The following is a 57,193-nucleotide window of genomic DNA, read 5'->3' on the forward strand; positions in this document are numbered from 1 at the left end:
AGAAGGGAGGGAAGAGGCGGAACGTGGGATCGACCGGCCGACCGAACAGCCGGCCCATCCACTCGCGCAGCTCCTCCTGCGTGTGGTAGGCACCATTGATCGCACAGGTGATGCGGCGCGCACGGTCGTTCATCTCGTTCATCAAGGCCGCGATCTCGGGCGTATCGAGCGACCGGCGTGCGGCCACATGTGCAAGAAAGGCTTCGAGTGTCATTGTTATCGGAGATTATCGCGGAAGAAACGCTCGATGCGGTCAAAGGGAATAATGTCCATCCGGTCGTAGAGATCGACGTGGCTGGCGCCGGGGATGATCACCAACTGCTTGTTGTCGCCCTTGAGGCGTTTGAAGGCATCCTCGCTGAAGTAACGCGAGTGGGCCTTTTCGCCGTGGATCATCAGCACCGCCGAGCGGATCTCGTCGCTGTAGGAGAGCAGCTTCGTATTGAGAAACGAGAGGGCCGACGTACGGGCCCAGCCGCCGTTGGAGTTCAACGAGCGGGAATGGTATCCGCGCGGCGTCTTGTAGTAGTCGTAGTAGTCCCGGACGAACTGCGGGGCATCGGCAGGCAGCGGATCAACCACCCCGCCGGCCAGGGCATGAGTGCCCGTGCGGGCATCTTCGGTCCGCTGGGCATTGAGCTGACGGCGGAGTTCGTAGCGGCCGTCGGCATCCATTGAATCGAAGTAGCCGTTGGCCGTCACGCGGCTCATGTCGTACATCGTCGAGCTGACCGTGGCCTTGATGCGGGTGTCGATGGCGGCGGCATTGAGGGCCAGACCGCCCCAGCCGCAGATGCCGATGATGCCGATGCGCTCGGGATCGACGTCGTCGCGCAGCACAAGGAAGTCAACGGCCGCCGAGAAATCCTCGGTATTGATATCGGGCGAGGCCATGTAGCGGGGTTCGCCCGTACTTTCACCGGTAAACGAGGGGTCGAAGGCCACTGCTGCGAAGCCGCGTTCGGCCATCGTCTGGGCATAGAGCCCCGAGGCCTGCTCCTTGACGGCGCCGAAGGGGCCGCAGACAGCCAGGGCAGGCAGTTTGCCCACGGCATTTTTCGGTTTGTAGAGATCGCCGGCCAAGGTCGTGCCGAAACGGGTCCGAAAATGGACACGCTCGACGGTGACCCGATCGCTCGGCGCAAAGGTCCGGTCATTCTTCCGGGCTTGCACGCTGTTCATGGTTACCAGTATTAAAAATAAGACAAAGACAAATATCCGTTTCATGGTCGCCGTTTTTACGGGTTATCGTTCAGCCGTCGGACAGATCCGAAGACCGGCCCGATTTACCGATACAAAGATCGGAAGAAGATTCGGGAAAAGCTGTAGATGAATTACCGATTTTACAACCTCAATTACGGATTGGCCGACGCCCTTGAAGATGTTTTTTTTCCGTTCAGAGACGTCGGAACCGATTTTTTCGCTATATTTGTCCGACACAAGAGGGGTGCCTTCGGGAAAAACGGACGCCGCACGGGATTCACACCGCCGGCGGGCAGGTTCCACGCAAAGGCTGAGATCACACCCTATGAACTTGATGCGGGCAACACCGACGAAAGGACTTGTTCATAGACCGTAATTTCTCACGGGCACGTCTTCTGCAAATTACGGGATCCATCATGGAAGTAACCATCAATCACAAGCCGGTCGGAGTCGAGACTCCGATGAGTCTGGCCGAACTGCTCGCGCACGAGGGAATCCCCGCCGAAGGGGTTGCCGTTGCGGTGAACAACCGCGTGGTGCCGCGCAGCGAATGGGCCTCGAAACCCCTCGAGGAGGGGATGAAGATCACCATCATCCGAGCCGTCTGCGGAGGATGATGCGGATCGTCGTCATCACGGCGCCCGACTTCGTCCGGGGCGAGGCGGAGACGATCGGCCGCCTGCTCGACGCAGGGATCGACCGCCTCCACCTGCGCAAACCCGCGTCGGAGGAGGGCGCCATGCGGCGGCTCATCGAGTCGCTGCCCGCGGAGTTGTACCCGCGTCTGAGTCTGCACGACCACCTGCCGCTGGCCGCCGAATACGGGCTGGGAGGCGTCCACCTCAACGGCCGCAATCCGGAGGCGCCGAAGGGTTTCGCGGGATTGCGGAGCCGTTCGTGCCACACGCTCGGGGAGCTCACGGCCTGCGCCGCAACGACCGACTACCGCTTCCTGAGCCCGATTTTCGACAGCATCTCCAAGAGCGGCTACCGGTCGGCCTTCGACGAAGAGGTGCTGCGCCGGGCCTCGCGGCAGGGGGTGATCGATGCGCGGACGCTGGCACTGGGCGGCGTCGAACCCGAACGGCTGCCGCTGCTGCACGACGTGGGATTCGGAGGTGCGGCGCTGCTGGGGTGCATCTGGCGCGACACCTCCCGCGAGGGGTTGCGGCAGACGCTCCGACGGATCGAACAGTACAGAAACGCATAGAAAAACCATGTTGCAATTCATCACACATCGGAACGACCGATACGACGAAATCTCGGGCACACGGGCCGTCCTCGAGGGGGGCTGCCGCTGGGTGCAGCTCCGCATGAAGGATGCCCCGGACGAGGAGTTCCTGCGCGTGGGACGCGAGGTGGGACGCCTGTGCCGCCAGTACGGCGCGACGTTCCTCCTGGACGACCGCGTGCACCTGGTCACGGAACTCGGTGCCGACGGCGTCCATCTGGGCAAGAGCGACATGCCGCCGCGCGAGGCCCGCACGCTGCTCGCCGCCGGAACGATCATCGGCGCGACGGCCAATACGTTCGAGGATATCGAACGGGCCGCAGCGGCCGGTGCCGACTACATCGGGCTGGGGCCGTTCCGCTTCACCCAAACCAAACGCAATCTGAGCCCCATCCTCGGGCTGGAGGGTTACCGGGAGATCTTCACACGCTGCCGCGCGGCGGGCATCACGCTGCCGGTGGTGGCCATCGGCGGCATCACGGCCGCCGACATTGCGCAGATCCTCGCCACGGGAGCCACGGGCATCGCCCTTTCGGGAGCGCTGCTCGGCGCCGCCGACCCCACGGAGGAGACTCGCAAAATCGTCGATATTCTAAAACAACACAAATCATGAACGAATTGGTAATCGGCGGACGGACGTTCCGTTCGCGTCTGTTCGTCGGCACGGGCAAGTTCAGCTCCAACGAGTTGATGTCGCGTGCCATCACCGCCTCGGAGACCGAGATGGTCACCGTGGCCATGAAACGGGTCGACATGTCCAATCCGCAGGACGACCTGCTGGCCCATATCCGCCGTCCGGGCGTGCAGCTGCTCCCGAACACCTCGGGCGTGCGCAACGCCGAGGAGGCCGTTCTGGCGGCCCAACTGGCCCGCGAGGCCTTCGGGACGAACTTCATCAAGCTGGAGATCCACCCCGATCCGAAATACCTGCTGCCCGACCCGATCGAAACGCTCCGCGCCACGGAGGAGCTGGCCAAGATGGGCTTCGTCGTGCTGCCCTACATCCAGGCCGACCCCGTGCTGTGCAAGCGCCTCGAGGAGGCCGGTGCCGCCACCGTCATGCCGCTTGCGGCGCCGATCGGCACGAACAAGGGTCTCGTGACGCGCGAACTGCTCGAGATCATCATCGAACAGAGCAACGTCCCCGTGGTGGTCGATGCCGGCCTGGGCGCGCCGTCGCACGCCGCCGCAGCCATGGAGCTGGGGGCCGACGCCGTGCTGGTCAACACGGCCATCGCCGTAGCGGGCGATCCCGAACGGATGGCCCGGGCCTTCGCACGCGCCGTCGAGGCGGGCCGCGAAGCCTATGAATCGGGACTGGGCGCCCAGTCGCGCCATGCCGAAGCAAGCAGTCCGCTGACCTCGTTCCTCGACTAAAACCGTGCGTACGATGTTTTCCGAGGAATTAGCCAAATACGACTGGGAGGAGACCACGGCACGGATCCTCTCGAAGACGGCCGCCGATGTCGAGCGGGCCCTTGCGAAGGAGTACCCGACGCTCGACGACTTCATGGCGATGGTCTCGCCGGCTGCCGAGGCCTATCTGGAGCCGATGGCCCGACTGAGCCGCCGCTATACGCAGGAGCGTTTCGGCAAGACGATCTCGATGTACGTTCCGATGTACATCACCAACTCGTGCACCAACTCGTGCATCTACTGCGGATTCAACCGCCACAACGCCATTCCGCGCGTGATCCTCACGCCGGAGCAGATCGAGGAGGAGTGCCGGGCGATCCGCGAACTGGGTCCGTTCGAGAACCTGCTCATCGTCACGGGTGAGAATCCGCGGGCGGCAGGCGTCGACTACATCGAGCAGGCGCTGCACATTTGCCGCCCGTACTTTAACAACCTGACGATCGAGGTGATGCCGCTTTCAGCCGAGAATTACGAGCGGCTGACCCATTCGGGTCTGAACGGCGTGGTCTGCTTCCAGGAGACCTACAACCGCAGGAACTACAACATCTACCACCCGGCGGGCATGAAGTCGAAATTCGAGTGGCGTGTCAACGGCTTCGACCGCATGGGTCAGGCCGGGGTCCACAAGATCGGCATGGGCGTGCTGATCGGACTCGAGGAGTGGCGCACCGACGTGACGATGATGGCGCTGCACCTGCAGTACCTGCGCCGTCACTACTGGAAGACGCGTTACAGCGTCAACTTCCCGCGCATGCGGCCGTCCGAGGGGCACTTCCAGCCCAACGTCGTGATGAGCGACCGCGAACTGGCCCAGGTGACCTTCGCCTTCCGGATCTTCGACCACGACGTCGACATCTCCTACTCGACGCGCGAACGCGCCGAGTTCCGCAACCATATGGCCACGCTGGGCGTCACGTCGATGAGCGCCGGCTCGAAGACCGATCCGGGAGGCTACCGCGTCTACCCGACGTCGCTCGAGCAGTTCACCGTCAGCGACGAGCGCACGCCGTCGCAGGTCGAGGCCGACATCCGGCGCGAAGGCTACGAGGTGGTCTGGAAGGACTGGGACAAGGTCTTCGACTGACGATGGACTCGACGGAACGATACGCCCGGCAGACGATGCTCCGGGAGATCGGCCCCGAGGGTCAGCGGCGTCTTGCCGAGGCGTCGGTGCTCGTGGTCGGGGTCGGCGGACTGGGCTCGCCGGCGGCGCTCTACCTCACCGGTGCCGGAGTGGGCCGCCTCGGGCTGGCCGACCCGGACCGCGTCTCGGAGAGCAACCTCCAGCGGCAGACGCTCTACACCGAGTCGCAGATCGGACGCCCGAAGACGGAGGCGGCCCGCGAACGGCTGTCGGCCCTCTGCTCGCAGACGCGCTTCACGTGTTACGACGAGGGGCTCACGGCCGAAAATGCCCGGGAGGTGATCGAGGGCTACGACCTGGTCGTGGACTGCTGCGACAACTTTCCGACGCGCTACCTGATCGACGATGCGTGTGCGGCCTGCGGCAAGCCGTGGGTCCACGGCTCGATCGGCGAGTTCCAAGGGCAGGTGGCCCTTTTCAACGGACGCTCGGGGCGCCGCTATGCGGAGCTCTACCCCGACCGCGAGGCGCTGTGCGCCCGGCCGCGGACCACAAGCGGCGTGCTGGGCACCGTCCCGGGAGTCATCGGTACGCTCGAAGCGTCGGAGGCCATCAAGTGGATCGTCGGCTTCGGCGAACCGCTCGACGGACGTCTCTTCACCCTTGATTTGAAAACCCTGCAAACCGAAATCATAACCTTTTAAGCAAAAGACAACAGAAATGGGAAAAGGATTCGACCAGTACGCATCGGCCTATGATGCCTGGTTTCTCGACAACCGCAACGTACTCTATTCCGAGGTCAATCTGGTAGCCTCGACACTCAAGGATGCCGGGCGGGTGCTCTCGGTGGGCTGCGGCAGCGGTCTGTTCGAGAAGATTCTCCGCGAGGAGTACGGCATCACCGTCACCGACGGCATCGAACCCTCGAAGGGGATGGCCGAAATCGCCCGCAAGCGGGGCATGCACGTGGTGGAGGCGACGGCCGAGGAGGCCGACTTCGGCCACGGAACCTACGACACGCTGCTCTTCAACGGCACGCCGAGCTACATCGGCGACCTGCGAAGCGTGGTGCGCAAGGCCTACGAGGCGCTGCCCGCCGGGGGCCGGATCATTCTGATCGACGTGCCGAAGGAGAGTTCCTACGGCCTGCTCTACAACCTGGCCAAGGCCGTCGGGAGGTGGGATCATCCGCTGCTTGCGGGGTGCTACCCGCCCAACCCCTACCCGATCGAGTTCGTCGACGTGGCAGCCTGGCGCACGACGGCCGAGAAGGTGGAGCTGCTGCGCGAGGCGGGCTTCACCGATCTGGAGTTCTCGCAGACGCTGACCTCGCACCCCGTCTGCTCGAACGACGAGGAGGAGCAGCCCACGCCGGGATACGGCAAGGGGGATTACGTGGCCGTTGTGGCCCGCAAACGCTGACCGGCCATGAGACGCTGGAGCGATGAGGCGTGGGAGGCGGCCCTTCCCGTCTACGAAAAGATTCTCACGCACCCGTTCGTCGGGGCGCTGGCCGACGGAAGCCTTCCGGAGGAGCGTTTCCGCTTCTACATCCGGCAGGACGCCCTCTATCTGGACGGTTATGCAAGGCGGCTGGCCCACGTGGCCGCGCGTCTGCCCCGCAAGGAGCAGGCCGAACGCTTCCTGCACTTCGCGCTCGACGGTATCGAGGTCGAACGGGCCCTCCACGCGCAGTTCCTCGCGGGGAGCCACCCGGCCCCCGAAGAGATCAGCCCGACGTGCCTGCTCTACACCTCGGTGCTCGACGCCCAGGCGCTGGCTCCGGTGGAGGTCGAGGCGGCGGCCGTGCTGCCCTGCTTTGTGGTCTACCAGCGGGTCGGCGAGTGGATCCATGCCCGGGCGGAGGGCAACGGCCGACGGGCTGCCGACGGGCAGGCCGCAGGTTCCGCGACGCACGCCGACACCCCGACCGGGCCGAAAGCGCACAGGCCTCTTGCAGAAAATCCCTACCGGGCGTGGATCGAGACCTATGCCGATCCGGCCTTTGCCGCCTCGGCGGAGCAGGCCACGGCGATCTGCAACGAACTGGCCGCCGCGGCAGGCGAAGAGACCCGCCGGCGGATGAGCGAACTCTTCGTGCGCTGTACGCGCATGGAGTGGCTGTTCTGGGAGAGCGCCTGGAATCTTGAAACGTGGAAAATATGAACAACGAAACCCCAAAACACTACAAACGCGCGCTGACCATTGCGGGGAGCGACCCCAGCGGCGGCGCCGGCATCCAGGCCGACCTGAAGACCTTCTCGGCGTGCGGATGCTTCGGAACGTCGGCCATCGTGGCCGTTGTCGACGAGAATACGGTGGGCGTCACGGGCGTCCATCCCATCCCGGTGGAGTTCGTCACGGGACAGATCCGCTCGGTGCTGGACGATATCGGCACCGACGCCGTGAAGATCGGCATGCTGCACTCCTCGGAGCTGATCCGCGCCGTGCGCGACACGCTCCGCCCCTACGGGCTGCGCAACGTGGTGCTCGACCCGGTGATGGTGGCCACGTCGGGCGATCCGCTGCTGCAGCAGGAGGCCGTCTCGACGCTGCGCGACGAGCTGATCCCCACCGTACGGATCATCACGCCGAACATCCCCGAGGCCGAACTGCTGCTCGGACGGAAGATCGACCGACAGGAGTCGCTGCCCGAAGCGGCACGCGAACTCTCGCGCAACGCGGGCGGTGTCTCGGTCTTTCTGAAGGCGGGCCACCTGCACGACGAGGAGCTCGTCGACATCTTCTACAACGCCGAAGAGGAGCGCATCCTGCCGCTGCGCTCGCGCCGTCTGGCGACGCGCAACACCCACGGCACGGGCTGCACCCTCTCGTCGGCACTGGCGGCCTTCCTGGCCCGGGGCTGCTCGCTCGACGAGGCGGCCACGCGCGCCAAGGAGTACATCGCCGGGGCCATCGAAGCCGGGGCAGCCTACGAGATCGGCCACGGACACGGCCCGGTCCACCACTTCTTCCGCTTCTGGGAGTAGCTCCCGGCAAGGGACTGAACAAAAGGGGTGCGGCATGCAATTGCCGCACCCCTTTTTTCGAAGCAGAGACTCTTCCGGGAGAGCTTCCGAGTAACAAAATAGTAACAAAATAGAAACAAAATCGACCTGAGAACGACCGGGAAAAGCGGATCAGCCAGCCGTCCCGAGGTGTAGAAAAAAATACGGCAACCGTTGCAACCGACTGCATTCCATCACATTACAAATCAGACTGCCGGAGTTTTTCCCGATCCTTCCTGTATATCTGATAACTGTTCACGAAATTCTGCCAGACGATATAGGCCGTCGGGGCAATCGACGAGATGGGATTCAGGAAGGCCTGCGCCATCCACACGGCCAACACCGTATTTTTCTGCCCGAGCGACTGACCGCCGGCCGGCGGATCGCCATACCGACGACCGAGCATGCGCCCCACCTTGAACTGCACCAGACAGATCACCAGAGCGGCAAAGGCCAGCCACAACTCCGTCGACATCGAGGCATCGTGGAGGTCGATGATGAAACAGGTCGTACGGCCGATAATCACCAGCAGCGACAACAGCCACATGTAGAACGAGATCAGACTGTGATCGCCGATCCATCGGGCCGCCTTCGGGAAGACAAAACGGAAGAACTGCGCCGCGGCAAACGGACCGATCAACAGCGGAGCGATGCGGGCCAGAATCTGCGAGAAGGTGCAGACGCCGTTGCCCGTGAAGGTGAGGATCACGGGGGCCACCAACGCAATGGCCATGTTGCAGATCAGGCTGTAGGTGGCCATCGTAGCGACGTTGGCACCGAGCATGCCGGCGATGACCACGGCGGCCATCGCCACGGGAGCCAGTACACAGACCATGGCACCCTGAGCCACCACCTCGTTCAACGGGCGCAGCACCAGATAGACCGCCACACACATGACCACCTGGAAGAGCAGCAGCCAGAGGTGCAGCATCGAAGGTTTCATCTGTTTGGGGCTGACGCGGCAGAAGGTGACGAAGAGCATCAGGAAGATCAGCGTCGGGGTGATCATCTGATGACTTGCGGCCTCAAGTCCGGCGAGCGGCCGGCACAGCAACGCCCCCACCACCATGGCCGAAGGCATGGCAATGGTCTTCAGGTTGCGGTGCAACGATTCGGAAACGTGCATTACCTAAGCGAGTAACTCCTTGACCCGGGCCGAAATCACCTTGCCGTCGGCGCGTCCGGCCAGACGCTTCGAGGCGACGCCCATCACCTTACCCATCTCCTTCATCGACGTGGCACCCACCTCGGCAATGATCGTGCGAAGCTCGGCCGTCAGCTCTTCGGGCGTGAGCTGCTTGGGCAGGAACTCCTGATAGACGGCCACCTGCGCCAGCTCCTCCGAAGCCAGATCGGGGCGGTTCTGCTCGGTGAAGATCTGTGCCGAATCGGTGCCCTGCTTGGCGAGTTTCGAAATGATCTTCAGCACGTCGGCATCGGGCAGTTCGGCTACCTCCGGACCGGCCGTCTTGGCCTCGATGATGTACTTCTTCGCATTGCGGAGCGCACTCAGACGCACCGTGTCCTTGGCCTTCATGGCCTCCATGATCCCTTTCGAAATCTGCTGTTCCAATGACATAACGCTATAAATTTTAGAATGTAAGACCTCTTTATCTCTACCTTTGCTTCACGAGGAAGTCCAGCACGTCGCGCATCATCCGGTCGCGCTCCACCTCGCCTCCGATCGTCTCGAACGGGAAGCCCGCGACGAAGGTCCGCCCGGCGGATTCACTCGCCACGGCGGCCGTGCCGTTACCGTCGACATAGCGCATCACGGCAAAGGCCTCGCGGCCGACCGGCTCCAACGCATCCGACCGCTCGACGACGTAGCAATCCGGACGATACTCCGTATTGAAGCGGTACTCGCCGCGCGAGAAGCCCGGATGGGCCGTCACGACGCGCACACGGCCCGAACCCGTCGCGCGACACGCCCCCAGCCGGCAGCGCAGCACCTCCCCGGCGAAGCTCCGCCCACGCTCCGAGGCGGCCTGCCCGGCCAGATCCGACAGCACATAGGCACCCGAAGCGAACAACGCCCCTCCGTCGGCCAGATAACGTCTCAGACGGCTCTGCAAAGCCTCGGGAAAGACCTCGAAGGCATCATCGGCGATACCCCGTCCGATCGTCGTGGTGCGCTGCTTGCCGAGGATCAGATCGACGGCATCGTATCCCCGCAGCGCCACGCGCCCCTCTTCGACGGCCCGGGCCGAAGTCGAACAGTAGGAGTAACCGGCGGCCGCCATGGAACGGCCGTGCAGCGACGGATAGTCGAACGTATTGCCGCCGATGACGTCGGTCTCGTAATCGTGGTCGCAGGCCCCGAGCGCCAGGCTGTCGACCTTGCTGCGCGCCATCGCGAGGTCGAAGACCCGCTGCGGCCCGACGAACGAGATATCCATGCGGTCGGGCACCCCGCCGTCGAGATCCACGCGGAAACCGGCCAACGAATCGCTGCGCATCGCAACGGGGCCGCTCACGCGGTCGAAGCCGTTGACGATCAGTACGCGTCCCCGCTCATCGGCCACCCGGCAGGCGGCCAGCGTCTCGCTCGGGAAACTCTCGCCGCCGGCATTGACGGCCGTCACGCGGAAGGCATAGAGGCGGCCGGGCTCCAGGTCGACGATCAGTTCGGGACGGTCCACCAGACGGCCGTTATCGAAACCGCCGTCGTCGAGCCGCATGTAGACCACATAGCCGGTCGGCACGGCCGACGCCTCGAGCGGATCGACGGTCGGCTGCCACGAAAGGCGCACGCGGTCGTCGGCCGTGAATTCGGCGGCAAACGAGCAGACCGGAAGCGGCTGAACCGTTACTTCCGATAATCCGTATTGCGAGCTGACATAGCGCAGGATACCCTTATAGACGGCGCGGCTGACCGCAAACCGGAACCGCGGATCCTGACCCAGACGCATGTCGGCAAAATTCTGGTGCGAAAGCAGTTCGAGCAGCATCGTCGGGACACTCGGGACACGGGCTTCGTAGTAGGCCCGGTTCCAGAGTCCGCGCCGCTGCCAGTCGGGCTCATAGAGGTGGCGGATATCCTCGACCACCTGGGTCTGGACAAGGTCCGTCAGATCGCGCGAACGGTAGCGGTCGGCACCGCCCGTGAATTTGCCCCCCTGTTCGCGCGTATAGAAGATGCCCAGCGTGCCGACAATGCCGTCGCCGTCGCGCACCCCGGCATCCGAATGGAACGCGAGGGCCAGATCCAGCGGAATGTGCAACCCCGTCGAGTCGGGCAGGCGCTCCGAACCACCCATCACGGCATTGACCCAATGGGCCCGCGACATGTAGTCGTCCTTGTAGTCGTCACGGTCGTGTTTGGGCGTGTAGACCCCCTCGGGGAAGCCGGCCCACTGCAGCCAGTAGCGCGCCCCCTCGCAGAAGCGCGGATAGCCGCTCGTCTCGGCGATATATTCGCGGTCGGCATGGCGCAGCGAGTCAATCGGCGTGCGGGCCACGTTGCCGAAGCCGCCGCCCAGTTTCACGGCATCGGCCGAAACAAGCCGTCCGGCCCGCCGCGAGCGGTTGGTCAGCGTCACAAGCGTCTGCTCGCCCGCCGCAAAGGTGAACCGTCCGAGGTAGATCCACGTCCCGCCGCCCATCGTCTGATTGACGGCAAATTCGGTCTCGCCGCCCAGGTGGTGCACCGTATAGTGGGCATCGTCAACGCTCTCGGGGGTCGACTCGTAGCTGACATAGACGGCATATTCGCCCCGCTCGGGGATCGTGGCCCGCCACGCAGCCTCGCCCGAGGGGCGATGGGTCACACTGCGGATGCGACGCGTCGTGCCGTCACGGAAGGGATTCTCGCCCGTGAGGTAGACCTGCCGCAGATGGGCGAAGCCCGTGCCGCCCTCTTCCCACGCCCCCTGTTCGGCGTATTCGTCCCGCGCGTCGTTGTCCGCGAGCACCTCGTGAAGCTGCACGTCGCGTTCACGGGGCAGCACCACGCAGGCCCCGGCGTTCTCCAGCATCGGAACCAGGTAAGGCAGCACGTAACTCTGCGTATAGAGGTCCTCGCACGTCTGCCACAGCGTCGAACGCTGCCACCGCCAACAATCCCGCGTCTGGTCGAAATAGCGGCCGTGGCTCTGCCAGAGGGCGATATGGCGTCCGGCAAGGCCTCCGGTCACGGTGCAGGCCGCCGAGAGCGGAGTCACCAGCGGCCGTACGGACCGGTTGGTGAAGGGGATGAGGCGTCGTTTTTCGATCAGTCGCCGCGTCTGCCCGGCATCGCGGCACGCCATGGGGATCAACTCCCCCACCTCGCGGTTGTCGGTATAGAGTTCGATCTGCGCCTTGCGGTACTCGGCGGGCAGCAGCGCCCGCACCGAATCGCGCATGGCGGCGGTATTCTCCACACGGAAGGGATAGTACGAAAGTCCGATCGTCGCATAGATGCGCACCGTGCGACGCGATGCCTTCACGGCCTGCACCCGCACGGTGATCGGCTCGGCCTTCTGGTAGCCCCCCGAGACCTCGCGCGAGACGATCCGCGACAGCGTGCGGCCGATCCGGGTCCGCGTCGCCGAAGAGATCGAGGCGGCCGAGAGGGTCGTCGAAAGGGTTAATGCCAAAAGCGAGGTGAAGATATGTAAATGCCTATTTTTCATTTCGTTGTGACAGTATATACATGCCGATGACGGTAAAGGCGGCGTTATAGATCAACAGTTCGAATCCGATCTGGTAGTCCCACCTCTCGCGGGCCCAGAACTGCAGCAGCGCACTCAGCACCGGAGCTGCAACGGCCACCAGCGGCATCCAGCGGTCGCGCACCCGGCGGCGCGTCATCATGCCGAAGGCAAACATGCCGAGGATCGGACCGTAGGTGTAGCTGGCCACCTTGTAGACCAGATTGATGACGCTGTCGTCAGCCCAATACTCGAAAGCCAGGATCACTCCGGCCATCAGCAGCGCCATGCCGACATGCACCCCCTTGCGCAGGCGGGTCAGCCGGCAGTCGTCGAGTTGTTTCGTCCCCTCGAGGATATCGACCGTAAAGGAGGTGGTCAGCGCTGTCAGAGCCGATCCGGCAGCTGAATAGGTGCTTGAAATAAGCCCGACAACAAACAGAATGCCAACTACAAGCGGAAGTCCGCCTTCTACAGCCACCATCGAAAAGACCTGGTCGCTCTTTGCGGGCAGCGGCAGCCCCGTCCGGTCGGCGTAGAGGTAGAGCAGCACCCCGAGAACCAGGAAGAGGAAGATGACGAAGATCTGGCTCACGGCCGTCAGCACGATATTCTTCTGCGAGTCGCGCGGCGTGGCACAGCTCAGATTGCGCTGCATCATGTCCTGATCGAGTCCCGTCATGGCCACCAGCAGCACGATACCCGCCGCAAACATCTTCCAGAAATAGCGCCCTGAGGCCGGGTCGTCGAAGAAGAAGATCCGCGACATGGGCGACCGGGCCACCTCGCGCGCCGTCTCAGCGGCCGAAAGGTCCAGCGCCCGCATGATGAAGAGGATCGACAGCACGAGGCTCCCGACCAGGCACAGCGTCTTGAGCGTATCGGTCCAGATCAGCGACTTGACACCCCCCTGCCGCGTATAGAGCCACACGAAGGCCATCGTGACGAGGGCATTGGCCCAGAACGGAATGCCGTAGTGCGAGAAGACCAGCAGCTGGAGCACCGCGCAGACGACGTAGACGCGCAGGGCGGCACCGAGCATCTTCGAAAGGAAAAAGAACCAAGCCCCGGTGCGGTGCGAGGCGACGCCGAAGCGGTCGTCGAGGTATTCGTAGAGCGAGACCACCCGCAGGCGGTAGAAGGTCGGGATCAGCACGCAGGCCACGATGAGCTGCCCCACCGTGAACCCGGCAACCATCTGCATGTAGGAGAAGGAATCGACGGCCACCGACCCCGGGACCGAGATGAAGGTGACGCCCGACATTGCCGCGCCGATCATCGCAAAGGCCGCCATATACCACGGCGTGCGGCGGTTGCCGGTGAAGAAGCCCGCGTTGTCGGCCCGGCGGCCCGAAAGCCATGCCACGACGAACAAGACGGCGATATAGCCCAATACGGTGAGAATGACGGCTGCGGGTGTCATGTGGTTCGGTTTGCGGAAGTCCGGAATTACACGTTGCCGGATCGCGGCACCCCGGTGGCGGGATGTCGTACGGAACGGATCTTCCGGTTCGTATCGGGACAAAGATACGAAAAAGCTCGATAGGATATACCCCGCACGACTACATTCCCCGAAGGTCGGAACGGCAAAAGAGAACGCACGGGCGCGGGGTGTTCCTGTTGCGTGACCTCAAGGCGTGGCCTGCAAACGGCGTCCGACGGCCGGGCCCGACCGTGCAAAGGGCGGCACGCCGATCGGCTCGAATTTCAGGGTTTGGCGATTTTTTCGTATCTTTGTCCGGATCGGCACGTTTCGTCCGACCGTCAGTAAACTTGTAACCCATCAAAAATCGAACAGTATGGCTTTCTTCAAGGAATTCAAAGAGTTTGCCCTCAAGGGCAATGTCATGGACATGGCCGTCGGCGTGATCATCGGCGGCGCGTTCGGAAAGATCGTCTCCTCGCTGGTGAACGACATTCTCATGCCCCCGATCGGCGCCCTGATCGGAAATACCGACTTCTCACAGTTGCGGATCGATATCTCGAAGGTCCGCGACGTGACCGCGGGCGCCGTGCGGTCGGTCGGAGAACTCGTCGGCGACGGCGCCGCCGTTGCACAAAACGCCCCCGTGGAACCCGTCTACTGGAACTATGGCGCCTTTATCCAGCAGTGCATCGACTTCACCATTCTGGCCTTCTGCGTCTTCCTGATGGTCAAACTGATGAACCGCCTTATGAAGAAAAAGGCCCAGACTCCCCCAGCTCCCCCCGCTCCGTCGAAGGAGGAGCTGCTCCTCACCGAGATCCGCGACCTGCTCAAGGCCCAACAGCAAAAACAAAACTGACAATCGAAAGCATATGTCATTCAATCCGGATCAAAATGGTCCGGATTTTTCATTTCAAAACAATTCGAAACAATATACCCCACTATTTATGTTTCGAAATTGGATTATAACGAAATTGATGTTATATTTGCGAGGAACAGAAACCTAAAACGAAATCCCCATGAAAAATCGACTCCAAACTGCAGGGCTCGGTCTCCTCGCGCTGGCTGCCGGCGGATGCTCCAGCCAGAAACCAAACCAACCGAACATCATTCTGATTCTCGCCGATGACCTCGGCGCCGAATGTCTCGGCTGTTACGGCGGCGTCAGTTACCAGACCCCGCACCTCGATTCACTCGCCCGACAGGCCATCCGCTTCGAAAACATGCACGCCTTGCCGCTCAGCACCCCCTCCCGAGTGCAACTCATGACCGGCGTCTACAACGACCGAAACTACGTCAACTTCGGATACATGAACGACGACGAACACACCTTCGCCCACCTCGCCCAACAAGCCGGATACTCCACGGCCATCGTCGGGAAATGGCAACTCGGACGATCCCGGGAGATGGTTTCCAAACTCGGTTTCGACGAATGGTGTCTCTGTCAACTTGAAATCTACAAGGAACTCGCCGGCGATAAGGCCACAGACCGTTACGCCTTCTCCTATCTCGACAACAACGGCCGTTACGACTTCAGTTACTACGGCCCGGATGATGCTCTGCGATACGCGTTCGACTACATCGACCGGCAGGCCGCGGCCCGAAAACCATTCCTGCTCTACTACCCTACGCCGCTGGTACATACACCCCATGTGCCGACGCCCGACTCCGAATGCTGGACCGATAACCCGGAAACCCGGTTCATCCATGACACCCGCCACTTCCCGGACATGGTCGCCTATCTCGACAAACAGGTCGGCAAGTTCGTCGACAAACTCCAGGCCGACGGCCTTTGGGACAACACCATTCTGATCTTTGTCGGGGACAACGGAACCATGGAACAGGTCGTCTCGAAACTGGACGACGGCCGCGAAATCAAGGGCGGAAAAGGCAACTCCACCTCCAACGGTACCCATGTCCCGCTGCTCATCGCCTGGGGTGACAAGATCAAAAGCGGACGAGTCAGTCAACGTCTCGTCGATTTGACCGACTTCATGCCGACGCTGGCCGATGCCATGGGTGTCAAGATCCCCGATGAGTGGAACACTGAAGGAATTTCGCTCTATCCCGAATTATGTGGCGATAAGCCCCTCGAACGAGAGTTCACTCTGATGCACTTCAACCCCCTCTGGCCGCACAAAGCCTACCCGAGAGCGGCCCGCTGCGCCTTCAACACCCAGTACAAATATTATTGGGACGGACGATTCTACAACTTTGCGGAGGATCCCATGGAACAGCACCCGATCGACGTAAAACAATGCTCGCCCGAGGTACAGGCCTTGTATGCAAAACTCAAGGCCAAAGTCGACGAAATGCCCGATTGGTATCCGGACAAACCCGGAGCTCCCAGACACGGTGACTACAAGAGTTTTTACGACGCCAATCCCAAACCCGCAATCTGAAAACAGAAGCCCCGGCCTACGAAGGCCGGGGCTTCCGCTTGAACGGAATGGGCAATCTCCGAACAGAGACCGCACCCGTAGCAGAATCTCATACCTCCGGAACCCCCGCACCGGATGCGGATGATGCTGGCGGGACCGGAGTTGAAACGTCGGGTGATGACGATGCAGATGATGCGGGGGAAATCGAGGAGGATGATGTCGAGGACGATGGCGTGGAGGGCGATGGCGTGGAGGGCGAAGGCGTGGAGGGCGAAGGATTCGATTGCTGCGGCATATACTCCTGCAATATATAGGTCGTGAAGATCGGGAAGAACATCATCCCCAGCGACGGCAGCAGCACGCAGACCACCTTCCCGACGGCCGTCACCGGAAAGATCTCCGCACCGACGGTCGTGACGTTCATCCACGCCCACCACAGCGCATTGCCGAACCCTTCGAGTTTCGGATTCAACAGCACCTCGTAGTCGTAGAAGACCAGCGCCGAAACGTAGGTGAAGACCACCACCGTGAAGAGATACGCCGCAAAAAGCCACCGCATCCGGCCGCCCCGTTTGCCCCGCACCATCCACTCCACGATGAGAAACATCGCCAGAAAGGCCCTAAGCATCGGAACCAGTCCGACCAGGATCCCCCAATCGTGGGTCATGCGGACGCCCGTCCACGAAATCAGCGTCAGGTAGGGAATCGATATCAGCAAATAGAACAGGTGGCGCACGAAAAAACGACCACGGTGCTCGGACTGCAGCATCCGAAGCAAAAAGTCATAGAGAAAAATCACGCAAACAAAAAACTGGATCGTCAAATAGGTCATTGAAAGGTTGCGGTGATCCCCGGCTATGATCTCCCACGAAAGGGACACCAGCAACGTGATTCCGGCCAACAATTTGACAATACCCAGTCGGTCGGTCGATTCGGCGTGTTTGGATTCAGAGATGGTCATCGTATTTCAGTTTCACGCAGGTGTCTCAAAATCAATGCCAAGGATTTCAAGGCCCAATTTTCTCGCGTTTTTTCGCCCGAATATTTTGCAGGTTTCGATTTTTCCATTACCTTTGCACTCGCAATCAAGCAATGGCGGGATAGCTCAGCTGGTTAGAGCGCATGATTCATAATCATGAGGTCGAGAGTTCAAGTCTCTCTCCCGCTACAAACCCTCCGAAAACCACTTGCTGGCAGCAAGTGGTTTTTTTTACTACTTACTTCCCTTCATACACGCGATGTGGCCGCTTGGCAAATCCGCCGCTTTTCCCCCCCCCCCACCTGCAGAATTCCCGCACCAAACAATTTACACCGATTCCATCACAAAGCACCACTTCGTGAAGCTATCCTGAGGCGTGTGGAGTCCGTACAGACCGGGGGGATTGCCGATTGCATCAGCAAGAAAAGACGGAGGGGGGGGGAGGGATAGGCGGCAGAGTCTATGGCGGGACAAGGCAGGAAAGGGAAGAGGGCAAAAAGAAAACCGCCCGCAACCCAGATTGCAGGCGGTCGTTCACAAGTCGAAAGGTTATCAACCGATGTCGACCAGCGGAGCGTCCGTCGGAACGTTCTGGCCCACGCTTACAAAGATCTGCTTCACCTCGCCGGCATAATCCGTCGTGATGGAGTTCTCCATCTTCATCGCCTCGAGAATCAGAATCTCGTCGCCGACCTTCACCTGATCGCCGACCTTCACCTTCAGCTCGATCACACGTCCCGGCAGCGGTACCGTAACGGCCTTGCCCTGAATGGTGATCGAAGCGGCTTCCGGTGTGGCAGCCTTCTCCTCGGCCGGAGCGGCAGCCGGCTTCGAGGCCTTGTAGGCCTTCACCTTCTCGTTCGTCAGGAAGGTCTTCGCTACAAGCGGGAACAGCTCCAGCAGCAGCACCTCCTTCTCGTTGGCCGCCAGTTTCACGCCGCCGGCCTCGGGAAGCGTCGGATTCGGCTGCATCTGGTATTTCGACGTATCGTAGGGGGTCTCCTCACGCACACCGCAGATCTTGAAGCGGAACTCCGGGTCGATCTTCACCGGCGTCTTGCCGTATTCGCCCCTCACCAAGCCGACAAACTGCGACGATTTGTTCGTGTACATCGGACGGCCGGCTTTTTCGTCCAGGGCGCAGTTCACGGCCTGAGCACCCACAATCTGCGACGTCGGCGTCACCAGGGGCGGAAGTCCTGCGGCCAGACGAACCGTCGGGATCAGCTCCATGGCGCGCGGAAGGATCTCCTCGGCCTTCAACTGCTTGAGCTGGGCCACCATGTTCGAGTACATGCCGCCCGGGATCTCGGCCTTCTGGACCAGTTCGTTCGGAGCCGGGAAGCCGAAGTAGGCCTCGATCTTGCGGCAGGCGTCGATCGTAGCAGCCTCGTCGTCGGCCTGCGCAGCCTTGATGGCGCGGTCGAACAGGGCGTCGATCTCCGCCGGCAACTTGTCCGTCAGCGGGTTGAAAGGTTTCGGCTCGGGTTTCTCCACGCCGAAGACCGACATGTTCAGCTCCTTGCGGATCTCACGCAGCTGCGTGTTGATCTTCGCAACGGCCTCCATGTTGACACCCAGGTCGATGCCCAGCTTCTTGCAGAAGACGTAGACCAGCTCGATGGCCGGAGCCCCCGTGCCCCCGGCGAAATACCAGCAGTTCGTATCGACGATGTCGACGCCCGCGATGATGGCGGCCAGCACCGATGCCAGACCGTAGCCCGGCGTACAGTGGGTATGGAAGTCGACCGGAATCGAGAGGTTCTGCTTGAAGAGTTTGACCAGCGTGGCGACGCGGCGCGGCGGAATCAGTCCCGACATATCCTTGATCGTGATCATGTCGGCGCCCAGTGCGGCCATCTGGCGGGCCTTGTCGAGGAAATAGGCATCGGTGAAGACCGGAGCCGGATTCTTCTTGCCCTTGAGCTTGTCCCAGAAGCTCAGCGCCGGATATTTCGGGTCCACCGTATAGCAGACGGCGCAATCGGCAATGCCGCCGTACTGCTTGACATATTTGACCGTGGATTTTACGTTGTCGACGTCGTTCAGCGCATCGAAAATACGCATGATACCCAGTCCGCTCTCAATCGCATTGCGGCAGAAGCCGTCGATAATCTCGTCCGTATAGGGCGAATAGCCGAAGAGGTTGCGGCCGCGCGAGAGGGCCGTGAGTTTCGACACGTTGCCGACGGCCTTGTAGATCGTCTCCAGACGCGTCCACGGATTCTCGTTCAGGTAACGCATCACCGAGTCGGGCACGGCGCCGCCCCAAACCTCCATCGCATAGAAATTCGCATCCTTGTAGAACGGCAGGCAGCGGTCGATCTGCTCCTGGTTCATACGCGTCGCAAACGACGACTGCTGGCCGTCGCGCAACGTCAGATCTCTGATTTTGAGATTTCTTGCCATTTGTATTCCGATTTTACTGTTATTACAATAACAAAGGTAGTAAAGCCGTACAAATTTGCAACTTTTTTATGGGATTTTTTACAAAAAGATGTCAAAAAGACCCTTCACGATAAGAAAACGGGGTATCGGAGGGTCAACGAGGCTGTGAATCGAGGACGAAAAGGCAGTCCGGCGTGCGGTAACGACACCGGAACGGAGTGCCGTCGGCGGAGGAAACCGGCTATCGGAAAGGATCTTACGGGGTAAACGGCCGGCGGAGAGTCACTGGCAGATGCGGTTCCGCTCCAGGTAACGGCACTTGAAGAGGTTGACGAAGTAGAGAAACATCGCCAGAAGCAGCGGTCCGAAGATCACCCCCATGAAGCCGAAGAGCGAAAGCCCGATAATGACCCCGAAGATCGTCACCAGCGGATGGGTATGGGCCATGCGCCGCTGCATCAGGAAACGCACGACATTATCCACGTGGGTAACCACCAGCGTCCCGTAGAGCGTCAGCCCGATAGCCGGCGCCCAGCTCCCGGTCAGGGCCATAAAGAGTGCCAGCGGAATCCACACCAATGCCGTGCCGACGATCGGGATGACCGTCGCAAAGCAGGTCAGCACCCCCCAGAACAGCGGACTCGGAGCCCCGAACACCAAATAGCCCACGTAGGCCACGATGCCCTGGATGACGGCCAGCAGCGGGATACCGATGGCATTCGAACGGACGATAAGGTGGATTTCGTGGATAACCTTGCGCGAGATGCGGGGGTCGAAGGGCATCAGAGAGCTGCAGTAGGCCTCCATCCGACGACCGCCGGTGAGCATGAAGTAAAGCACGAAGAGCAGCACCACGAGGTTGATGGCGAAATCGGCTGCCCCGACCACCACCCACTGCCCCACGCGCGGAATATATCCCAACAGCCACCGCACGTTGGCCTCGGACCAGAGTTCGTAGCCCGTGCGCGCCTCGACCAGTTCGACAAGGTGTTTCACCGGGACGAGGATCGAACGCGGATCGACCACCACACGCTGGACCTTCACGGCGACCATCCAGCCGATCAGCGATATGGGAATCAGAAAGCAGATCACCGCCTCCGCCAACAGCACCGTAGCAGCCAAACTCGGACGCCAGTGCCGGTGTTCGGTCAGTTGCCACAGCTGGCGCCGCAGCAGAATGTAGATCGTCACGGCTCCGAGCAGTCCGCCCAGAAAGGGAAGGATCTCCACGAAGATCGTCACGCCCAGGCCAGCGATCAGTACATAGAGCGAATATCGCCCGTATTTCTCGCGAAAGGATGACATACGCGGCCTCTGTGCTGCAAGGAGCGTGCCGCAACATACGCGAGAGGACGGGCATGAAGGGGCTCGATGCCAAGAGGGAGGGGTGTACGGGGAGGTACTCAACGCCGACGCGGTCCAAGAGATGGCCGGGAGAGATACCCAACGGCGAAGCGGGCCAGGAAGTGGCCGGACGGCAGTCGGGCGGAGGCTCAGCCGAGCAGCTGCCGGCGCAGCGTCGCACAAGAAGCCGACGGATTCCGGTGGTCGAAGAGGAAACCGTGGATGCCCAGCCGTTCGGCCGCTGCGACGTTGGCCTCGCGGTCGTCCACAAAGAGGCTCTGCGAGGGATCGAGACCGTAACGCTCGAGCAGAATCTCGTAGATGCGCGGTTCGGGTTTGACGACAAGCTCCTCGCACGAGATGACCTCGCCGTCGAAAAGTCCGTAGACCGGGAAGCGGCGCAGGTGGGCGATGAATTCGTGGGCCATGTTCGACAGAACATACAACCGGAAGCGGCCCGAAGCCTTCAGGTCGCGGACAAGCTGCTCGGTCACCGGAATCGGCTCCTGCAGGTCAATGGCCTGTTGCAGCACCTCGGCACAGCGGGCGTAGGTCTGGCCCGTCATCTCCACAAGCGTACGGGTCACCGACTCCAGCGTATTGGTGCCCCGGTCGTAATCCTCCCAGAAGCGAGGCATTTGAGGCGCCCGCAAAAAGCTGAAATAACCCAGCAGATCCGCATCGCATTTCCGTTTGTCACGGGCGAACAGCACGCCCCCAAGATCGAATATGATATTTTTCATGGTCGTCGTTTTCGGGGGCAAAGATACGGATCCTCCTGCGCAGAAGCAAATTTTGCACGCCCGTTCCGCCCATACGGCACAGAAAAAGGAGACAGCCCTCTTTGGAGAGCTGTCTCCCTGAATCGCGCATCGAACGGTATGAGGCATGAACCGGTCGGTCGTTTCGCGGTTCGCACAACCCGCATTCCGAACCGGGCAAAGGCATCGGCGCACACCCCTCCCTCTTCCGGTCCCCGGGTCAGAAGAGGTGCCAGACCACCGTAAGGCCCGCCATGACGATCGAGACCATCGACATCAGCTTGATGAGGATGTTGAGCGACGGGCCCGAGGTATCCTTGAAGGGATCGCCCACCGTATCGCCCACGACCGTCGCCTTGTGGCATTCGGAGCCCTTACCGCCGAAGTGTCCCTCCTCGACCATCTTCTTGGCGTTGTCCCACGCTCCGCCGGCATTGGCCATGAAGACCGCCAGCACGAAGCCCGAACTCAGACCGCCGATCAGCAGCCCCATGACGCCCGCCACGCCGAAGATCAGACCGACGGCCACCGGAACGATGATGGCCAGCAGGCTCGGGAACAGCATCTCACGCTGTGCTCCGCGCGTCGAGATAGCCACGCAGCGCGCATAATCGGGCGTTCCCTCGCCGGTGAGAATCCCCCGGATCTCGCGGAACTGACGCCGTACCTCCTGCACCATGCTCTCGGCGGCACGCCCCACGGCGTTCATCGTCAGGCCGCAGAAGAGGAACGACATCATCGCCCCGATGAAGATGCCGACAAGCACCGTCGGGTTCATCAGCGAAATATGATAGTAATCCATGAAATCGAGGATCGAGGCGTCCTGCACGAAGCGCGTCGCACCACCCGGCAGGTCGAGCATCGTCACACCGTTATGCAGCAGTCCGATGCGGATCTCCTCGATATACGAGGCCAGCAGCGCCAGGGCCGTCAGCGCCGCCGAACCGATGGCAAAACCCTTGCCCGTGGCGGCCGTCGTATTGCCCAGCGCATCGAGCGCATCGGTGCGTTTGCGAACCTCGGGGCCCAGACCGCTCATCTCGGCGTTGCCGCCCGCATTGTCGGCAATCGGACCGTAGGCGTCCGTGGCCAGCGTGATGCCCAGCGTCGAGAGCATGCCCACGGCTGCAATGCCGATGCCGTAGAGCCCCAGCGAGAGGTTCTGCGGCGCCAGCATGTTCTCCACGTCAAAGCCGATGGCGCACAGGTAGGCCAGGATGATCGCCACGCCGATCGTCACCACCGGAACGGCCGTCGAGATCATGCCCGACCCCACACCCGCGATGATGACCGTCGCCGGACCGGTCTGCGAACTGCCGGCAATCTTCTGCGTCGGTTTATACGAGTGCGACGTATAGTACTCCGTGGCCTGGCCGATGACGATGCCCGCCACCAGTCCCGTGATGACCGAGAACGACAGCCCCAGCCAGTTCTGGATCCCCAGCAGGTAGAGGATGCCGAACGTCGCCGCGGCGATGAGCAGCGAACTGAAGTTGACCCCCACGCCCAGCGAACGCAGCAGGTCGCGCATCGAGGCCCCCTCCTTCGTGCGGACCAGGTAGATGCCCACGATCGAAAGGACGATGCCCACCGCCGCAATCAGCATCGGAGCCAGCACCGCCTTCAGCTGCAGAGCCTCGCTGCCCGCCGTGGCAAAGGCCGCCGCACCGAGGGCTGCCGTCGCAAGGATCGAACCGCAGTAGCTTTCGTAAAGGTCGGCACCCATGCCGGCCACGTCACCCACGTTGTCGCCCACGTTGTCGGCAATCGTCGCCGGGTTGCGCGGGTCGTCCTCCGGGATGCCCGCCTCGACCTTGCCCACCAGGTCGGCGCCCACGTCGGCCGCCTTCGTATAGATGCCGCCGCCGACGCGCGCAAAGAGCGCCTGCGTCGAGGCACCCATGCCGAAGGTCAGCATCGTCGTGGTGATGACCACCAGTTTCTGCGGTCCGGCCACGTCGACAAACGCATTCAGGATGACATACCAGAACGAGATATCGAGCAAGCCAAGGCCCACTACCACCAGTCCCATCACGGCGCCGCTGCGGAAGGCCACCTTCAGCCCCCGGTCGAGCGACTGCTGCGCCGCATGAGCCGTACGCGCCGAGGCATAGGTCGCCGTCTTCATGCCGAAGTAGCCGGCCAGTCCCGAGAAGAAGCCTCCGGTCAGGAAGGCAAACGGAACCCAGCCGTTCTGCACACCCGCCCCGTAGGCCAGGTAGGCGAAGAAGAGGGCCAGAATCACAAAGACAATGCCCACGACCTTGTACTGCTGGCGCAGGTAGGCCATCGCCCCCTTGCGCACGTGGGCCGCAATCTCACGCATGCGCTCCGTACCCTCGTCCTCGCGCTTCATCAGCCGGTAGAATGCCCACGCAAAGAGCAGAGCCACGATCGAGGCCGCGGGTACAACCCAGAAAATTGTCGGAATGTTCATATCAGGTAGTTGTTTGGTGATTGGCATATTTGTTATAAAGGTACGAAAATATTGCGAATCCGGTGTCGTTCAGCGCGATATTTCGGCAAAAAAACAGAGATTGGGCGGTGCAAGGAGGAGTCGGAAGGCCGCGGCAGATCGGGACGACGGCAGGTCGGGACGACGGCAGGTCGGGACGACGGCAGGTCGGGACGCGGCAGGTCAGGACGCGGCTGGTCGGGACGACGGCAGGTCGGGACGACGGCAGGTCAGGACGCGGCTGGTCGGGACGACGGCAGGTCGGGACGCGGCAGGTCGGGACGCGGCAGGTCGGGACGCGGCAGGTCAGGACGCGGCTGGTCGGGACGCGGCTGGTCGGGACGCGGCAGGTCGGGACGCGACAGGTCGGGACGACGGCCCGCCCGAATGCCCGGAATCCGCCCGAAAGGGGCTCCGGTTCGAACGGCGCTGTTCCTCAGCGGCAAACTGCTCTGACACCGGCCGGACTGACAAAAAGAGCCGGGACCCGATCGAGTCCCGGCTCTTTTCTCCGGTTGGCGGCCGCTATCAGCTGCCGAAGTTGTCGTAGAGGATATTCTCAGGCGGCACGCCCAGCGAGTCGAGCACCTTCACCACCGACGAGATCATCATCGGAGGTCCGCACATGAGGTAGATGCAGTCCTCCGGGGCCTGATGGTTCTTCAGGTAGTTCTCATAGAGGACGTTGGCCACGTAGCCCGGCGTATAGGGGATACCGGCGGCATCGGCCTCCGGATCCGGACGGTCCAGCGCCAGATGGAACGAGAAATTCGGGAACTCCTTCTCGATCTCGTGGAACTCGTGCAGGTAGGGAGCCTCCTTCAGCGCACGCGCTCCGTACCAGAACGATACCGGACGCTTCGTCTTCTCGGTCTTGAACAGGTGCATGATGTGGCTGCGCATCGGGGCCATGCCGGCGCCGCCGCCCACGAAGATCAGCTCCTGCGTGTCGGGCAGGTTGTCCGGCAGGAAGAACTCGCCGTAGGGGCCCGAGATCGTCACCTTGTCACCCGGCTTGCGCGAGAAGATGTACGACGAGCAGATGCCCGGGTTCACCTTCATGAACGTTCCCGTCGCACGGTCGAACGGCGGCGTGGCGATACGGATGTTCAGCATGATGATGTTGCCCTCGGCCGGGTGGTTGGCCATCGAGTAGGCGCGGAACGTCGGCTCGGGATTCGTCGCCACCAGATCCCACATCTTCATGCGGTCCCAGTCGGCACGGTAGCGCTCGTCGATGTCCATGTCCGAGAACTTGATCGCATCGTACTTCGGAATGTCGATCTGGATGTAGCCGCCGCTGCGGAACTTCAGGTGCTCACCCTCCGGGAGCTTCACCACGAACTCCTTCAGGAAGGTCGAGATGTTGCGGTTCGATACCACCGTGCACTCCCACTTCTTCACGCCCAGCACGGCCTCCGGCACGTGGATCTTCAGATTCTCCTTCACCTTCACCTGGCAGCCCAGACGCCAGTGGTCCTTGGCCATCTTGCGCGTGATGAAGCCCGTCTCCGTCGGAAGCAGCTCGCCGCCCCCCTCCAGCACCTGGCACTTGCACATGCCGCACGATCCGCCGCCGCCGCACGCCGAGGGAAGGAATACCTTGTTGTTGGCCAACGTCGCCAGAAGCGTCGATCCGCTCTCCGTCGTGATGACCTTCTCACCGTTGTTGATGTCGATCGTCACGGCCCCCGACGTGGTCAGCTTCGCCTTGGCGTACAGCAGCAGAGCCACCAGCACCAGCGTGATGACCAGAAAGGCCACGATCGCTATGATTATCGTTGTTGTCATTGTTCGAATCTCTTAGTTTAGAACTGAATACCCGAGAAGATCATGAAGGCGATACCCATCAGACCCGTAATGATGAAGGCGATGCCCGGGCCCTTCAGCGCCGCCGGTATGTGCGAATAGGTCGTCTTCTCGCGAATGGCCGCCATCATCACGATCGCAAGCCACCAGCCCAGACCCGAGCCCAGACCGTAGGCGATCGACTGCCACAGGGTCTGCAGTTCGCCCGCATCGACCTTCTGCTGCATGAACAGCGAACCGCCCATGATGGCGCAGTTCACCGCAATCAGCGGCAGGAAGATGCCCAGCTGGTTGTAGAGCGTCGGCGAGAACTTCTCGACGACCATCTCCACAAGCTGCACGAAGGCCGCAATCGTGGCGATGAAGACAATGAACGACAGGAAATTCAGATCCACACTCTCCGGAATGGACGGTATCCACGCGTGAAGCGCCCCCGGACGCAGGATGTATTCATACAAGAGGTAGTTCAGCGGTACGGTCATCACCATCACGAACGTGACGGCGGCGCCCAGTCCCAGTGCCGTCTTCACGCTCTTCGACACGGCGATGTACGAGCACATGCCGAAGAAGAAGGCGAAGACCATGTTGTCGATGAAGATCGACCGGATGAAGATATTCAATGATTCCATATGCTACCCTCCTATTTTTCCTGTAAGTCCTTGTTGCGCGAACGGTGCACCCAGATGATGCATCCCACGATGATCAGCGCCATCGGCGGGAACAACATCAGACCGCAGTTCGAATAGAATCCTCCTTCGGCCATGTACCAGCTCTCGGGGATAATGCGGAAGCCAAGAAGCGTCCCCGAACCCAGCAGCTCGCGGAAGATGGCCACGATCACCAGAATCATGCCGTAGCCCAGTCCGTTGCCGATGCCGTCGAGGAACGACGCCCACGGCTTGTTGCCCAGCGCAAAGGCCTCCACGCGGCCCATCACGATACAGTTCGTGATGATCAGTCCCACGTAGACCGACAACTGTTTCGAAACTTCATAAACGTAGGCCTTCAGCACCTGGTCCACAAGGATCACCAGCGCAGCGATCACAACCAGCTGCACGATGATGCGGATGCGCGCCGGTACGCCGTTGCGCAACAGCGACATCACCAGGTTCGAAAAGCCCGTGACGACCGTCACGCTCAGTGCCATCACGATCGCCGGCTTGAGCTGTACCGTAACGGCCAGCGCCGAGCAGATTCCCAGAATCTGCACGATGACCGGGTTGTTCGCCGAGAACGGGCCCGTCAGGTATTTCATGTTGTTACTCATTGCTTTCAGCTTTTTCTTCGTTTGACACCTCCGCAGCGCCCGTCTCCGTTGCCGGAGCGGCTGCCTGACGTTTCGACTCCAGCAGCGGCAGATAGTGACTGAGGCTGTTGTAGAGCATCGCCGTCACACCGTCCGAGGTCTTCGTTCCGCCCGAGACGGCATCCACCTCGTGGGCCGGATCCTTCGCCCCGCCCTTGCGGAGCGTCACCGACACGAACTTGTCACCCTCGAAGATCGTCTTGCCGACGAAGTTCGCCTGGTATTTCGGCGTGGCGATCTCGGCACCCAGTCCCGGGGTCTCCCCCTTGTGGGCCATGATGATGCCCGCTACCGTATTCATGTCCTTCTCCAGCGCCACGTAGCCCCAGATCGGACCCCACAGTCCGTTGCCCGTCACCGGGATCACCATCCGGCCGTCCCTGGCCTCGAAGACCGGGAACTTGCCCTCGGCAAAGGCCGTCGGAAGGTCGTTCAGCAGCGCGAAGACGTCTCCGTCCGTACGCTGTCCCTCGGCATCGACCACGTAGGCGTCGATGAACTGGTCGTAGGACTCGCCCTCGGCCGACAGCGACGCCAGGATGTTGCGTTTCTTCTCGTTCAGGTCGTTGGCATCCTGACGCGGTTTGAGCGCCAGAGCCGCCACGGCCAGCAACACCGCGACGATCACCACCATCACCGTCGAGTAGAGGATGATATAGGTGTTGCTGTTCGTATCGAGACCCTTCTTCGGCTCCTTCAGTTCGGTGAATTCCGAAGCCGGAGCCCCGCAAACGGGACACTTGTCGGGCGCGGCATCTCCCTCGTGGATATAGCCGCAAACGTTGCATTTGAATTTTTTCGTTGCCATCTCTTCCCTATTTTGCGAGTTTCACACGTTTCTTGCGCCGCGAAATGTTCGCCTCGACCACGAAGTAGTCGACCAGCGGGGCCAGCGCATTCATGAAGAGGATCGAGAGCATCATACCCTCCGGATAAGCCGGGTTCACCACGCGGATCAGCACGGCAAGGGCGCCCGTCATGAAGCCGACGATATACTTGCCCTTGTTGGTCTGGGCCGAGGTGACGGGGTCCGTGGCCATGAAGACCGCGCCGAAGGCGAAGCCGCCCACGATCAGGTGCCACCAGGCCGGATAGCTCGTCACGCCCAGCGCCTGGAACAGATAGCCCATGGCCAGTCCGCCGACGAAGACCGAAACCATCGTCCGCCACGAGGCGACGCCCGTCCACAGCAGAATCACGGCGCCGATCAGGATGGCCAGCGTCGAGGTCTCGCCGAACGAACCCGGGATCATGCCCAGGAAGGCATCCAGCGGCGAATAGGTCATCGTACCGGTCGAGCCCAGCTGTTCGAGGGCCGTGGCGCCGGTGATGCCGTCGACGTGGGCGCCCATCATCGTCCAGTTCGAATACCAGACCGTCTCACCCGACATCGAGGGCGTATAGGCGAAGAAGGCAAAGGCGCGGGCCAGCAGTGCCGGGTTGAAGACGTTCATGCCCGTACCGCCGAAGACCTCCTTGCCGAAAATCACGGCAAAGGCCGTCGACAGCGCCACCATCCACAGCGGCGTCGAGACGGGGAAGACCATCGGAATCAGAAGACCCGTGACCAGGAAGCCCTCGTTGACCTCATGGCCGCGCACCTGCGCAAAATAGAATTCGATGGCCAGACCCACGATGTACGACACGCACACCATCGGCAGCACGCGGACCAGTCCGTAGAAGAAGGCCCGGAAACCCTCCAGACCCACCTGCGAGCCCGTCCACCAGCAACCGAACAGGAACGCCGGCATCAGCGCCAGAACAACGACGATCATCGTACGCTTCATGTCGTTGCAGTCGCGGATGTGTGCGCCCTTCACGGTCGTCGTGTTCGGCACGAAGAGGAACGTCTCGAATGCATCGAACGTCGACTCCAGGAAGCCCAGCTTTCCCCCTTTCGAGAACGTGGGCTTGATTTTATCCATTATGTTGCGAAGTCCCATCTTTAAGCCTCCTTGATCATTAAGTTAATACCGTCGCGGATGATCTGCTGGATCTCGGTCTTCGACGGATCCACGAATTCGCACAGCGCGAAATCCTCCTCCGTCACCTCGTAGATGCCCAGATTCTCCATCTTGTCGATGTCGCCCGCCAGGCACGCCTTCAGCAGGTACATCGGATAGATGTCCATCGGCAGATACTGCTCGTAGAGACCCGTGACGACGAACGGACGCTCGCCGCCGTTCATGTTCGTGTCCAGGTCGTAGGCCTTGTGCGGGAAGAGCCACGAGAAGTAGGCACGCGATACGGAGAACTTCTTCAGACGCGGCTTCGCCCACCCCAGCAGTTCGTACTTGTTGCCCTCGGGAATGGCCGTCAGCTGGTGGGCGTAGAAGCCCAGGTAGCCGTCCAGCGCCGTCTTCGTGCCCGTGAGCACGTTGCCCGAGATGAAGCGCACCGAGTCGCCCTCCTTCTGCGGACGGACGTTCCCGCCGACGATCGAGTCGACCTTCGCCCCGCCGATCACTCGCACGTACTGCGGATGCTCGATCTCGGAGCCTGCCACGGCGATGGTCTTCGTCATGTCGACCTTGCCCTCGTTGAACAGCCGGCCGATGATGGCCAGATCCTGGATGTTGACCGTCCAGACCAGATCGTCCTTGTTGATCGGGTCGATGTGGTGGATCTGCACGCCGACGTTGCCTGCCGGGTGTTTGCCCCGGAAGGTGTGGAGCTCGACGCCCTGCAGTTTGGGCATCTCACCCTCGTGGCCGGCCAGCACCGACAGGTGGACCTTGCCGTCGGTGAGCTTGTGCATCACCTCGAGACCCGTCTGAAGGTTCTGCTGCTCGCCCTTCAGCGCAAAGTTGTAGTCCGGAGCCAGCGGCGCCGTATCGAACGCCGAGATGAAGACCGACTTCGGCGTATCGGCCGGATTGGCAATGATGCCGTACGGCCGCTGAATCAGCATCGGCCACAGGCCCGAACGAAGCAACAGTTCGACAACCTCCTCGCGCGTGGCCTTCCCAAGCGACGGAATCGTGAACGTCTCGTACTCCTGTACGGAGTCCGGCGTCACCGTCACCGTAAGCACCTTGCGCTTCTCGCCGCGGTTGATGGCCGACACCGTGCCGCTGACCGGCGACGTGAAGAGGATCCGCTCGTTGAACTTGTTGAAGAACAACGCCGTTCCGGCCTTCACCCGATCGCCTGCCTTGACCAGCAGTTTCGGTGTCACACCCTCGAAATCCAACGGTGAGAGGGCATACTCCGAAGCCATCGGCGCCGTGGCCAACGTCTCCTGAGCCTTACCCACCAGATTGATGTCTAAACCCTTGCGTAGTGTAATGATTTTCGACATGGTGTAAGATTTTGAGTTATTTGTGTGTTGGGTTTTCCCAGTTCATTCCTCCGCTCCGACGCCCGCACACGCCCCTTCCCATACGGGATTCCGACGTTGCCGCGGCCGATTTTCAGATCGTGTCGGATTGACTCTTACTGTTAGCGCGCTAACTCTGTTAGCAGGCTAACAGCCTTACCGCGTGCGAAAGTACGAATTTTTTTCCGATATCCGCCCTCTCGTCGACCATTATTTCCTAAATTTACTTAAAATTTCTACTTTTGCTCGGAAAATGGCCCCGTACGTCAACATACACACCCATCGCCCGACGGGTAACGGAATCGAACTCCGGGCCGAAGGCATCCACCCCTGGAGGGCCGATCGCACAACTGCCGAGGAGTTTGCCGCGCGTTTCGACGCTCGTCCAGACGGTCAAGCCGACGGCCAGTCCGACGGCCGTTTTGACGGCCGCGTGCAGGCCATCGGCGAGATCGGGCTCGATTACGCCTGCGCGGTCGACCGGCAGCTGCAGCTCGACGTGCTGCGAATGCAACTCGAGCTGGCACGGCACCGGGGACTGCCCGTCGTGCTGCACTGCGTGAGGGCCTTCGAGCCGCTGATGCGCGAACTGGCAGCCTGCCCGCCCCGCGCCGCCGTCTTCCACGGATTCATCGGATCCCCGGAGCAGGCCCGCCAGGCTCTCGGACGCGGCTACATGCTCTCATTCGGCGAGCGGACGTTCGCCTCACCGAAGAGTCTGCGCGCCCTGCAGGAGGTGCCGCTCACGCAGCTGTTCCTCGAGACGGACGATGATCCCGTGACGATCGAATCCATCTACGAACGGGTGGCCGCACTGCGCGGAATCAGGCTCGAAGAGTTGAAACGGGCCACGCTGGAGAATTATGAACGCATATTCGCAAAACAGAATGGATAACTGGCTGGAGAGAACCGAACTGCTGCTGGGCCGAGAGAAACTCGACCGGCTGAAACGCGCACACGTCCTGGTCGTGGGACTCGGCGGCGTGGGAGCCTATGCCGCCGAGATGGTGGCCCGGGCCGGCGTGGGGAGGATGACCATCGCCGATGCCGACGCGGTCACCCCCTCGAACATCAACCGCCAGCTCGTCGCCCTGCACTCGACCGTCGGGCGGCAGAAGGCCGACATACTGGCCGAGCGGCTGCGCGACATCAACCCCGAGATCGAACTCGAGGTCGTCAACCGCTACATCCGCGACGAGGAGACCTACCGGCTGCTCGACGCCGCATCCTACGATTATGTGGTCGATGCCATCGACACCCTCTCGCCCAAACTGGCGCTGATTGCCGCCGCCCTCGAACGCCGCTTGCCGCTGGTCAGCTCGATGGGCGCCGGGGCCAAGATGGACCCCACGAAGCTCGAAATCGCCGACATCTCGAAGACCCACCACTGCCCGCTGGCCCACATGCTCCGCAAACGGCTCCACAAACTCGGGATCCGAAGCGGTTTCCGGGCCGTCTTCTCGCCCGAACCGATGCGCGAAGGGGCGATGATCCTCTGCGAGGAGCAGAACAAGAAGTCGAACGTCGGCACGATCTCCTACATCCCGGCGCTGTTCGGCATCGGATGCGCCTCGGTCGTCATCCGCGGGCTGATCGGCGAGCTCGACGCTCCGGCTCAGGCGGGAGCTGCGAAGCCGGGGAAGCCGGGTGTACGGACGGCTCCGGCAGCAGACTCCGGCGTCCAGGCCCCGGACGGCGCCTCTCCGAAAACGGAACAGCAACAGGACCTTATAAATAAAGAGTCATGAAACCCAACATCGTCTTTCTGGATGAATACTCGCTGGGCGGAGCCGACCTTTCGGCCATCCGCTCGCTGGGCAACTACACCGCCTACGAAACGACCCGTCCCGACGAGATCGTCGGGCGCTGCATGGAGGCCGACATCGTCATCACCAACAAGGTGCCCTTCAATGCCGCCACGCTGCGCGCCCTGCCCCGGCTGCGGCTGATCTGCATCGCCGCCACGGGCATGAACCACATCGACCTCGCGGCGGCCGCCGAACAGGGCATCGCCGTGAAGAATGCCGTCGGATACTCGACCCACTCGGTGACCGAAACCACCATCGGCGCCGCCATCGCCCTCCTGCGGCAGGCGGTCTACTACGACCGCTACACGAAGAAGCACTACGCCGGGGCCGACCGCCAGTTCCACTTCGGCCGCACGACCCATCAGCTCTACGGCTCGCACTGGGGCATCGTCGGGCTCGGAAACATCGGACACAGCGTCGCACGCGTGGCCGAAGCCCTCGGCTGCGAGGTGGCCTACACCTCGACGTCGGGCGTCGCACGCCAGGAGGCCTACCCGATGATGCCGCTCGACGCGCTGCTGGCCTGGGCCGACGTTGTCTCGATCCACTGCCCGCTCAACGACCGCACGCGCGGGCTGATCGGCGCCCGCGAGCTCGCCCGCATGAAGCCGTCGGCCCTCTTGATCAACGTCGCACGCGGCGGAATTGTCGACGAGGCGGCACTGGCCGCTGCGCTCGATGCCGGTCAGCTGGCCGGAGCCGCACTGGACGTCTTCGTCCACGAACCGCTGGAAAAGGGAAATCCCCTGCTCGCGGTCCGCGAACCCGACCGGCTGCTGCTCTCGCCCCACAACGCCTGGTCGCCCGTCGAGGCCGTCGAGGTGCTGGTCGGGTGCATCGCCCGCAACATCCGCGAAAACTGGAAAAACGACTGACGATGGAGACGCAGCAAATCATCCTGCCGCCGGTCGACGAACGCCGGCAGCGGGTCTTCGACTGGCTCGATGCCCACGGGATCCGCTACACGTGGTACGAACACCCCGAGGCCCCGACCATCGAGATCGCCCGCCAATACTGGCACAACGACGGCTCGAAGCATTGCAAGAACCTCTTCTTCCGCAACCACAAGGGCGACCGGCACTACCTCGTCGTATTCGACTGCGAGCAGTCGCTGGCCATCCACGATCTGGAGCACCGCCTGCATCAGGGCAAACTGTCGTTCGCCTCGGAGCAGCGCATGGCCCGCTGGCTGGAGCTGGAGCCCGGTTCGGTCTCGCCCTTCGGCCTCATCAACGATCCGGCGAACCACGTCCACCTCTTCCTCGACGCCAATTTGCGCCGCTGGCCCGCCCTCTCGTTCCACCCGAACGACAACCGCGCCACGGTGGTCATCCCGCAGGAGGAGTTTGCCAAATTTCTCGCCGCGGTCGGAAATGCCTACGAATATATCGAACTTTACTGACGGCTCTTCCGCGCCCACAGCCTGCAAGAAAGAGGGCTGTCTAAGATGGTTAGACAGCCCCCTTTTCATTGATCCGACTTGATTTTTCCATTCTGTACCGGGACCTGCATATCCCGCAACGGGATATAAAATTTGGTCTGCGTCGGGGTATAAATACCGAAGGTTATGCCCGAAATCAACATGTTCACAAAGCTTTGGTTGGTCTTTACCACGAAATTCTCCGCATCGTTCACATATTCCGAAGCATCGAGTTTGTTTTTACCAACCGGAACCAGTCCTTCGATGATGTGGTGATTCCACACTTGATTTATCTGCACCAACGGTTCATTGGGCTTTACATCCCCATACAGGATCCTCGTGGAATAGCAGGAAGTCGCGCTTAACGCGATGGCAAGGCTAAATACCCCCCCCCCATACATAATTTCTTCATAAAATCAAGCCGGTTAAATAAAATTATTCAATTTGTCCGATACTTAAAGCAGGTATTTCTCATTTCATCTCGACGAGAACCTTGCCGGTCATCTCCTCGGGCTGCGGAAGACCCATCAGCTTCAGCACCGTCGGAGCCACGTCGGCCAGAATACCGTTATGAACGGCCTTCACGCGATCCGACACAACCACGATGGGCACCGGATTGAGCGAGTGTGCCGTATTCGGCGTGCCGTCCGGGTTGATCGCGTTGTCGGCATTGCCGTGGTCAGCGATCATCACCACCTCGTAGCCGTTGGCCCTGGCTGCCTCAACAACCTTTGCCACGCACTGGTCAACAGCCTTCACGGCCTTCACGATGGCATCGTAGACACCCGTGTGGCCCACCATGTCGCCGTTGGCAAAGTTCAGGCAGATGAAGTCGAACTTCCGCTCGCCCAGCGCGGCTACCAGTTTGTCGGCAACCTCCGGAGCCGACATCTCGGGCTGAAGGTCGTACGTAGCCACCTTCGGCGAGGCAACCAGAATACGCTCCTCACCCGGGAACTTGTCCTCGCGGCCGCCGTTCAGGAAGAAGGTCACGTGGGCATACTTCTCCGTCTCGGCAATACGCAGCTGTTTCAGACCCTGCTTCGAAACCCACTCGCCGATCGTATCGGGCACGTCGGCCTTGTCGAAGAGAATGTGCAGCCCCGTGAACTTGGCGTCGTACGGCGTCATGCAGCAGTAGTAGAGCGGCATGGTGTGCATCCCGGCCTCCGGCATGTCCTGCTGCGTGAGAACGATCGTCAGCTCCTTGGCGCGGTCGTTGCGGTAGTTGAAGAAGATCACCAGATCGTTCGGGCGGATCAGTCCGATCGGCTGGCCCGCGGCGTCCACATGGACAATCGGCTTGATGAATTCGTCCGTCACCTCGTTGGCGTACGACTTCTCGACAGCTGCCACCATATCCGTGTCGTGCTCGCCCACACCCTCAACAAGGGCGTCGTAGGCAACCTTCACACGCTCCCAGCGTTTGTCGCGGTCCATGGCGTAGTAGCGGCCGATCACCGTGGCGATCTTGCCGCCCGTCTTCGAGAGGTGCTCCTCCAGCTGGGCGATGAAGCCCTTGCCGCTGTGCGGGTCGGTATCACGGCCGTCCATGAAGCAGTGTACGTAGGTGCGGTCCGATACGCCGTACTCCTGCGCAATGTCGCACAGTTTGAAGAGGTGCTCGAACGACGAGTGCACGCCGCCGGTCGACGTCAGACCCATGAAGTGGACGCCGACACCCTTCTCCTTCGCATACCCGAAAGCCTTCACGATCTCGGGATTCTTCAGAATCGAGTTGTCGCGGCACGCCCGGTTGATCTTCACCAGATCCTGGTAAACGACACGTCCGGCACCGATATTGAGGTGACCCACCTCCGAGTTGCCCATCTGCCCCTCGGGAAGACCGACGTTCTCGCCGTCGGTGCGCAGTTCGGCGTGGGGATACTTCCCGGTCAGGGCCGAAATGTAGGCCGGATGGGCCGTCCAGATCGCATCAGCCTTGTCGTGATGGCCGTCTCCCCAGCCATCGAGGATCATCAATAATACCTTGTTGCTCATATCTCTCTCGTTTTTGATGTTATTTTACTTGTGCAGAAATCAGTTCCACGGCCTTGTCAATGGCTGCCTGCAGCCCGTCGGCCTTCTTGCCGCCGGCCGTGGCGAAGAACGCCTGGCCGCCACCGCCGCCCTGCATCAGTTTCGCCGCCTCGCGGACTACGGCTCCGGCATTGACGCCCTGCGCCGTGATCTCGTCGCCCAGCATCACCGTCAGCGTCGGTTTGCCATCGCACAACGACCCTACGACCAGCACCAGGCGCGGAAGACGCTGCCGCAAATTGTAGGCCAGATCCTTCACCAGATCCGGACGACGGTCCGTCTGCTGGGCGAAGAGCTGCATGCCCTCCCGCTCGGGAACCGATGCGGCGATCTTGTCGGCCCACTGCGCCACCTGTTCGCGGTGCATCGCCTCGACCTCCTTCGAAAGCGCCTCGTTGCTCTCGAGCATCTTCTTCACGGCCTGTACCACCTGCGGGTTATTGAGGCTCTCGGCCAGGCTGCGCATCGTATCCTCGGCTGCGTAGATCATCTTCTCGGCCTGCTCGCCCGTGACGGCCTCGATACGCCGTACGCCGGCCGAAATGGCACTCTCCGAAAGGATCTTGAAGAAGCCGATCGTTCCGGTCGAACGCGTGTGCGTTCCGCCGCACAGCTCGACCGACGTGCCGAAGCGCACCATGCGGACCCGGTCGCCGTACTTCTCGCCGAAGAGCATCATCGCTCCGGCAGCCTCGGCCTCCTCCTTCGTCGCCGAGCGGTTCTCGATGAGCGGATAGTCGGCACGAACGGCCCGGTTGACCAGATGCTCCACCTCGCGCAGCTGTCCGGGCGTCACCTTCTGGAAGTGCGAAAAGTCGAATCGCAGCATCTCCGGCGTGACGAGCGAACCCTTCTGCTCGACGTGCGGGCCCAGCACCTTGCGCAGCGCCTCGTGCAGCAGGTGGGTGGCCGTATGGTTGTTGGCAGCGCTCTGCCGCTTCCCGGGATCAACCTTGGCCGTAAATTCGGCCGAGGGATTCTCCGGAAGCTGGTTGACGATGTGGATGATCAGACCGTTCTCCTTCTCGGTAGCCACGACCGGAATGCGCTCGTTAATGCTCTCGATGAAGCCGATATCGCCGATCTGACCGCCCGAATTACCGTAGAACGGCGTGCGGTCGAAGACCAGCTGATACGACGTCTTGCCCTTCGACGTCACGCGGCGGTAGCGGGCAATATGGATCTGCTCGGTGAGCGTATCGTAGCCCGTGAAGATGCTCTCCTTGATCGGGATCAGCTCCACCCAGTCGTCCGTATCGACGGCCGCGGCGTTGCGCGAACGCTCCTTCTGAGCCTGCAACTCCTGCTCGAAGGCATCCAGGTCGACCTCAACGCCCTGTTCGCGGGCGATCAGCTCGGTCAGGTCGATCGGGAAGCCGAACGTATCGTACAGCACGAAGGCATCCTTGCCCGAAATGCGGTTCGCGCCCTCCTTCTTCGTGCGGGCAATCACGCCGTCCAGCAGGTTGATGCCCGTAGCCAGCGTCCGCAGGAAGGCGGCCTCCTCCTCCTCGATCACCTTCATGATGAGCGTCTGCTGCGCCTTCAGTTCGGGGAACTGGCCCCCCATCTGCTCGACCAGACCCGGTACCAGCCGGCAGATCGTCGGCTCGGTGAAGCCCAGGTAGGTATAGCCGTAACGAACGGCCCGGCGCAGGATGCGGCGGATCACGTAGCCCGCCTTGACGTTCGACGGAAGCTGTCCGTCGGCAATCGAGAAGGCGATGGCGCGCAGGTGGTCGGCGATCACGCGCATGGCAACGTCCGACTTTTCATCCTCGCCGTAGCGCTTGCCCGCCATGGCGGCGATGCGCGCGATGGTCGGCTGGAAGACGTCCGTATCGTAGTTCGACTTCTTGCCCTGCAGAATCATGCACAAGCGCTCGAAGCCCATGCCCGTATCGACGTTGCGCGCCGGAAGCTCCTCGAGCGAACCGTTGGCCTTGCGGTTGAACTGCATGAAGACCAGGTTCCAGATCTCGATCACCTGCGGGTGGCCGGCATTGACCATCTCACGGCCCGGTTTGGCGGCAATCTCCGCCTCGTCACGCAGGTCGTAGTGGATCTCCGAGCAGGGACCGCACGGGCCCGTATCGCCCATCTCCCAGAAATTGTCGTGCTTGTTGCCGCGGATGATGTGGTCCTCGGGCAGGAAGCGCCGCCAGTAGTCGTAGGCCTCCTGGTCGAACGGCACGCCGTCCTCCTCCGAACCCTCGAATACCGTGGCGTACAACCGCTCGGCAGGCAGTTTGTAGACGTCGTGGAGCAACTCCCAGGCCCACTCGATCGCCTCCTTCTTGAAGTAGTCGCCGTAGGACCAGTTGCCCAGCATCTCGAACATCGTATGGTGGTAGGTGTCGTGTCCGACCTCCTCCAGGTCGTTGTGTTTGCCCGACACGCGAAGGCACTTCTGCGTATCGGCCGCACGCGGATACTTGCGCGGCGCATTGCCCAGGAAGATGTCCTTGAACTGGTTCATCCCCGCGTTGGTGAACATCAGCGTGGGGTCACCCTTCACCACCATCGGGGCCGAAGGAACGATTACGTGGCCCTTCGACGCAAAGAAATCGAGAAAAGCCTGTCTGATTTTATTGGACTCCATCATATATTATCCTGTTTTCGCGTTCTTGTTTCGGGTTGCAAAATTACACATTTTAAACTAAATTTGCACCTCGCAGCAAGAGATTTTTCGGCAATGGGGCAAAAAGGTCACAGATTCGACAAAGAGGCACTCCGACACGGTGCCGACGAGTTGACGCATGAGGCACAGATCCTTACGCGCGACGTGGTGACGGCCCCCTTCCGACTGAAAACCTACCGCCTGATCCGCAAGATCCTCATCGGTTTCATCCTCGTCTCGATTGCCAACGTCCTCTTCTCCTACTTCTTCTACACGCCCAAGATGTACCGCATCCTGCGCGACAACCGCGAAACGGTCATCCGTTACCGCATTCTCCAGGACCGTATCCGCACGGCACAGCGCCGCGTCGACGAGATCCGCCACCGCGACAGCTACGTCTACCGCTCGCTCTTCTCGACCGACACGCTCTCGATCCCCGGCGTCTGGAAGCCCTACCCCGATTCGAAATACGCCCCGCTGGCCGACGACGACTACGCGCCGCTGATGGTCGGCACCTGGCGCCAGATCGACGCCCTGGCCCGCACGCTCTATCTCGAATCGGTCTCGATGGACGAGCTCCAGCAGCTCTCCCGAAACAAGGAGCAACTGGCCATGGCCGTGCCCGCCATCTGGCCCATCGACCGCAAGGCACTGCACAACAACCACATCGGCGCCTTCACCCCGCGGCGCTTCCACCCCGTGCTCCACCGCGTGATCGCCCACACGGGTGTCGACTTCGGCTGCGACCGCGGTACGCCCGTCTTCGCCACGGGCGACGCCGTCGTCGAGATCGCCTCCGAAAACGGATACAACGGCGGGTACGGACACCAGGTCCTCCTGAACCACGAATTCGGCTACAAAACCCGATACGCCCACCTGAGCGACGTGCTCGTCAAGCCCGGCGATACGGTCGTCCGCGGGCAGATCATCGCCCGAACCGGCAACACTGGCCGTTCGACCGGGCCCCACCTCCACTACGAGGTGATCCACAAGGGAGTCCCCGTCAACCCGATCAACTACTTCAACCGCGACATGACGGCCGAAGAGTATGAGCGTCTGATGGAGAACCTGCGCGAAACCAACTTCGAAAAGTATTGACGCCATGACCGGTAAGAAGGATCTCGAACGTCTCCGCCGACGCAAACGCCGCAAACAACGGATCTTGAGTGCAACCGTACACCTGTTCGTCTGGTTCGGCGTCGCCGTGCTCTACTACATCGGCTTCTCGATCTTCTTCGACACGCCGTTCGAATATCAGCTCAAACACTCGACCGACCGCCTCCGCTCGGAATACCACGTCCTCGAACAGCGCTACGACTCGCTGTCGATGGTCCTCGACAACCTCGCGGACCGCGATCGAAACGTCTTCCGCATCCTCTTCGAATCGGAGCCCTACGACTTCGAGGACGAGGTCGAACAGCGGCAGGCCGCCACCTACGAGAAGATCGTCGGACGCTCGACCCGCCAGCTCAAGCGCGAACTGAGGGAAGGAGTTCTCGCCATGGAGCAGCAGATGGTCCGGCTGAACGACTCCTACCTCGAACTCCAGGCCCGGATCGACACCGTCGGCAAGGGCTGCAACAACATCCCCTCGATCCAGCCCGTGATCAACAAACAGCTTACCCTGCTGACTGCCTCCTACGGCATGCGCATCCACCCCTTCTTCAAGACCCTGCAGTCGCATCAGGGCGTCGACTACACCATTCCCGAGGGTTCGCGCGTCTTCGCTACGGCCGACGGCGTGGTCCGCGACGCCTCGTCGCGAAATTCAACCCAGGGCCAGACCGTCGTCATCGACCACGGAAACGGATACGAAACCTCCTACAGCCACCTTTCGAAAATCAACGTCCGCAAGGGCCAGAGCGTCCGCCGCGGCGACATCATCGCCCTCTCGGGCGACACGGGCCTCTCGCTGGCACCCCACCTCCACTACGAGGTGCGCAAGGACGGCATGCGCGTCGACCCAATCCACTACTTCTTCATGGAGCTCACCCCGAGCGAATACCAGCGGCTGATGCGCATCGCACAGTCGGGCATGCAATCCTTCGACTGATGGCACCCACAGGCAACGATACCCGAATCCGGCTGCTGCTGCTCGATTTCGACGGCACGCTGGCCGACACCCGTCGGGCCAATACGCTGGCCTATGTCGCCGCGCTGGGTGAGGCCGGCTATCCCCTGACCGGGGAGGAGTATGCGGCCCGCTACTTCGGCATGCGCTGCGAGGAGTTTCTCACGCAATACGGCATCACCGACCCCGCCGAGCGCGAACGGATCCGTCGGCGCAAGATTGCCCTCTACCCGTCGTTCTTCGACTCGGTGCGGTTGAACCGCCCGCTGTGGGAGTTCTGCCGCCAGTTCCGCAGCCAGGGCGGCCGCGTATGGGTGGTCTCGACCGGAAGCCGCGCCAACATCGAAAACGTGATGCATCATCTTGGAATCGGAGGCCCCGACACCCCGGAGGACGAAGCTCCGCTCGGATGCGTCGACGGCATTCTCTCGGGGCAGGACATCGCCCGGGCCAAACCCCACCCCGACTGCTTTCTGGAGGTGATGCACCGCGAAGGGTGTTCGCCGCGCGAGACGCTCATCTTCGAAGATTCGCCGATCGGCATCGAGGCCGCCCGTCGAAGCGGTGCCGGCTACTTCGTCGTCAAGCTCTGACGGCAGAACAAACGCGGCAGAAGAGGGGACAAGGACCGGCGACGGCTGACAGAACAAGCCCCGCGAAAGGCCGGCAACGGCCAATCGGGAAGAGATGCAGCCGCCCGCAATACGTGCGGAAGCCCGCAATTCACACAAACCCGAGACCCGCACAAAACACTCCCAATTCACACAAAAAGCCTCAGGGAGTTTTCTCCCCGGGGCTTTTTATGCCTGTCGCCATTCGATCAGAAGCGCGGATCGTCGTACCGTCGGGGCGGCGTGGGCGGCTTCTGCTTCTTGGGTTTCTTCGGTTTTTGGGGTTTGCCAGGCTTTCCGGGCTTCTGCGGCCCGGGACGCTGCGGCCCGGGATGGTGGGGACCATAGCCCGGCGGAGGCGGCACCTCGTGGGGTGGACGGCGCGGCGGCCGAGGCCCGACGGGCCGGACGGGCCGGACGGCACATGAGGTGAACAGCAGTGAGAAGAGCAGGGTCGCAATCAGACCCACACTCCAGAATCGTCGCAGTTTCATGGTCGGAGGTGTTTAGGATTCTCTTACAAAGTTACACTTTTTTCCGGGACTGCAAAATTCTTTCCAGAACGGATCACCCTTCCCGGTTGAGCCGAAAGACAAAACAAACCGGAAATACCGATCCCATACCCTACCGCTTGCAGATGATGTTGAAGTCGCAGTAGCGGCACGTATCCGCATCGGCACACTGCCGGAACGGTGTTGCCGGATCGTACATCTCGGCCAGCGTCGCGCGCACCAGCTCCTCGAAGCGTTCGGCATAGAGCGTATAGCGGCCGCCGCGGACGCCCGTCTCATGATCAACCAGCGTCGGGAGATACGTCTCCCGGTTCATCGCCCGCACGTAGTACAAGGTCGGCTCGGCATCGAGTCCCTGCGTGCGGTAGAGCATCATGGCGTAGAGCAGCGTCTGCAGGATGTTCGACAGGCGCTGCTTCCCCTCGCCGTGGAAGAGGCTGTCGAGCCCCGCGAACTCCAGATGCGGTGCCCCGGTCTTGTAGTCGACTACGCGCAGCGATCCGTCATCCAGCCGGTCGATGCGGTCGGCAATGCCCGCGAACTTCATCCGCAGCGTGCGCTCCCCGGCCCGGAAATCGAATCCGTACGAAACCGGCTGCTCGAGCCCCTGCACCGTGAAGCCGTCGTGCGCCGCGTCGTAGGGCATCACCCCGCCCCGCAGGTAGCGCGTCACGATATCCTTGACCAACAGCAGGTTGCCCGTATAATCGGCAGTCGTGGCCTTCGGATCGTTCAGGTAGTTCTCGTTGATCGACTCCTCGACGGCCCGGGCCACCTCCTTCGTGCGGAGCAGTGCGCGGAGCGTTGCGCCGGGGTGCGACTCGCCGACGATCCGCGTGTAGAGTTTCTGCAGCGCCGCGTGAAGGATCGTACCGAACATCGGCGCGTCGACCTCCTCCGAAATCTCGTCGTCGGTCTCCAGCCGCGCCACCGAGTGGAAGTAGAAGCGCAGCGGACACGCCACGTAGCGGTAAAAGGCCGTCGGCGAGAGGGTTGCCTTCGACGCCGGATCGGTGAAGCGCTCCAGACGCTGCATCACCGCGGCATCCTTCGCCACCTCGATCGGTTCGCTCTGCGCCAGGTTGACGTCGACGCCCACCTCGATGCGCCGCAGCGGAATGCCGCTCTCGTAGTCGAGCTGGTAGATGTAGCGGCTCGGTTCGCCCGTCGACTTGTCGTCGGCATGCGAGCAGTAGACCATCCACACGCGCCGCGCCCGCTGCAGCAGGCGGTAGAAATAGTAGGCGTAGACCCCTTCGTGGTGTTCGGGGGTCGGCAGCCCGTAGGCCGAGCGCAGATTGTAGGGGATGAACGACGCCTGGGCCATGTGGTTGCCCGGGAAGTTGTCGTCGTTCATCGAGAGCAGGATGACGTTCTCGAAGTCGAGGTTGCGCGTCTCTAGGATACCCATCACCTGAAGCCCCTCGAGCGGCTCCCCCTCATAAGGGATACGCATCGTCTGCAGGTGACGCCGCAACAGCGAGGCATAGATCTCCGTCGAAAGTTCGATGTCGCACGCCTCGAGCGAGTTGCGCAGCTTGGTGAGCTCCCCGGCGATGACGGCCAGAAACTCCACCCGCTGGCGGGCGTCGTTCCCCTTGTAGGGGATGCGGGCCACGGCCTCGACCACCCGCAGCAGCCACTCCGAAAGCGACTGCCACCCCTCGGCCGCCGCAAAGATCGTCGTCAACAGTTCGTTGCGCGCCAGCCACGAGCCGTCGATCGAGATGCGCCGCTCGCGGACGATCTCCTCCTGCATCTGCCGCGTCAGGTCGGGATCGCTCTCCGAGACGTAGGGATGGGCCAGAATTCCCTCCGCATCGGCGTGGTAGAACGACCACCCGTCGCCCTTGCGACGGCGGTGGTTCTGCAGTTCGATGAGGCGCTCGACGAAGGTGTAGGCCAGCGTCGTGCGCAGCGGGTAGCCCATCGTGACGTTCACACGGCCGATCTCGGGCGGCAGAGCATAGAGCAGCGGCAGCAGCAGGTTCTCGTCCGTCAGTACCACGGCCGTGCGTTTGTCGAGCGCCCGCCCGCCGGAGAGTCCGCTCAGGATGCCCGCCGCAGCCTTGCACTGCACGGCGTTCGACACCGCAGCCACCGAGGTGAGCTCCTTCGGCGAGGTCATGTTGTCGTGCGAAACCGCCCCGCGCGGCGGAAACTGCACGACGTTCTCGCGTACGAACATCCCCGCCTCCTGCTCGGGCGAATCCTTGTAGTAGGAGTCATAGTCCCAATAGAAGTCCGTCTCGGCAGCCGTCGACAGGAAGCGGAAGAGCGTCTTCTCGCATTCGGACAGGGCGTTGAAGCCCGCCACGACGTAGCGCCGCGGCTCCGGGAAGGAGAACGCCCCGGCCCGGATCCGCTCGGCCGCCGCTCGCTGGATCATTCCTCCGTAGGCGATGCCCAGCTCCGTAAGGCGGTCGCGCAGCCGGTGATAAACCGTCCCCAGCGTCTTCCAGATGGCCAGAAAGCGCCGCTTCTCGGCCGAAAGATCGGCCTCGGGCCCCAGCGTCGACCAGAACTGCAGGATCTGCAGCTGCCGCGGCGTAAGGTACGAAATGTCGGCCTCGAGCTCCTTGATATCGGTGATGTTGCGGAAGAGCTGGTCGGCATCCACGGCGTATTTGTCGATCGTGTCGAAGTCGTTGAGCAGCATCTCGCCCCAGAAGTAGAACTTGTCGAAGGGCTCGGCGTGGTACTCCGAGTAGATCTTGTAGAGCTCGGTGATCAGACGCACGCGGTCCCCCGTATGGAGTCCCGAAATCTCGGTCATCAGGTCGTCGATGGTCACCCACTCGGGCTGCCACATCGGCCGCTCGACAATCTGCGACAGGGCGTCGATGAAGAAGAGCCGCGCACGCCGCGACGGAAAGAGGATCGCCCGCTCCGAGAGCAACTCCCCGTAGCGGGCGTAGAGATCCGCCGCAACCTCCTGCAGAAACGTTTTCATGGATGGGTCGATTCGCAATGGGATTATTGCGCAGCGAGGGCTACTCGCCGATGCGGGTGATGTCGCCGCCCATGAACTTCTCACCCCCGCGGATGACGGTCGGATTGCCCCGGTAGGCGATCTTGCCGCCCGTCGAGGTACTCCCCTCGAAGCGGTCGGTCACCCACAGCGAGGCCGACCCCGAACCGATGACGTTCGCTTCGGCCGACATCACCTCGAGCTGCCCGGCTTCGAGCGTCCCCGACGACAGATAGAGCGATACGTAACGCGCCTCGCCGCTCAGCGAAGTGTGGCTTTTGCCCGTGAGTTCGAGCTTGAGATCCTTGACGTCGAGACTGGCCTCCACGCGGGCCAGCCCTCCGACCGTCAGGTCGAGCGTCGTGGCCACAAGCGTGCTGTCGAACGTCGCCCGTGCATCCGCAATGGCGATCCGCTCCAGCGAGTTGTAATACACCGAAACCTCCGTACGCTCCGCACGCCGCGCATCGGGACGCTCGGCGATGGTCAGCACCCGGTCGCGGACCTCAAACCGGAAACGCGTCGTATAGGCCCCCTTCGTGTCGTAGATGATCTTCGGAGCCTGGTCGTCCGGAACCCGGATGAAGCGCACGTCGATCGGTGCCGCAACCTCCACGGCCGTAAACGACGTGAGCCACTCGCGTTGCGGCCCGTCGGTGGCAGTCGTCTGCGCCTGCATCACACCCAAGAGACACAAGGTCAGCAGCGTCAAAAACATTTTTTTCATGACTCGGTCTGTTTTGTTCCGCTAATTTACGAATTTCTTGCGAATTTCGGGTTTTGTTTCGTATTTTTACCTATCCAAAACGAAATTCCGAACAGTGAGAGCGAAGATCCTGAACGCCAGCGCCGGGTCCGGAAAGACCTATCAGCTGGCCTACAAATATGTCCACGACGTCATCGAAGAGCCCGAACTCTATCGTCACATCCTCGCCGTGACCTTCACCAACAAGGCCACCGAGGAGATGAAATCCCGCATCCTGAAAGAGATTCACCATCTGGCCGCAGGAGAGGAAAGCAACTACCTGCGGAATCTCTGCGACGAACTCTCGCTCGACGAACGCACCGTGCGCAAACGCGCCGCCTCGGCCCAGGCGAAGATCCTCCACGACTACTCGCGATTCACCGTGCTGACCATCGACACCTTCTTTCAGCGCATTCTGCGCGCCTTCATCAAGGAGCTGGGCATCGACCTGAACTACAACGTCGAGATCGAAACCTCGTCCATCCTCTCGAAAAGCGCCGACGCCCTGATCGAGCAAATCACCGTCGATGGCGATCTGCAGCGCTGGCTCACCTCCTTCGTGCAGGAGCGCATCGACGAGGGGCTCAAATGGGACGTCCGCGACGGCATCCTGGCCCTGGCCGGCGAGATCTTCAAGGAGAAGAACAAGTCGGCACTCAACCGCGCTCCCTCGCGCGAGGAGCTCGAACGCATCGTCGGCCGCATCACGGCCCGGTCCGAAGCCTCGAAAAAGGAGATCCGCGAAACGGCCGCCCGCGCCGTCGGAATCATCTCACGGGCCGGACTCTCCGTCGACGACTTCCCCTACAAGAAGGCCGGATTCGCCCGCTGGTTCTTCACCGCGGCCGACGGCGCCGTCGACGGCTGCGGTTCGCGTGCCCGCGAGGCCGCCGACGACCTGTCAAAATGGGGGAAAAGCGATTCCCCGTCACGCAACCTCGCCCCGCAGCTGCAACCGCTGCTCGCCCGCATGCGCGACCTGTACGACGCCAACCGCCGGATCTGGAGCACCTGCAGCCTGCTGCGTGAGAACTTCCGCAGCTTCGCCCTGCTGGCCGACCTCTATGCCCGCGTCCAGAAGATCTGCGAGGAGCAGAACCTCATGCTCCTCTCCGAAACCAAATACCTCCTCTCGGAATTCATCGACCACAACGACGCCCCGTTCATCTACGAAAAGGTCGGGAATCGCTATGACCGCTTCATGATCGACGAATTTCAGGATACGTCGGTCAAGGAGTGGGAAAACTTCCTCCCGCTGCTGCAAAACGCCATGGCGCAGTCCGAAAAGTGCTCGGTGCTGATCGTCGGCGACATCAAGCAGTCGATCTACCGCTGGCGCGGCGGCGACTGGCGCATCCTCCACGACCGAGCCCGGCAGGCCCTCGGTCCGAACAACACCGAGGTCGTGGTGCTGAAGGAGAACTGGCGCAGTCTGCCCGACATCGTGAAATTCAACAACGGCGTCATCGACGAGATCGTCCGCAACGACAACCTCGCGCTTAACACCGGCCTGCAGACCGCCGCCGAGGCCGGCGCCATCTCCCGCGACGAGGCCGACGCACTGCGCGACACCCTCGCCAACGCCTACCTCCAACAGGCCCAGACGCCACGCCGCAAGTGCCGCCATCCGGGATATGTCAGCGTGGAGACCTACGACGGGAAACCGCCCGTCGTCGAACGCATCTGCCAGCTGCTCGACCGCGGATTCCGCCCCTGCGACATCATGATTCTCGTCCGAGGTGCCACCGACGGAGGTCGCGTCGCCGCCGAACTGCTCGAATTCAAACAGCAGAATCAGGATCCCCGCTACCGCTTCGACGTGATGACCCAGGAGGCGCTCGTGATCGGAAACGCCCCGATCAGTTCGTTCATCGCCGCAACGCTGCGGCTGGCGCTGAATCCCGACGAGTCGCTCTCGCGGGCCCTCTTCAACCACTACCTCGGGCGGCCGTTCGACGCTCCGCTGAGCGACCCGGAGCGCGAATTCTTCCGCTCGATCCGGCTGCTCTCGCCCGAAGAGGCCTTCGAACGCATCGTCATGAAGTTCAACCTCCGGCACGAACACCGCCAGACGGCCTATCTGCAGGCCATTCACGAACAGATCATCGCCTTCTGCTCGTCGAAGATTGCCGATATCGCCCTTTTTCTGCGCTGGTGGGACGAGACGGGCTCCGGACGCTCGCTGAGTGTCGACGAGAGCCTCTCGACCATCGAGATCACCACCATCCACAAGGCCAAGGGGCTCGAAAAACCCGCCGTCGTGATCCCCTACTGCTCGTGGGCGCTCGACCCCAAATCGAGCGGCACGATTCAGAACATCGTCTGGGCCGAGGCCCGTCAGGGCGAAGCCGAAAAGATCGGACAGTTCCCCGTCCGCTACCGCAAGAGTATGGCCGACTCGGCGTTCTCGTCCGAATTCTACCGCGAACAGGTCTACTCGCACGTCGACAACATCAATCTGCTCTACGTGGCCCTCACCCGGGCCGCCGAATCGCTCCACGTCTTCATCCCACGGCAGAGTGTCAATACGGTCGGCAATCTGCTGCTCAAGAGCCTGCACGTCGAGGAGGGAAAGGCCCGGGTCGGCGATCTGGAGGGGCTCTACACAACGGACGAGACCGGCGAACACTACCTCTTCGGGGAGTTTGCGGCCCCCGAACCCCGCAAAAAGGACGATGTCGAAGTCGAACACCTCGTCCTTGAGGAGTATCCCACGGCGCAGGCCGATCTGCGGCTCCGTCTCCCCTCGCAGCGCTATTTCGAGGAGGAGTCTGCGGCCGACATCTCGCCGCGCGACTTCGGTATTCTGATGCACAAGGCCTTCGAGATGGCCGACGACGAGGAGGGGATCTACCGCGCCGTCGAGCAGATGCAGAGCGATGCCGCGCTCTCGCCCGGGGAGGCCCGCCGCCTGCGGCAGCGCATTGCACGGGCGCTGAAGCTCCCCGAGGTGCACGAATGGTTCGGCGGTCAGTGGACGCGCGTGCGCAACGAGCAGGAGATCATCGTCCCGGGCAGCGCCTCGACCCGTCGGCCCGACCGCGTCATGATCGCCCGCGACGGCCGCATCGTCGTCGTCGACTACAAGTTCGGCGAACTCGACGCCGAACGCTACCGGCGTCAGATCCGCGAATATCTGCGGCTGCTCAACAACATGGGATATGCCAGCGCGGAGGGATTCCTGTGGTACGTCCGTCTCGGCAAGATCGAAAAGGTGGAGGCATAACCCCGGGGCCGGAGGGGGGGGGCCGGAAGAGTGCACAAAAAAAGCAGACCGGAGTCACCTCCGGTCTGCCTCTTATCAATGATCCACGGAATTATTCGCCCAGCGCAAAACGCTTGTAAGCGATAACCGTGGCATCCTTGTCGGCCTTCTTGATGTAGTCGGCGATCGTCTCCTTCTCGCCAACAACCAGCTGGTTGAGCAGCGTGTTCTCCTCGAAGAACTTGCGCATCTTACCCTCGGCGATCTTCTCCAGAATGGCCTCCGGCTTGTTGGCGTTCTTCGGATCCTGCTTCATGGCCTCCACGGCGATCTTACGCTCGTGCTCGACAACCTCGGCCGGGCAGTCGGCCTCCGAAATCGATACCGGAGCCATGGCTGTAGCCTGCATGGCTACGACGTGTGCAACCTCGGCCGGAACCTCCTTGTTGAAGCCCAGCAGCGTACCCAGCTTCTTGTTGAAGTGTACGTAGGCGGCGCAGTAGGGAGCCTCGATGCGAGCGTAGTAAGCCAACTCGATCTTCTCGCCCGTCTGACCCGACTTCTCGGTCACCATCTCCTCGACGGTGTGACCCTCGGCGTTCTTGGCAGCCAGCAGGGCGTCGCGATCTGCAGCATCCGCAGCAACGGCCACCTCGAGCATGGCCTCGGCCGATGCCGTATACTCGGCATTCTGGGCTACGAAGTCCGTCTCGCATGCCAAGCAGAGCATGTATGCCTTCTGGCCCACGATCTTCGTTACGACAACACCTTCCGATGCCGTGCGGTCGGCACGCTTCGCAACGACGAGCTTGCCCTTCTCGCGGATAATGTCCTGAGCCCGCGCATAGTCACCTTCGGCCTCGATCAGGGCTTTCTTGCAGTCCATCATGCCGGCGCCGGTCATCTTGCGCAGCTTCATTACATCAGCAGCTTTGATTTCCATAGTCTTTATTGCTTTTTTTCTGTTTCTACTTGCAATTGTTACTCTGCCTTCTCGGCGGCAGCCTCCTCAGCGGCGGGTGCAGCCTCCGTCCTGGGCTCCTCGTAGGGAGTCTCAACGGCTGCCACCACGTCGGCTACGGCTGCCTCCTCGGCGTCGATCGAAGCCTTCACGGCCTTCTTGATGCGGGGTTTGCCCTCTTTCTTGGCGCCCTCGGCCTCAGCCTCCTGGGCCTCCTTCTCCTTCTCGAGCTTGCGCTCCTCGGTGCCCTCGGCAATGGCGGCGCACATGGCGTCTACGATCACCGCGATGGACTTCGTTGCATCGTCGTTTGCAGGGATAACGTAATCAATGTCGGTCGGATCACAACAAGTATCTACGATTGCAAACACGGGGATGCTCAGTCGCTTGGCCTCCTTCACGGCGTTGGCCTCCTTCTGTACGTCAACGACGAACAGGGCGGCCGGCAGACGCGTCAGGTCGGCAATCGAACCGAGGTTCTTCTCCAGCTTCGCACGCTGACGGGCGATCTGGAGCTTCTCGCGCTTCGAGAAGTTATCGAACGTGCCGTCGTTGGTCATCTTGTCGATGGTGGCCATTTTCTTGACGGCTTTGCGTATGGTGGGGAAGTTCGTAAGCATACCGCCGGCCCAACGCTCCGTGACGTAGGGCATTCCAACGGCTGCCACCTTTTCGGCAACAATCTCCTTGGCCTGTTTTTTCGTGGCAACGAACAGCACGCGGCGACCGCTCTTGGCGATCTGCTTCAGCGCTGCGGCTGCCTCATCGACTTTCAGCACCGTCTTGTGCAGGTCGATGATGTGGATGCCGTTCTTCTCCATGAAGATGTAAGGAGCCATTTTGGGGTTCCATTTGCGCTTCAGGTGACCGAAGTGCGCGCCGGCTTCCAGTAATGTATTAAAATCTGTACGTGACATTTTAATTCGTTTCGTTTGTTGATTCTAATTCTCTTTTCTTCAACTCCGGGTAGCGGGATTCCCGATCCCGGGAGTTTTCCGCGGTGCGGCAACCGAAAGGTAATACATATATAATATAGGCAGTCCCTCCGATTTGAAAACCGACACCGTGCGTTGCCGAAATTCCGGTCGTGCGATTAACGCTTGCTGAACTGGAACTTGCGACGTGCTCCGGGCTGTCCGGGCTTCTTACGCTCAACCTCACGCGGGTCACGCGTCAGGAAGCCGGCCTTCTTCAGCACCGGACGCATCTCGGCATCGATCTCGCACAGCGCACGTGCGATACCCAGACGAGCGGCCTCGGCCTGTCCCTTGATGCCACCACCATCGAGGTTGATCGTGATGTCATAGCTCTCGGCAGTATTGGTAGCCAGCAGCGGCTGCTTTACCTGGAACTGGAGAATCTCGAGCGGGAAATAGGCGGCGAGTTCCTTGTGGTTGATTGTAATCTGACCCTTACCCGGCTTCACGAATACGCGAGCCACAGCGGCCTTACGACGACCTACGGTGTTTACAACTTCCATAACTCTTACTTAATCTCGTTTAATTTTACACTCTTCGGGTTCTGGGCGGCGTGCGGATGCTCCGGGCCGACATAAACCTTCAGGTTCGTGAGCAGTTTCTCACCCAGGCGGTTCTTGGGAAGCATTCCCTTGACGGCCTTCTCGATGAGGAACGTCGGTTTTTTAGCCAGATAGTCGGCAGGCGTAGCGTAGCGCTGGCCGCCGGGATATCCGGTGTGGCGTGTGTAGACCTTGTCGGTCATCTTCTTGCCCGTCAGCTTCACCTTCTCCGCGTTGATGATGATGACGTAGTCACCACAATCCACGTGGGGCGTGTAGCAGGGCTTGTTCTTGCCTCGGAGGATCTTCGCGACCTGCGATGCAAGACGTCCCAGTACCTCGTTCGTAGCGTCGATCACCACCCACTCCTTGGTGACGGTCGAGGCGTTGGCCGAGATAGTCTTGTAACTTAAAGAATCCATTACGTTTAATTTAACTTATTGTAATCCGTTTCCCGCACTTTGCGGGTGCGCAAAGGTACGAAAAAGTTTTGGATCTGCAAAACAGGTTGAAAATCATTTCGCAAATATTTTTCATCCCGGGGATTTTCCGACCCGGGGAGCACCGCCCCATCCGGGAAAAGAGGGCGGAAAAGCGGCAAAAGCATCGGAATGTCCCGGAAACGGAACCGGCGAGAGAGTACCGCCAAACAGGTCGGCGACACTCGGCAATACGGACCGGACAGCAACACGGCCAGAATTGGCGATGGCCTTGGAGACGGTCGTACCGGCCATAAAGAGAGCCGGAAAAGACTGACGCAGGCAAGAAATCACGAAACGCCTCCGGAAGAAACCCAGACGCATGAGAAGGCCCGGGCAGATGAAGATGGGATTGTCCGACCAGGCGGAAGTTCCCAAAAGCCCGACGTCAGAACGAACGGAAAAACTCCTCCATGGATATCCCGAAATAACGACAGATCGCATCGAGCGTGCTGACAGAGATATTCACCTTTGCCGTCTCGATCCGGGCTACATGAATCTGCGTATCCATGTACATAATCTCCTGGGAGACACCCTTCTCTTCCCGCAATTGCTTTATTTTCAAAGCAATCTTCAAAAGAAGCTCCTGATTACGCACCTGTTTCATTCTGCAAAGAGACAAAAAAACACTATTTTTATCGCTGACATATTTGTCATTTTCGTTTTTTCGTTCTACATTTGCATCGGGAAACGACAAAGCCCCTTTTGACAGATTTTCATCAACCTTAAAAAACAAACATCATGAGTCAAAATCAAACGAATGTCGTCATCACGCGCAGCCCCAAAAGCCAGGGAATCGGGATCATCCTCACGCTCCTCTTCGGATCGCTCGGGCTCTTCTATGCCTCGATCATCGGCGCCATCATCATGATCGTCGTCGAGATCGCCGTCGCCATCTTCACCCTCGGACTCGGGCTGATCGTCACGCACCTGATCTGCGCCGTATGGAGCCTGATCGCCGTGAGCAGCTACAACAAAAAACTGCTCGCCGGAAAAAACTGATCCCCCGAAGTCCGATGGAACAGCATCCCCGAATCCGACGCTGCGGTCATTCACTGACCATCGACGAAATGTATTTCCGCATCGACGAAATACGTTTCGTCGATGTCGTGAAACAGTCGCGCCCGCTGTTGCGGCAACTGCTGATCCTTTGTGCCGTATGCTGTACGGTAACGGCCCTTCTGTTCCACGACGCATATCCCGACGCAACGCTCTTTTTCGCCGTATGCGCCGCCGTGGAGTTTGCCGTCGCAGGGGCGATCCGCCGGCGCTATGCCCTGCGCATCGGACAACCGTTCGGGACCTCCAAGGTTCTCATCACGACCGACCGGAAACAACTGGAAGAGCTCCGCGACCGGATCCTCGCCATGCTGCGGGAACAGGACGGGCCCCCGCAGCGCAACAAGGAGCGCTGACCCAACCGACACGACACCACAAGGTCCCGGACCCTGCCGGCACAACCGCCAAACGGAACAGTCCGTCGCCACCCCACACCTGCCGAAACTGCCGCCGAAACCGTCCCATGCTGCACCACCAAACCATATACGCCCCCGCATCCGACCAATGGATCGTTTTTATCCACGGTGCCGGCGGCAGTTCGAACGTCTGGTTCCGGCAGATCCGCGCCTTCGCTCCCCGCTACAACCTGCTGCTGATCGACCTGCGCGGACACGGACTGTCGGTCGGGCAGCCGTTGCGAGACCCGCAACGACGCGAAGAGTACACCTTCACGGAACTGGCTGCCGACGTCATCGAGGTCCTGGACGCCCTGTCGTTGAAACGATGCCACTTCATCGGATTGTCGATCGGCACGATCATCATCCGCGAAATCGCCGAGCACAACCCGGACTACGTGCGTTCGATGATCCTCGCCGGAGCGATTCTCAAACTCAACACCCGCATCCGCCTGCTGTCACAAGCCGCCAACCTCTGCAAACGCATCATCCCCTACATGATGCTTTACAAGTTCTATGCCCACCTGATCATGCCCAGCCCCGCACAGCGAACCTCCCGGCAGCTCTTCATCACCAATGCGCTGCGCATCACCCACGATGAATTTCTGAACTGGATGACGCTCAACCGCAACCTGGGACAACGGCTCTGCATCTATTCCGCGGAAACAGGGATTCCGACTCTCTACATCATGGGCGAGAACGACTACATCTTCCTCTCGCAGGTGCGGATCCGGCTCCGCAAACACCACCGCAACTCCTACCTCTGCATCCTGCCCGAAGCCGGGCACGTCTGCAACATCGACCGAAGCGAGGCGTTCAATGCCGTCACGCAATCCTTTCTGGAAGACCTTGCAGCGGATAAAAAAATCCGGGGCCGACGTCCTTGACATCGGCCCCGGATTCATTTTCAAGGCGGATCCCTATGCCAGGAACGCCAGCAGGATACCGGCCACGACGGCCGAACCAACCACACCGGCCACATTCGGACCCATGGCGTGCATCAGCAGGAAGTTCGAAGGATCGGCCTTCTGACCCTCGGTCTGCGATACGCGGGCGGCCATCGGAACGGCCGATACGCCGGCCGACCCGATCAGCGGGTTGATCTTGTTGCCCTCCTTTGCGAAGAGGTTCATCACCTTGGCCAGCAGAACGCCTCCGGCCGTACCCATGGCGAAGGCGAGCACGCCCAGCACCAGGATGCCCAGCGTACGGAGGTTGATGAAGGTCTCGGCCGTGGCCGTGGCACCCACCGTGACAGCCAGGAAGATCACCACGATGTTCATCAGCTCGTTCTGGACGGTCTTCGACAGACGATCCACCACACCGCACTCCTTCATCAGGTTGCCCAGCATCAGGCAGCCAACCAGCGGAGCGGCCGACGGCAGCAACAACGCGATGATCACCGTGATGATCAGCGGGAAGATGATCTTCTCGGTCTTTGACACGGGGCGCAGCTGGCGCATCTTGATCTTACGCTCCTTCTCGGTGGTGAGCAGGCGCATGATCGGCGGCTGGATCACCGGCACGAGGGCCATGTACGAGTAGGCAGCCACGGCGATCGGGCCCAGCAGTTCGGGGGCCAGAATGGCCGTCAGATAGATCGACGTCGGGCCGTCGGCACCTCCGATGATACCGATCGAGGCGGCCTGCTCGGGCGTGAAGCCCAGGGCATAGGCCCCGATGAAGGTCGTGAAGATACCCAGCTGGGCGGCAGCTCCCAGGAGGAAGCTCTTCGGGTTGGCGATCAGCGGACCGAAATCCGTCATGGCGCCCACCCCGAGGAAGATCAGACAGGGATAGATACCCAGTTTCACACCCAGATAGAGGTAGTCAAGCAGTCCGGCATTTGCCACGAAGATGTCCCAGTGAACATGGCCGCCGGCAAAGAGCTCGGAGTGGTACATGTTCGCGCCCGGAAGGTTCGTGAGCAGCATGCCGAAGGCGATCGTCAGGAGCAGCAGCGGCTCGAACTTGTGCTTGATGGCCAGGTAGAGCAGCACGAAGGCGATCAGAATCATCACCACGTTGCCCCAGCCCATGTTCGTGAAGAGCGCTACCACGCCCGTCGATTCGGCAAAGGTCTCCAGACTCTCCAATACGAAATTGGAGCCGGATGTCAGTGCAGTCCACATAAGGCTATTCGATTACAAGTAACGTATCGCCTTCCATGACCGTGGCACCCTGCTGAACAAGGATCTGTTTGACCACTCCGCCACGATCGGCGTCGATGTTGTTCTCCATCTTCATGGCCTCGAGGACCACCAGCGTCTGGCCCCTGGTGATCGTGTCACCCACGGCGACCTTCACACCCAGCACCGTACCCGGCAGCGGGCTCTTGACGCTGTAGCCCGACGAGGGCGGTACGGCAGCCAGACGCGGCGACGGCGTGGCCGTCGACGGCATGATCATACCGCTGTTGGCCGACTTCGGTGCCGGGGCCACCTGCGGTTTGGAGACCTTGACCGACTTGGCGCCTTCGATCTCCACTTCGTAGTCCACACCGTTGACCATTACATGGGCTACCGTCGAGTCCTCGTTGGCGTCGTCGATCTGGACGTTATAACTATGTCCGTTGATTTTCAGTGAATAATCTTTCATTGTTGTTTCTGAATTGTCTTGCTCCAACGAAAAGTGCTATTTCCGGTCGGGAAGCTGGGTTAAACCGTGAATTTTCGAATTCCAGGGCGAATAGGCCCGCTTGATGCTGAGGATGGTCAGAACCTCCGATTCGCGATCGTGCAGGGCGCTGCGGTAGATCTTCATCGCCGTGGCGATGGCCGCGATCTCCTCCTGGCTGATCATCGGCTGAGGGGCGATGGCCGGTTTGCCCGGGAGCGTCGTCGTCCGCGAGCGGAAGCAGGCTCCGAAGCCCTTCATGATGAAGATCAGCGCCACCAGCAGCACGAACACCAGCGCAAAGCCGATGAGCGATACCCAAAGGATCTCGGACCAACCCCAGTTTACAGCTTGAAATATCATGATTTCTGCGTTTTACAGGGTTACAGTGGAATGTTCGAGTGCTTCTTGGGCGGGTTCTGCAGGCGTTTGGTAGCCAGCGACTGCAGGGCGCGGATGATGCGGAAACGCGTGTTGCGCGGCTCGATCACATCGTCGATATAGCCGTAGCGGGCGGCGTTGTACGGATTCGAGAACTTGTCGTTGTACTCCTTCTCCTTCTCGGCGATGAAGGCGGCCTTCTCCTCGGGTTTGTCGGCCAGCTCCTTGAGCTCCTTGCCGTAGAGCACCTCGACGGCACCGCTCGCACCCATCACGGCGATCTCGGCCGTAGGCCATGCGTAGTTGATATCGCCGCGGATGTGCTTCGACGACATCACGATGTAGGCACCACCGTAGGCCTTGCGCAGCGTGACGGTAATCTTCGGCACCGTAGCCTCGCAGTAGGCGAACAGCAGCTTGGCGCCGTGCGTGATCACGCCGCCGTACTCCTGGGTCGTACCCGGCAGGAAGCCCGGCACGTCAACGAGCGTCACCAGCGGAATGTTGAACGCGTCGCAGAAGCGCACGAAACGTGCGGCCTTGCGGCTGGCGTTGATATCGAGCACGCCGGCCATGAACTTCGGCTGGTTGGCGATGATGCCGACCGACTGGCCGTTGAAGCGGGCGAAGCACGTGATGATGTTCTTGGCATAACCGGCAGCCGACTCCAGATACTCGCCGTTGTCGACGATGGCGCGGATCACTTCAGCCATGTCATAGGGCTTGTTGGCGCTGTCGGGGATGATCTCGTTGAGCGAGTCCTCCAGACGGGTGATCTTGTCCGTGCAGACGGCCAGCGGGGCATCCTCCATGTTGTTCTGCGGCATGTAGGAGATCAGCTTCTTGATCAGCTCGATACCCTCCTCCTCGGTGTCGACGGCAAACTGGGCCACGCCCGATTTGGTGGTGTGCATCGTGGCACCGCCCAGCTCCTCCTGCGTGACGTTCTCGCCCGTGACGGTCTTGACGACCTTCGGGCCCGTGAGGAACATGTTCGAGGTCTCCTTCTTCATGATGATGAAGTCGGTCAGCGCGG

53 protein-coding genes, 1 tRNA gene, 1 pseudogene and 1 riboswitch (2 of these 56 only partly in view) are annotated in these 57,193 nt (G+C 61.3%); of the genes and pseudogenes, 23 read left to right on the top strand and 32 right to left on the bottom strand.

Annotated elements, in window-relative coordinates; all coding sequences use genetic code 11:
• Together B5G09_RS05160 and B5G09_RS05165 are read right to left on the bottom strand one after the other, a co-directional pair.
• Positions 1–214 carry the 5' end (the start) of a DapH/DapD/GlmU-related protein gene (locus B5G09_RS05160; protein ID WP_087404330.1) on the bottom strand. It extends 374 nt beyond the left edge of the window, so only the first 214 of its 588 coding nucleotides appear in the window; its start codon is at positions 212–214; the stop codon falls past the left edge of the window.
• Between the two features lie 2 nt (positions 215–216).
• Positions 217–1,182 (bottom strand): alpha/beta hydrolase, encoded by a 966-nt coding sequence (locus B5G09_RS05165; protein ID WP_232009219.1) that lies wholly within the window; start codon positions 1,180–1,182, stop codon positions 217–219.
• Positions 1,183–1,433: 251 nt separating this feature from the next.
• Positions 1,434–1,578: riboswitch (TPP riboswitch) on the top strand.
• Positions 1,579–1,619: 41 nt separating this feature from the next.
• On the opposite strand from B5G09_RS05165, the gene thiS reads away from it, so the two are divergent.
• From thiS to thiD, 9 genes are read left to right on the top strand one after another with little or no spacing between them, the layout of a single operon-like run.
• Positions 1,620–1,820: a sulfur carrier protein ThiS gene (thiS, locus tag B5G09_RS05170; RefSeq protein ID WP_087404332.1), complete on the top strand. Its 201-nt coding sequence runs from the start codon at positions 1,620–1,622 to the stop codon at positions 1,818–1,820.
• The gene (locus tag B5G09_RS05175; protein WP_343285475.1) at positions 1,817–2,413 is read left to right on the top strand and encodes a thiamine phosphate synthase; all 597 of its coding nucleotides are present in this window, start codon (positions 1,817–1,819) and stop codon (positions 2,411–2,413) included. Before thiS ends, B5G09_RS05175 begins: the two co-directional genes overlap by 4 nt.
• A 7-nt stretch (positions 2,414–2,420) precedes the next feature.
• Positions 2,421–3,047: a thiamine phosphate synthase gene (locus tag B5G09_RS05180; RefSeq protein ID WP_087404334.1), complete on the top strand. Its 627-nt coding sequence runs from the start codon at positions 2,421–2,423 to the stop codon at positions 3,045–3,047.
• Positions 3,044–3,811 (top strand): thiazole synthase, encoded by a 768-nt coding sequence (locus B5G09_RS05185; RefSeq protein WP_087404335.1) that lies wholly within the window; start codon positions 3,044–3,046, stop codon positions 3,809–3,811. The genes B5G09_RS05180 and B5G09_RS05185 overlap by 4 nt, the downstream gene beginning before the upstream one ends.
• A 13-nt stretch (positions 3,812–3,824) precedes the next feature.
• On the top strand, positions 3,825–4,934 hold the full coding sequence (thiH, locus tag B5G09_RS05190) for a 2-iminoacetate synthase ThiH (protein WP_087404336.1): 1,110 nt from the start codon (positions 3,825–3,827) through the stop codon (positions 4,932–4,934).
• A 2-nt stretch (positions 4,935–4,936) separates the two neighbouring features.
• Positions 4,937–5,638 (top strand): HesA/MoeB/ThiF family protein, encoded by a 702-nt coding sequence (locus tag B5G09_RS05195; RefSeq protein WP_087310666.1) that lies wholly within the window; start codon positions 4,937–4,939, stop codon positions 5,636–5,638.
• Positions 5,639–5,654: 16 nt separating this feature from the next.
• The gene (locus B5G09_RS05200) at positions 5,655–6,356 is read left to right on the top strand and encodes a class I SAM-dependent methyltransferase (RefSeq protein WP_087404337.1); all 702 of its coding nucleotides are present in this window, start codon (positions 5,655–5,657) and stop codon (positions 6,354–6,356) included.
• A gap of 6 nt (positions 6,357–6,362) precedes the next feature.
• On the top strand, positions 6,363–7,100 hold the full coding sequence (locus B5G09_RS05205; protein ID WP_087404338.1) for a TenA family protein: 738 nt from the start codon (positions 6,363–6,365) through the stop codon (positions 7,098–7,100).
• Entirely contained in the window at positions 7,097–7,924 is an 828-nt protein-coding gene (thiD, locus tag B5G09_RS05210) for a bifunctional hydroxymethylpyrimidine kinase/phosphomethylpyrimidine kinase (RefSeq protein ID WP_087310484.1), read from the top strand. The genes B5G09_RS05205 and thiD overlap by 4 nt, the downstream gene beginning before the upstream one ends.
• Positions 7,925–8,141: 217 nt before the next feature.
• On the opposite strand, the gene B5G09_RS05215 is transcribed toward thiD, so the two are convergent.
• From B5G09_RS05215 to B5G09_RS05230, 4 genes are read right to left on the bottom strand one after another with little or no spacing between them, the layout of a single operon-like run.
• Positions 8,142–9,068, bottom strand: a complete 927-nt coding sequence (locus B5G09_RS05215; RefSeq protein WP_087404339.1) for a transporter — start codon at positions 9,066–9,068, stop codon at positions 8,142–8,144.
• A 3-nt stretch (positions 9,069–9,071) separates the two neighbouring features.
• Positions 9,072–9,521: a GatB/YqeY domain-containing protein gene (locus B5G09_RS05220; RefSeq protein WP_087404340.1), complete on the bottom strand. Its 450-nt coding sequence runs from the start codon at positions 9,519–9,521 to the stop codon at positions 9,072–9,074.
• 37 nt (positions 9,522–9,558) lie between these two features.
• Positions 9,559–12,558 (bottom strand): fibronectin type III domain-containing protein, encoded by a 3,000-nt coding sequence (locus tag B5G09_RS05225; protein WP_087404341.1) that lies wholly within the window; start codon positions 12,556–12,558, stop codon positions 9,559–9,561.
• A complete protein-coding gene (locus B5G09_RS05230; RefSeq protein ID WP_087310669.1) occupies positions 12,548–13,999 on the bottom strand; it encodes a sodium:solute symporter in 1,452 nt (483 codons plus the stop codon). The genes B5G09_RS05225 and B5G09_RS05230 overlap by 11 nt, the downstream gene beginning before the upstream one ends.
• Positions 14,000–14,375: 376 nt before the next feature.
• On the opposite strand from B5G09_RS05230, the gene mscL reads away from it, so the two are divergent.
• Together mscL and B5G09_RS05240 are read left to right on the top strand one after the other, a co-directional pair.
• Positions 14,376–14,861 (top strand): large-conductance mechanosensitive channel protein MscL, encoded by a 486-nt coding sequence (mscL, locus tag B5G09_RS05235; protein WP_087310492.1) that lies wholly within the window; start codon positions 14,376–14,378, stop codon positions 14,859–14,861.
• Between the two features lie 160 nt (positions 14,862–15,021).
• Positions 15,022–16,404, top strand: coding sequence for a sulfatase-like hydrolase/transferase (locus B5G09_RS05240; RefSeq protein ID WP_087404342.1), 1,383 nt, complete (start codon positions 15,022–15,024; stop codon positions 16,402–16,404).
• An 88-nt stretch (positions 16,405–16,492) separates the two neighbouring features.
• Here the strand turns inward: B5G09_RS05240 and B5G09_RS05245 are convergent, their stop codons facing one another.
• Positions 16,493–17,344 (bottom strand): potassium channel family protein, encoded by an 852-nt coding sequence (locus B5G09_RS05245; RefSeq protein ID WP_206384418.1) that lies wholly within the window; start codon positions 17,342–17,344, stop codon positions 16,493–16,495.
• Positions 17,345–17,477: 133 nt separating this feature from the next.
• On the opposite strand from B5G09_RS05245, the gene B5G09_RS05250 reads away from it, so the two are divergent.
• Positions 17,478–17,551: transfer RNA gene (locus B5G09_RS05250), tRNA-Met, on the top strand.
• Positions 17,552–17,914: 363 nt separating this feature from the next.
• Here the strand turns inward: B5G09_RS05250 and B5G09_RS05255 are convergent.
• The 11 genes from B5G09_RS05255 to B5G09_RS05305 all read right to left on the bottom strand — a co-directional run bounded on the left by B5G09_RS05255 (position 17,915) and on the right by B5G09_RS05305 (position 30,726).
• Complete coding sequence (locus tag B5G09_RS05255) at positions 17,915–19,771, bottom strand: biotin/lipoyl-containing protein (RefSeq protein ID WP_087404343.1); 1,857 nt, start codon at positions 19,769–19,771, stop codon at positions 17,915–17,917.
• Positions 19,772–20,032: 261 nt separating this feature from the next.
• Positions 20,033–21,055: an AI-2E family transporter gene (locus tag B5G09_RS05260; RefSeq protein ID WP_087404344.1), complete on the bottom strand. Its 1,023-nt coding sequence runs from the start codon at positions 21,053–21,055 to the stop codon at positions 20,033–20,035.
• A 188-nt stretch (positions 21,056–21,243) separates the two neighbouring features.
• Positions 21,244–21,837: an HAD family phosphatase gene (locus B5G09_RS05265; RefSeq protein WP_087310502.1), complete on the bottom strand. Its 594-nt coding sequence runs from the start codon at positions 21,835–21,837 to the stop codon at positions 21,244–21,246.
• 238 nt (positions 21,838–22,075) lie between these two features.
• Positions 22,076–24,292, bottom strand: coding sequence for a sodium-translocating pyrophosphatase (locus tag B5G09_RS05270; protein WP_087404345.1), 2,217 nt, complete (start codon positions 24,290–24,292; stop codon positions 22,076–22,078).
• Positions 24,293–24,540: 248 nt separating this feature from the next.
• A complete protein-coding gene (locus tag B5G09_RS14065; RefSeq protein WP_162608241.1) occupies positions 24,541–24,756 on the bottom strand; it encodes a hypothetical protein in 216 nt (71 codons plus the stop codon).
• Positions 24,757–24,838: 82 nt separating this feature from the next.
• On the bottom strand, positions 24,839–26,101 hold the full coding sequence (nqrF, locus tag B5G09_RS05280) for an NADH:ubiquinone reductase (Na(+)-transporting) subunit F (RefSeq protein WP_087310506.1): 1,263 nt from the start codon (positions 26,099–26,101) through the stop codon (positions 24,839–24,841).
• A gap of 17 nt (positions 26,102–26,118) precedes the next feature.
• Positions 26,119–26,748 (bottom strand): NADH:ubiquinone reductase (Na(+)-transporting) subunit E, encoded by a 630-nt coding sequence (nqrE, locus tag B5G09_RS05285; RefSeq protein WP_087310508.1) that lies wholly within the window; start codon positions 26,746–26,748, stop codon positions 26,119–26,121.
• An 11-nt stretch (positions 26,749–26,759) separates the two neighbouring features.
• Entirely contained in the window at positions 26,760–27,386 is a 627-nt protein-coding gene (locus tag B5G09_RS05290) for an NADH:ubiquinone reductase (Na(+)-transporting) subunit D (RefSeq protein ID WP_087310510.1), read from the bottom strand.
• Entirely contained in the window at positions 27,379–28,233 is an 855-nt protein-coding gene (nqrC, locus tag B5G09_RS05295; RefSeq protein ID WP_087310512.1) for an NADH:ubiquinone reductase (Na(+)-transporting) subunit C, read from the bottom strand. Before nqrC ends, B5G09_RS05290 begins: the two co-directional genes overlap by 8 nt.
• 7 nt (positions 28,234–28,240) lie before the next feature.
• A complete protein-coding gene (nqrB, locus tag B5G09_RS05300) occupies positions 28,241–29,350 on the bottom strand; it encodes an NADH:ubiquinone reductase (Na(+)-transporting) subunit B (protein ID WP_087310514.1) in 1,110 nt (369 codons plus the stop codon).
• Positions 29,351–29,370: 20 nt separating this feature from the next.
• Entirely contained in the window at positions 29,371–30,726 is a 1,356-nt protein-coding gene (locus tag B5G09_RS05305; RefSeq protein WP_087404347.1) for a Na(+)-translocating NADH-quinone reductase subunit A, read from the bottom strand.
• 271 nt (positions 30,727–30,997) lie between these two features.
• On the opposite strand from B5G09_RS05305, the gene B5G09_RS05310 reads away from it, so the two are divergent.
• The 4 genes and pseudogenes from B5G09_RS05310 (at position 30,998) to B5G09_RS05325 (ending at position 33,954) form a co-directional block, all read left to right on the top strand.
• Positions 30,998–31,639: a TatD family hydrolase gene (locus tag B5G09_RS05310; protein ID WP_087404348.1), complete on the top strand. Its 642-nt coding sequence runs from the start codon at positions 30,998–31,000 to the stop codon at positions 31,637–31,639.
• Positions 31,632–32,351, top strand: a pseudogene (locus tag B5G09_RS05315) (tRNA threonylcarbamoyladenosine dehydratase); the annotation flags it as partial. The gene B5G09_RS05310 and the pseudogene B5G09_RS05315, both read left to right, overlap by 8 nt.
• A gap of 137 nt (positions 32,352–32,488) precedes the next feature.
• Positions 32,489–33,427 (top strand): NAD(P)-dependent oxidoreductase, encoded by a 939-nt coding sequence (locus B5G09_RS05320; protein WP_087404350.1) that lies wholly within the window; start codon positions 32,489–32,491, stop codon positions 33,425–33,427.
• A 2-nt stretch (positions 33,428–33,429) separates the two neighbouring features.
• A complete protein-coding gene (locus B5G09_RS05325) occupies positions 33,430–33,954 on the top strand; it encodes a prolyl-tRNA synthetase associated domain-containing protein (RefSeq protein ID WP_087404351.1) in 525 nt (174 codons plus the stop codon).
• Positions 33,955–34,019: 65 nt separating this feature from the next.
• Here B5G09_RS05325 and B5G09_RS05330 read toward each other — a convergent pair whose 3' ends face one another.
• The 3 genes from B5G09_RS05330 to alaS all read right to left on the bottom strand — a co-directional run bounded on the left by B5G09_RS05330 (position 34,020) and on the right by alaS (position 38,614).
• On the bottom strand, positions 34,020–34,271 hold the full coding sequence (locus tag B5G09_RS05330) for a Bor family protein (RefSeq protein ID WP_241147588.1): 252 nt from the start codon (positions 34,269–34,271) through the stop codon (positions 34,020–34,022).
• A gap of 172 nt (positions 34,272–34,443) precedes the next feature.
• The gene (gene gpmI / locus B5G09_RS05335) at positions 34,444–35,973 is read right to left on the bottom strand and encodes a 2,3-bisphosphoglycerate-independent phosphoglycerate mutase (RefSeq protein WP_087404353.1); all 1,530 of its coding nucleotides are present in this window, start codon (positions 35,971–35,973) and stop codon (positions 34,444–34,446) included.
• A gap of 19 nt (positions 35,974–35,992) precedes the next feature.
• The gene (gene alaS, locus B5G09_RS05340) at positions 35,993–38,614 is read right to left on the bottom strand and encodes an alanine--tRNA ligase (RefSeq protein WP_087404449.1); all 2,622 of its coding nucleotides are present in this window, start codon (positions 38,612–38,614) and stop codon (positions 35,993–35,995) included.
• Between the two features lie 93 nt (positions 38,615–38,707).
• Between alaS and B5G09_RS05345 the strand changes: the two genes are divergently transcribed.
• Genes B5G09_RS05345 through B5G09_RS05355 form a run of 3 tightly spaced genes read left to right on the top strand, consistent with a single transcriptional unit; the run spans position 38,708 to position 41,296 of the window.
• A complete protein-coding gene (locus tag B5G09_RS05345) occupies positions 38,708–39,730 on the top strand; it encodes a M23 family metallopeptidase (RefSeq protein WP_087310530.1) in 1,023 nt (340 codons plus the stop codon).
• Positions 39,731–39,734: 4 nt separating this feature from the next.
• On the top strand, positions 39,735–40,685 hold the full coding sequence (locus tag B5G09_RS05350) for a M23 family metallopeptidase (protein WP_087404354.1): 951 nt from the start codon (positions 39,735–39,737) through the stop codon (positions 40,683–40,685).
• Positions 40,685–41,296, top strand: a complete 612-nt coding sequence (locus B5G09_RS05355; RefSeq protein ID WP_087404355.1) for an HAD family phosphatase — start codon at positions 40,685–40,687, stop codon at positions 41,294–41,296. The genes B5G09_RS05350 and B5G09_RS05355 overlap by 1 nt, the downstream gene beginning before the upstream one ends.
• Before the next feature lie 642 nt (positions 41,297–41,938).
• Here the strand turns inward: B5G09_RS05355 and B5G09_RS05360 are convergent.
• Positions 41,939–44,779 carry a PD-(D/E)XK nuclease family protein gene (locus B5G09_RS05360; RefSeq protein ID WP_087404356.1) on the bottom strand — a complete coding sequence of 947 codons (2,841 nt, stop codon included), beginning with the start codon at positions 44,777–44,779 and terminating at the stop codon, positions 41,939–41,941.
• 40 nt (positions 44,780–44,819) lie between these two features.
• Positions 44,820–45,524, bottom strand: coding sequence for a DUF2807 domain-containing protein (locus B5G09_RS05365; RefSeq protein ID WP_087404357.1), 705 nt, complete (start codon positions 45,522–45,524; stop codon positions 44,820–44,822).
• Between the two features lie 94 nt (positions 45,525–45,618).
• Here B5G09_RS05365 and B5G09_RS05370 point away from each other — a divergent pair, with 94 nt between their 5' ends.
• Positions 45,619–48,768: a UvrD-helicase domain-containing protein gene (locus B5G09_RS05370; protein WP_087404358.1), complete on the top strand. Its 3,150-nt coding sequence runs from the start codon at positions 45,619–45,621 to the stop codon at positions 48,766–48,768.
• A gap of 91 nt (positions 48,769–48,859) precedes the next feature.
• On the opposite strand, the gene tsf is transcribed toward B5G09_RS05370, so the two are convergent.
• The 5 genes from tsf to B5G09_RS14540 form a co-directional block, all read right to left on the bottom strand.
• On the bottom strand, positions 48,860–49,690 hold the full coding sequence (gene tsf, locus B5G09_RS05375) for a translation elongation factor Ts (protein ID WP_087310542.1): 831 nt from the start codon (positions 49,688–49,690) through the stop codon (positions 48,860–48,862).
• Between the two features lie 38 nt (positions 49,691–49,728).
• Positions 49,729–50,625 carry a 30S ribosomal protein S2 gene (rpsB, locus tag B5G09_RS05380; RefSeq protein ID WP_087404359.1) on the bottom strand — a complete coding sequence of 299 codons (897 nt, stop codon included), beginning with the start codon at positions 50,623–50,625 and terminating at the stop codon, positions 49,729–49,731.
• A 176-nt stretch (positions 50,626–50,801) separates the two neighbouring features.
• Positions 50,802–51,188 (bottom strand): 30S ribosomal protein S9, encoded by a 387-nt coding sequence (gene rpsI, locus B5G09_RS05385; RefSeq protein WP_022307861.1) that lies wholly within the window; start codon positions 51,186–51,188, stop codon positions 50,802–50,804.
• Between the two features lie 5 nt (positions 51,189–51,193).
• Positions 51,194–51,649 carry a 50S ribosomal protein L13 gene (gene rplM / locus B5G09_RS05390; RefSeq protein ID WP_087310546.1) on the bottom strand — a complete coding sequence of 152 codons (456 nt, stop codon included), beginning with the start codon at positions 51,647–51,649 and terminating at the stop codon, positions 51,194–51,196.
• Between the two features lie 445 nt (positions 51,650–52,094).
• Positions 52,095–52,313: a helix-turn-helix transcriptional regulator gene (locus B5G09_RS14540; RefSeq protein WP_087310548.1), complete on the bottom strand. Its 219-nt coding sequence runs from the start codon at positions 52,311–52,313 to the stop codon at positions 52,095–52,097.
• A 134-nt stretch (positions 52,314–52,447) separates the two neighbouring features.
• Here B5G09_RS14540 and B5G09_RS05400 point away from each other — a divergent pair, with 134 nt between their 5' ends.
• From B5G09_RS05400 to B5G09_RS05405, 3 genes are all read left to right on the top strand, one after another.
• The gene (locus B5G09_RS05400) at positions 52,448–52,708 is read left to right on the top strand and encodes a hypothetical protein (protein ID WP_087310550.1); all 261 of its coding nucleotides are present in this window, start codon (positions 52,448–52,450) and stop codon (positions 52,706–52,708) included.
• Between the two features lie 14 nt (positions 52,709–52,722).
• Positions 52,723–53,121: a DUF6232 family protein gene (locus B5G09_RS14070; protein ID WP_143260686.1), complete on the top strand. Its 399-nt coding sequence runs from the start codon at positions 52,723–52,725 to the stop codon at positions 53,119–53,121.
• Positions 53,122–53,228: 107 nt separating this feature from the next.
• Positions 53,229–54,047, top strand: a complete 819-nt coding sequence (locus B5G09_RS05405; protein WP_087310554.1) for an alpha/beta hydrolase — start codon at positions 53,229–53,231, stop codon at positions 54,045–54,047.
• Positions 54,048–54,080: 33 nt separating this feature from the next.
• Here the strand turns inward: B5G09_RS05405 and B5G09_RS05410 are convergent, their stop codons facing one another.
• The 4 genes from B5G09_RS05410 to B5G09_RS05425 form a co-directional block, all read right to left on the bottom strand.
• On the bottom strand, positions 54,081–55,199 hold the full coding sequence (locus B5G09_RS05410) for a sodium ion-translocating decarboxylase subunit beta (protein WP_162608246.1): 1,119 nt from the start codon (positions 55,197–55,199) through the stop codon (positions 54,081–54,083).
• A 97-nt stretch (positions 55,200–55,296) separates the two neighbouring features.
• A complete protein-coding gene (locus B5G09_RS05415) occupies positions 55,297–55,758 on the bottom strand; it encodes a biotin/lipoyl-containing protein (RefSeq protein ID WP_087404362.1) in 462 nt (153 codons plus the stop codon).
• 36 nt (positions 55,759–55,794) lie between these two features.
• Positions 55,795–56,139: an OadG family protein gene (locus tag B5G09_RS05420; protein ID WP_087310560.1), complete on the bottom strand. Its 345-nt coding sequence runs from the start codon at positions 56,137–56,139 to the stop codon at positions 55,795–55,797.
• Between the two features lie 20 nt (positions 56,140–56,159).
• On the bottom strand, positions 56,160–57,193 hold the 3' portion of the coding sequence (locus tag B5G09_RS05425) for an acyl-CoA carboxylase subunit beta (RefSeq protein WP_087310671.1). 532 nt of this gene lie beyond the right edge of the window; the window shows 1,034 of its 1,566 coding nt (coding positions 533–1,566); its start codon lies off the right edge, out of view — the gene reads right to left on this strand; its stop codon occupies positions 56,160–56,162.

It is taken from the genome of Alistipes sp. An54 (genome assembly GCF_002159375.1).
Lineage (GTDB): Bacteria > Bacteroidota > Bacteroidia > Bacteroidales > Rikenellaceae > Alistipes > Alistipes megaguti.

Coding starts and splice junctions, on each gene's coding strand:
- B5G09_RS05260 (WP_087404344.1), bottom strand. CDS start 21,055: ATGTCATCCTTTCGCGAGAAATACGGGCGATATTCGCTCTATGTACTG.
- B5G09_RS05405 (WP_087310554.1), top strand. CDS start 53,229: ATGCTGCACCACCAAACCATATACGCCCCCGCATCCGACCAATGGATC.
- alaS (WP_087404449.1), bottom strand. CDS start 38,614: ATGGAGTCCAATAAAATCAGACAGGCTTTTCTCGATTTCTTTGCGTCG.
- thiH (WP_087404336.1), top strand. CDS start 3,825: ATGTTTTCCGAGGAATTAGCCAAATACGACTGGGAGGAGACCACGGCA.
- B5G09_RS05410 (WP_162608246.1), bottom strand. CDS start 55,199: ATGGGCTGGGGCAACGTGGTGATGATTCTGATCGCCTTCGTGCTGCTC.
- B5G09_RS05345 (WP_087310530.1), top strand. CDS start 38,708: ATGGGGCAAAAAGGTCACAGATTCGACAAAGAGGCACTCCGACACGGT.
- gpmI (WP_087404353.1), bottom strand. CDS start 35,973: ATGAGCAACAAGGTATTATTGATGATCCTCGATGGCTGGGGAGACGGC.
- nqrE (WP_087310508.1), bottom strand. CDS start 26,748: ATGGAATCATTGAATATCTTCATCCGGTCGATCTTCATCGACAACATG.
- B5G09_RS05230 (WP_087310669.1), bottom strand. CDS start 13,999: ATGACACCCGCAGCCGTCATTCTCACCGTATTGGGCTATATCGCCGTC.
- B5G09_RS05255 (WP_087404343.1), bottom strand. CDS start 19,771: ATGGCAAGAAATCTCAAAATCAGAGATCTGACGTTGCGCGACGGCCAG.
- B5G09_RS05265 (WP_087310502.1), bottom strand. CDS start 21,837: ATGAAAAATATCATATTCGATCTTGGGGGCGTGCTGTTCGCCCGTGAC.
- B5G09_RS05215 (WP_087404339.1), bottom strand. CDS start 9,068: ATGCACGTTTCCGAATCGTTGCACCGCAACCTGAAGACCATTGCCATG.
- B5G09_RS05270 (WP_087404345.1), bottom strand. CDS start 24,292: ATGAACATTCCGACAATTTTCTGGGTTGTACCCGCGGCCTCGATCGTG.
- thiS (WP_087404332.1), top strand. CDS start 1,620: ATGGAAGTAACCATCAATCACAAGCCGGTCGGAGTCGAGACTCCGATG.
- tsf (WP_087310542.1), bottom strand. CDS start 49,690: ATGGAAATCAAAGCTGCTGATGTAATGAAGCTGCGCAAGATGACCGGC.
- B5G09_RS05240 (WP_087404342.1), top strand. CDS start 15,022: ATGAAAAATCGACTCCAAACTGCAGGGCTCGGTCTCCTCGCGCTGGCT.
- B5G09_RS14540 (WP_087310548.1), bottom strand. CDS start 52,313: ATGAAACAGGTGCGTAATCAGGAGCTTCTTTTGAAGATTGCTTTGAAA.
- B5G09_RS05225 (WP_087404341.1), bottom strand. CDS start 12,558: ATGAAAAATAGGCATTTACATATCTTCACCTCGCTTTTGGCATTAACC.
- rpsB (WP_087404359.1), bottom strand. CDS start 50,625: ATGTCACGTACAGATTTTAATACATTACTGGAAGCCGGCGCGCACTTC.
- B5G09_RS05325 (WP_087404351.1), top strand. CDS start 33,430: ATGGAGACGCAGCAAATCATCCTGCCGCCGGTCGACGAACGCCGGCAG.
- nqrF (WP_087310506.1), bottom strand. CDS start 26,101: ATGACAACAACGATAATCATAGCGATCGTGGCCTTTCTGGTCATCACG.
- B5G09_RS14070 (WP_143260686.1), top strand. CDS start 52,723: ATGGAACAGCATCCCCGAATCCGACGCTGCGGTCATTCACTGACCATC.
- B5G09_RS05195 (WP_087310666.1), top strand. CDS start 4,937: ATGGACTCGACGGAACGATACGCCCGGCAGACGATGCTCCGGGAGATC.
- B5G09_RS05320 (WP_087404350.1), top strand. CDS start 32,489: ATGAAACCCAACATCGTCTTTCTGGATGAATACTCGCTGGGCGGAGCC.
- rplM (WP_087310546.1), bottom strand. CDS start 51,649: ATGGATTCTTTAAGTTACAAGACTATCTCGGCCAACGCCTCGACCGTC.
- nqrC (WP_087310512.1), bottom strand. CDS start 28,233: ATGGCAACGAAAAAATTCAAATGCAACGTTTGCGGCTATATCCACGAG.
- B5G09_RS05365 (WP_087404357.1), bottom strand. CDS start 45,524: ATGAAAAAAATGTTTTTGACGCTGCTGACCTTGTGTCTCTTGGGTGTG.
- B5G09_RS05175 (WP_343285475.1), top strand. CDS start 1,817: ATGATGCGGATCGTCGTCATCACGGCGCCCGACTTCGTCCGGGGCGAG.
- B5G09_RS05205 (WP_087404338.1), top strand. CDS start 6,363: ATGAGACGCTGGAGCGATGAGGCGTGGGAGGCGGCCCTTCCCGTCTAC.
- B5G09_RS05360 (WP_087404356.1), bottom strand. CDS start 44,779: ATGAAAACGTTTCTGCAGGAGGTTGCGGCGGATCTCTACGCCCGCTAC.
- thiD (WP_087310484.1), top strand. CDS start 7,097: ATGAACAACGAAACCCCAAAACACTACAAACGCGCGCTGACCATTGCG.
- B5G09_RS05305 (WP_087404347.1), bottom strand. CDS start 30,726: ATGTCGAAAATCATTACACTACGCAAGGGTTTAGACATCAATCTGGTG.
- rpsI (WP_022307861.1), bottom strand. CDS start 51,188: ATGGAAGTTGTAAACACCGTAGGTCGTCGTAAGGCCGCTGTGGCTCGC.
- B5G09_RS05290 (WP_087310510.1), bottom strand. CDS start 27,386: ATGAGTAACAACATGAAATACCTGACGGGCCCGTTCTCGGCGAACAAC.
- B5G09_RS05165 (WP_232009219.1), bottom strand. CDS start 1,182: ATGAACAGCGTGCAAGCCCGGAAGAATGACCGGACCTTTGCGCCGAGC.
- B5G09_RS05185 (WP_087404335.1), top strand. CDS start 3,044: ATGAACGAATTGGTAATCGGCGGACGGACGTTCCGTTCGCGTCTGTTC.
- B5G09_RS05220 (WP_087404340.1), bottom strand. CDS start 9,521: ATGTCATTGGAACAGCAGATTTCGAAAGGGATCATGGAGGCCATGAAG.
- B5G09_RS05355 (WP_087404355.1), top strand. CDS start 40,685: ATGGCACCCACAGGCAACGATACCCGAATCCGGCTGCTGCTGCTCGAT.
- B5G09_RS05415 (WP_087404362.1), bottom strand. CDS start 55,758: ATGAAAGATTATTCACTGAAAATCAACGGACATAGTTATAACGTCCAG.
- B5G09_RS05245 (WP_206384418.1), bottom strand. CDS start 17,344: ATGACCATCTCTGAATCCAAACACGCCGAATCGACCGACCGACTGGGT.
- B5G09_RS05350 (WP_087404354.1), top strand. CDS start 39,735: ATGACCGGTAAGAAGGATCTCGAACGTCTCCGCCGACGCAAACGCCGC.
- B5G09_RS05200 (WP_087404337.1), top strand. CDS start 5,655: ATGGGAAAAGGATTCGACCAGTACGCATCGGCCTATGATGCCTGGTTT.
- B5G09_RS05420 (WP_087310560.1), bottom strand. CDS start 56,139: ATGATATTTCAAGCTGTAAACTGGGGTTGGTCCGAGATCCTTTGGGTA.
- mscL (WP_087310492.1), top strand. CDS start 14,376: ATGGCTTTCTTCAAGGAATTCAAAGAGTTTGCCCTCAAGGGCAATGTC.
- B5G09_RS05180 (WP_087404334.1), top strand. CDS start 2,421: ATGTTGCAATTCATCACACATCGGAACGACCGATACGACGAAATCTCG.
- B5G09_RS05310 (WP_087404348.1), top strand. CDS start 30,998: ATGGCCCCGTACGTCAACATACACACCCATCGCCCGACGGGTAACGGA.
- nqrB (WP_087310514.1), bottom strand. CDS start 29,350: ATGGATAAAATCAAGCCCACGTTCTCGAAAGGGGGAAAGCTGGGCTTC.
- B5G09_RS05400 (WP_087310550.1), top strand. CDS start 52,448: ATGAGTCAAAATCAAACGAATGTCGTCATCACGCGCAGCCCCAAAAGC.